The 56,477-nt window shown below is 72.4% G+C and carries 54 protein-coding genes, 1 rRNA gene and 1 riboswitch (1 of these 56 running past the window's edge); of the genes, 39 read left to right on the forward strand and 16 right to left on the reverse strand.

Translation table 11 applies throughout. The annotated features are described in order from the left end of the window. From rrf to ACF09K_RS11250, 11 genes are all read left to right on the forward strand, one after another. Positions 1–95 (forward strand): 5S ribosomal RNA (gene rrf, locus ACF09K_RS11200); the annotation flags it as partial. Positions 96–204: 109 nt separating this feature from the next. Then, positions 205–813: a CDP-alcohol phosphatidyltransferase family protein gene (locus ACF09K_RS11205; protein ID WP_392242472.1), complete on the forward strand. Its 609-nt coding sequence runs from the start codon at positions 205–207 to the stop codon at positions 811–813. Positions 814–932: 119 nt separating this feature from the next. Next, positions 933–3,428 (forward strand): sugar phosphate nucleotidyltransferase, encoded by a 2,496-nt coding sequence (locus tag ACF09K_RS11210; protein WP_392242474.1) that lies wholly within the window; start codon positions 933–935, stop codon positions 3,426–3,428. A 167-nt stretch (positions 3,429–3,595) separates the two neighbouring features. Continuing rightward, a complete protein-coding gene (locus ACF09K_RS11215; protein WP_392242476.1) occupies positions 3,596–4,432 on the forward strand; it encodes a DUF881 domain-containing protein in 837 nt (278 codons plus the stop codon). Then, on the forward strand, positions 4,429–4,761 hold the full coding sequence (locus ACF09K_RS11220) for a small basic family protein (protein WP_003988855.1): 333 nt from the start codon (positions 4,429–4,431) through the stop codon (positions 4,759–4,761). Before ACF09K_RS11215 ends, ACF09K_RS11220 begins: the two co-directional genes overlap by 4 nt. A gap of 5 nt (positions 4,762–4,766) precedes the next feature. Next, on the forward strand, positions 4,767–5,705 hold the full coding sequence (locus ACF09K_RS11225) for a DUF881 domain-containing protein (RefSeq protein ID WP_392242477.1): 939 nt from the start codon (positions 4,767–4,769) through the stop codon (positions 5,703–5,705). Positions 5,706–5,787: 82 nt separating this feature from the next. Beyond that, entirely contained in the window at positions 5,788–6,675 is an 888-nt protein-coding gene (locus tag ACF09K_RS11230) for an FHA domain-containing protein (protein WP_392243170.1), read from the forward strand. Positions 6,676–6,718: 43 nt separating this feature from the next. Next, complete coding sequence (locus ACF09K_RS11235) at positions 6,719–7,456, forward strand: MerR family transcriptional regulator (protein WP_392242478.1); 738 nt, start codon at positions 6,719–6,721, stop codon at positions 7,454–7,456. A gap of 84 nt (positions 7,457–7,540) precedes the next feature. Next, positions 7,541–8,014: a bifunctional nuclease family protein gene (locus ACF09K_RS11240; RefSeq protein WP_073494403.1), complete on the forward strand. Its 474-nt coding sequence runs from the start codon at positions 7,541–7,543 to the stop codon at positions 8,012–8,014. A 238-nt stretch (positions 8,015–8,252) separates the two neighbouring features. Beyond that, positions 8,253–8,936: a MerR family transcriptional regulator gene (locus ACF09K_RS11245; protein WP_392242479.1), complete on the forward strand. Its 684-nt coding sequence runs from the start codon at positions 8,253–8,255 to the stop codon at positions 8,934–8,936. Positions 8,937–9,002: 66 nt separating this feature from the next. After that, the gene (locus ACF09K_RS11250; protein ID WP_392242480.1) at positions 9,003–10,469 is read left to right on the forward strand and encodes a DNA polymerase IV; all 1,467 of its coding nucleotides are present in this window, start codon (positions 9,003–9,005) and stop codon (positions 10,467–10,469) included. A 559-nt stretch (positions 10,470–11,028) separates the two neighbouring features. Here the strand turns inward: ACF09K_RS11250 and ACF09K_RS11255 are convergent. Continuing rightward, positions 11,029–11,400, reverse strand: coding sequence for a PRC-barrel domain-containing protein (locus tag ACF09K_RS11255; RefSeq protein ID WP_392242482.1), 372 nt, complete (start codon positions 11,398–11,400; stop codon positions 11,029–11,031). A gap of 117 nt (positions 11,401–11,517) precedes the next feature. Beyond that, positions 11,518–11,613: riboswitch (glycine riboswitch) on the forward strand. A 174-nt stretch (positions 11,614–11,787) separates the two neighbouring features. Here ACF09K_RS11255 and gcvP point away from each other — a divergent pair. Beyond that, a complete protein-coding gene (gcvP, locus tag ACF09K_RS11260; protein WP_392242484.1) occupies positions 11,788–14,673 on the forward strand; it encodes an aminomethyl-transferring glycine dehydrogenase in 2,886 nt (961 codons plus the stop codon). Positions 14,674–14,746: 73 nt separating this feature from the next. Here the strand turns inward: gcvP and ACF09K_RS11265 are convergent, their stop codons facing one another. The 4 genes from ACF09K_RS11265 to ACF09K_RS11280 form a co-directional block, all read right to left on the reverse strand. Further along, a complete protein-coding gene (locus ACF09K_RS11265) occupies positions 14,747–15,871 on the reverse strand; it encodes an ABC transporter ATP-binding protein (RefSeq protein WP_392242485.1) in 1,125 nt (374 codons plus the stop codon). Beyond that, positions 15,868–16,701, reverse strand: coding sequence for a molybdate ABC transporter permease subunit (gene modB, locus ACF09K_RS11270; protein ID WP_392242486.1), 834 nt, complete (start codon positions 16,699–16,701; stop codon positions 15,868–15,870). The genes ACF09K_RS11265 and modB overlap by 4 nt, the downstream gene beginning before the upstream one ends. Further along, complete coding sequence (gene modA, locus ACF09K_RS11275) at positions 16,698–17,513, reverse strand: molybdate ABC transporter substrate-binding protein (protein WP_392242488.1); 816 nt, start codon at positions 17,511–17,513, stop codon at positions 16,698–16,700. The genes modB and modA overlap by 4 nt, the downstream gene beginning before the upstream one ends. A 156-nt stretch (positions 17,514–17,669) precedes the next feature. Then, a complete protein-coding gene (locus tag ACF09K_RS11280) occupies positions 17,670–18,065 on the reverse strand; it encodes a helix-turn-helix transcriptional regulator (RefSeq protein WP_366059942.1) in 396 nt (131 codons plus the stop codon). A gap of 415 nt (positions 18,066–18,480) precedes the next feature. On the opposite strand from ACF09K_RS11280, the gene kdpF reads away from it, so the two are divergent. From kdpF to ACF09K_RS11320, 8 genes are all read left to right on the forward strand, one after another. Then, entirely contained in the window at positions 18,481–18,570 is a 90-nt protein-coding gene (kdpF, locus tag ACF09K_RS11285) for a K(+)-transporting ATPase subunit F (protein ID WP_392242490.1), read from the forward strand. An 8-nt stretch (positions 18,571–18,578) separates the two neighbouring features. Further along, positions 18,579–20,240, forward strand: coding sequence for a potassium-transporting ATPase subunit KdpA (kdpA, locus tag ACF09K_RS11290; protein ID WP_392242492.1), 1,662 nt, complete (start codon positions 18,579–18,581; stop codon positions 20,238–20,240). 65 nt (positions 20,241–20,305) lie between these two features. Next, positions 20,306–22,387, forward strand: coding sequence for a potassium-transporting ATPase subunit KdpB (gene kdpB / locus ACF09K_RS11295; protein WP_392242494.1), 2,082 nt, complete (start codon positions 20,306–20,308; stop codon positions 22,385–22,387). A 23-nt stretch (positions 22,388–22,410) separates the two neighbouring features. Further along, a complete protein-coding gene (locus ACF09K_RS11300; protein WP_392242496.1) occupies positions 22,411–23,043 on the forward strand; it encodes a potassium-transporting ATPase subunit C in 633 nt (210 codons plus the stop codon). Between the two features lie 287 nt (positions 23,044–23,330). Then, positions 23,331–24,623: an extracellular solute-binding protein gene (locus tag ACF09K_RS11305; RefSeq protein WP_392243172.1), complete on the forward strand. Its 1,293-nt coding sequence runs from the start codon at positions 23,331–23,333 to the stop codon at positions 24,621–24,623. Between the two features lie 6 nt (positions 24,624–24,629). After that, positions 24,630–25,628, forward strand: coding sequence for a carbohydrate ABC transporter permease (locus ACF09K_RS11310; RefSeq protein ID WP_392242498.1), 999 nt, complete (start codon positions 24,630–24,632; stop codon positions 25,626–25,628). Between the two features lie 62 nt (positions 25,629–25,690). Beyond that, the gene (locus ACF09K_RS11315; protein WP_363092998.1) at positions 25,691–26,455 is read left to right on the forward strand and encodes a carbohydrate ABC transporter permease; all 765 of its coding nucleotides are present in this window, start codon (positions 25,691–25,693) and stop codon (positions 26,453–26,455) included. 58 nt (positions 26,456–26,513) lie between these two features. Then, complete coding sequence (locus tag ACF09K_RS11320; RefSeq protein ID WP_392242500.1) at positions 26,514–27,584, forward strand: endo-1,4-beta-xylanase; 1,071 nt, start codon at positions 26,514–26,516, stop codon at positions 27,582–27,584. A 256-nt stretch (positions 27,585–27,840) separates the two neighbouring features. Here the strand turns inward: ACF09K_RS11320 and ACF09K_RS11325 are convergent, their stop codons facing one another. Both ACF09K_RS11325 and ACF09K_RS11330 read right to left on the reverse strand, forming a co-directional pair. Then, positions 27,841–28,047: a DUF5999 family protein gene (locus ACF09K_RS11325; protein WP_392242502.1), complete on the reverse strand. Its 207-nt coding sequence runs from the start codon at positions 28,045–28,047 to the stop codon at positions 27,841–27,843. A 346-nt stretch (positions 28,048–28,393) separates the two neighbouring features. Beyond that, a complete protein-coding gene (locus tag ACF09K_RS11330; protein ID WP_392242504.1) occupies positions 28,394–28,978 on the reverse strand; it encodes a hypothetical protein in 585 nt (194 codons plus the stop codon). 579 nt (positions 28,979–29,557) lie between these two features. Here ACF09K_RS11330 and ACF09K_RS11335 point away from each other — a divergent pair. Continuing rightward, positions 29,558–31,075, forward strand: coding sequence for a glutamate--cysteine ligase (locus ACF09K_RS11335; RefSeq protein WP_392242506.1), 1,518 nt, complete (start codon positions 29,558–29,560; stop codon positions 31,073–31,075). A 162-nt stretch (positions 31,076–31,237) separates the two neighbouring features. Continuing rightward, the gene (locus ACF09K_RS11340; protein ID WP_392242507.1) at positions 31,238–32,038 is read left to right on the forward strand and encodes a CPBP family intramembrane glutamic endopeptidase; all 801 of its coding nucleotides are present in this window, start codon (positions 31,238–31,240) and stop codon (positions 32,036–32,038) included. A 33-nt stretch (positions 32,039–32,071) separates the two neighbouring features. Here ACF09K_RS11340 and ACF09K_RS11345 read toward each other — a convergent pair whose 3' ends face one another. Continuing rightward, positions 32,072–32,881 (reverse strand): PhzF family phenazine biosynthesis protein, encoded by an 810-nt coding sequence (locus ACF09K_RS11345; RefSeq protein WP_392242509.1) that lies wholly within the window; start codon positions 32,879–32,881, stop codon positions 32,072–32,074. Positions 32,882–33,070: 189 nt separating this feature from the next. Here ACF09K_RS11345 and ACF09K_RS11350 point away from each other — a divergent pair, with 189 nt between their 5' ends. From ACF09K_RS11350 to ACF09K_RS11375, 6 genes are all read left to right on the forward strand, one after another. After that, positions 33,071–34,000, forward strand: coding sequence for an NAD-dependent epimerase/dehydratase family protein (locus ACF09K_RS11350; protein WP_392242510.1), 930 nt, complete (start codon positions 33,071–33,073; stop codon positions 33,998–34,000). Between the two features lie 375 nt (positions 34,001–34,375). Continuing rightward, a complete protein-coding gene (locus ACF09K_RS11355) occupies positions 34,376–34,801 on the forward strand; it encodes a hypothetical protein (RefSeq protein ID WP_392242512.1) in 426 nt (141 codons plus the stop codon). Positions 34,802–34,863: 62 nt separating this feature from the next. Then, positions 34,864–35,706 carry a class II glutamine amidotransferase gene (locus ACF09K_RS11360; RefSeq protein WP_392242513.1) on the forward strand — a complete coding sequence of 281 codons (843 nt, stop codon included), beginning with the start codon at positions 34,864–34,866 and terminating at the stop codon, positions 35,704–35,706. A 114-nt stretch (positions 35,707–35,820) separates the two neighbouring features. Beyond that, positions 35,821–36,456 carry a PadR family transcriptional regulator gene (locus tag ACF09K_RS11365; protein ID WP_392242515.1) on the forward strand — a complete coding sequence of 212 codons (636 nt, stop codon included), beginning with the start codon at positions 35,821–35,823 and terminating at the stop codon, positions 36,454–36,456. Between the two features lie 266 nt (positions 36,457–36,722). Next, entirely contained in the window at positions 36,723–37,334 is a 612-nt protein-coding gene (locus ACF09K_RS11370; RefSeq protein WP_392242517.1) for a Clp protease N-terminal domain-containing protein, read from the forward strand. An 80-nt stretch (positions 37,335–37,414) separates the two neighbouring features. Continuing rightward, the gene (locus ACF09K_RS11375) at positions 37,415–38,419 is read left to right on the forward strand and encodes a DMT family transporter (protein WP_392243174.1); all 1,005 of its coding nucleotides are present in this window, start codon (positions 37,415–37,417) and stop codon (positions 38,417–38,419) included. A gap of 112 nt (positions 38,420–38,531) precedes the next feature. On the opposite strand, the gene ACF09K_RS11380 is transcribed toward ACF09K_RS11375, so the two are convergent. Beyond that, positions 38,532–39,167 (reverse strand): FMN-binding negative transcriptional regulator, encoded by a 636-nt coding sequence (locus tag ACF09K_RS11380; RefSeq protein ID WP_392243175.1) that lies wholly within the window; start codon positions 39,165–39,167, stop codon positions 38,532–38,534. Beyond that, entirely contained in the window at positions 39,167–39,865 is a 699-nt protein-coding gene (locus ACF09K_RS11385) for a pyridoxamine 5'-phosphate oxidase family protein (RefSeq protein WP_392242519.1), read from the reverse strand. Before ACF09K_RS11385 ends, ACF09K_RS11380 begins: the two co-directional genes overlap by 1 nt. Before the next feature lie 35 nt (positions 39,866–39,900). On the opposite strand from ACF09K_RS11385, the gene ACF09K_RS11390 reads away from it, so the two are divergent. Continuing rightward, a complete protein-coding gene (locus ACF09K_RS11390) occupies positions 39,901–41,232 on the forward strand; it encodes an aminotransferase class I/II-fold pyridoxal phosphate-dependent enzyme (RefSeq protein WP_392242521.1) in 1,332 nt (443 codons plus the stop codon). A gap of 156 nt (positions 41,233–41,388) precedes the next feature. Here the strand turns inward: ACF09K_RS11390 and ACF09K_RS11395 are convergent, their stop codons facing one another. Then, on the reverse strand, positions 41,389–42,423 hold the full coding sequence (locus ACF09K_RS11395; RefSeq protein WP_392242522.1) for a DMT family transporter: 1,035 nt from the start codon (positions 42,421–42,423) through the stop codon (positions 41,389–41,391). Between the two features lie 75 nt (positions 42,424–42,498). On the opposite strand from ACF09K_RS11395, the gene ACF09K_RS11400 reads away from it, so the two are divergent. After that, positions 42,499–43,401, forward strand: coding sequence for a LysR family transcriptional regulator (locus tag ACF09K_RS11400; protein ID WP_392242523.1), 903 nt, complete (start codon positions 42,499–42,501; stop codon positions 43,399–43,401). Positions 43,402–43,592: 191 nt separating this feature from the next. On the opposite strand, the gene ACF09K_RS11405 is transcribed toward ACF09K_RS11400, so the two are convergent. Together ACF09K_RS11405 and ACF09K_RS11410 are read right to left on the reverse strand one after the other, a co-directional pair. Beyond that, the gene (locus ACF09K_RS11405) at positions 43,593–44,060 is read right to left on the reverse strand and encodes a pyridoxamine 5'-phosphate oxidase family protein (RefSeq protein WP_392242524.1); all 468 of its coding nucleotides are present in this window, start codon (positions 44,058–44,060) and stop codon (positions 43,593–43,595) included. A gap of 216 nt (positions 44,061–44,276) precedes the next feature. Next, on the reverse strand, positions 44,277–44,759 hold the full coding sequence (locus tag ACF09K_RS11410) for a Rieske (2Fe-2S) protein (RefSeq protein ID WP_392242525.1): 483 nt from the start codon (positions 44,757–44,759) through the stop codon (positions 44,277–44,279). Positions 44,760–44,957: 198 nt separating this feature from the next. Here ACF09K_RS11410 and ACF09K_RS11415 point away from each other — a divergent pair, with 198 nt between their 5' ends. The 7 genes from ACF09K_RS11415 to ACF09K_RS11445 all read left to right on the forward strand — a co-directional run bounded on the left by ACF09K_RS11415 (position 44,958) and on the right by ACF09K_RS11445 (position 50,984). Then, entirely contained in the window at positions 44,958–45,713 is a 756-nt protein-coding gene (locus ACF09K_RS11415; protein WP_392242527.1) for a HipA family kinase, read from the forward strand. After that, positions 45,710–46,126, forward strand: a complete 417-nt coding sequence (locus tag ACF09K_RS11420) for a DUF3037 domain-containing protein (protein ID WP_392242529.1) — start codon at positions 45,710–45,712, stop codon at positions 46,124–46,126. The genes ACF09K_RS11415 and ACF09K_RS11420 overlap by 4 nt, the downstream gene beginning before the upstream one ends. Before the next feature lie 169 nt (positions 46,127–46,295). Continuing rightward, positions 46,296–47,057: a 3-oxoacyl-ACP reductase FabG gene (fabG, locus tag ACF09K_RS11425; protein WP_392242531.1), complete on the forward strand. Its 762-nt coding sequence runs from the start codon at positions 46,296–46,298 to the stop codon at positions 47,055–47,057. A 19-nt stretch (positions 47,058–47,076) separates the two neighbouring features. Continuing rightward, on the forward strand, positions 47,077–47,838 hold the full coding sequence (locus tag ACF09K_RS11430) for an SDR family oxidoreductase (RefSeq protein ID WP_392242533.1): 762 nt from the start codon (positions 47,077–47,079) through the stop codon (positions 47,836–47,838). A 215-nt stretch (positions 47,839–48,053) separates the two neighbouring features. Then, positions 48,054–49,640, forward strand: coding sequence for an ABC transporter substrate-binding protein (locus ACF09K_RS11435; RefSeq protein WP_392242534.1), 1,587 nt, complete (start codon positions 48,054–48,056; stop codon positions 49,638–49,640). A 79-nt stretch (positions 49,641–49,719) separates the two neighbouring features. Then, positions 49,720–50,403 carry a uracil-DNA glycosylase gene (gene ung, locus ACF09K_RS11440; protein WP_392242536.1) on the forward strand — a complete coding sequence of 228 codons (684 nt, stop codon included), beginning with the start codon at positions 49,720–49,722 and terminating at the stop codon, positions 50,401–50,403. Positions 50,404–50,504: 101 nt separating this feature from the next. Next, a complete protein-coding gene (locus ACF09K_RS11445) occupies positions 50,505–50,984 on the forward strand; it encodes a hypothetical protein (protein WP_392242538.1) in 480 nt (159 codons plus the stop codon). 603 nt (positions 50,985–51,587) lie between these two features. Here ACF09K_RS11445 and ACF09K_RS11450 read toward each other — a convergent pair. Next, a complete protein-coding gene (locus ACF09K_RS11450) occupies positions 51,588–52,100 on the reverse strand; it encodes a DinB family protein (RefSeq protein WP_392242540.1) in 513 nt (170 codons plus the stop codon). 287 nt (positions 52,101–52,387) lie between these two features. Here ACF09K_RS11450 and ACF09K_RS11455 point away from each other — a divergent pair, with 287 nt between their 5' ends. Next, positions 52,388–53,299 carry a Gfo/Idh/MocA family protein gene (locus ACF09K_RS11455; RefSeq protein ID WP_392242542.1) on the forward strand — a complete coding sequence of 304 codons (912 nt, stop codon included), beginning with the start codon at positions 52,388–52,390 and terminating at the stop codon, positions 53,297–53,299. Here ACF09K_RS11455 and lnt read toward each other — a convergent pair. Continuing rightward, entirely contained in the window at positions 53,217–54,782 is a 1,566-nt protein-coding gene (gene lnt, locus ACF09K_RS11460) for an apolipoprotein N-acyltransferase (protein WP_392242544.1), read from the reverse strand. The genes ACF09K_RS11455 and lnt overlap by 83 nt on opposite strands. 155 nt (positions 54,783–54,937) lie before the next feature. Next, positions 54,938–55,417, reverse strand: a complete 480-nt coding sequence (locus ACF09K_RS11465) for a nuclear transport factor 2 family protein (RefSeq protein ID WP_392242545.1) — start codon at positions 55,415–55,417, stop codon at positions 54,938–54,940. A gap of 183 nt (positions 55,418–55,600) precedes the next feature. On the opposite strand from ACF09K_RS11465, the gene ACF09K_RS11470 reads away from it, so the two are divergent. Then, positions 55,601–56,477, forward strand: the 5' portion of a protein-coding gene (locus tag ACF09K_RS11470; protein ID WP_392242547.1) for an AI-2E family transporter. Its footprint extends 239 nt past the window's final position; only the first 877 of its 1,116 coding nucleotides appear in the window; its start codon is at positions 55,601–55,603; its stop codon lies off the right edge, out of view.

A 56,477-nucleotide genomic window follows, 5' to 3' on the forward strand; every position in this document is an offset into this window, starting at 1 on the left:
AAACGCCCGGTCACATTCCGAACCCGGAAGCTAAGCCTCACAGCGCCGATGGTACTGCAGGGGGGACCCTGTGGGAGAGTAGGACGCCGCCGAACTCCTTTTGCAGCTCTGGCTCCTGGGCATACCGCCCAGGAGCCAGAGCTTTTTTGCGTTGAGGTAGGGTCAGGGGGCATCGTTGGCTCATTTTCTACTGGAGGCCCCCGGGTGGAGGTCCAGGAGACCCGTGTGCAGACCGACCGGGTCCTCACCATCCCCAACATCCTCAGCATGGCGCGTCTCCTCGGCGTACCACTGTTCCTGTGGCTGATTCTCAGACCTGAGTTCGGAGGGCCGCAGAGCGACGGCTGGGCCCTCCTCGTGCTGGCTCTGAGCGGAATCACCGACTACCTGGACGGCAAGCTCGCCCGGCGCTGGAACCAGATCAGCAGCCTCGGCCGGCTGCTCGACCCGGCCGCGGACCGGCTCTACATTCTCTCGACCCTGGTCGGCCTCACCTGGCGGGAGATTCTGCCCCTCTGGTTGACCGCTGCACTTCTGGCGCGAGAACTGATGCTGCTGGTGATGGTGGGCATCCTCAGACGGCACGGCTATCCGCCGCCCCAGGTGAACTTCCTCGGGAAGGCAGCCACCTTCAACCTGATGTACGCCTTCCCGCTTCTCCTGCTCAGTGACGGAAGTGGATGGCCGGCGTCACTCGCTGCCATTTTCGGATGGGCGTTCGCAGGATGGGGTACAACGCTGTATTGGTGGGCAGGAGTCCTCTACGTGGTACAGGTCCGCCGCCTTGTCCGTGCGGACGCCATGGCCGACTGATCTCGCCGAAGCGATTGGCGCTCAGCGCCGGCTCGATGGCCCGCTGCCGAAAAGTGCGGGACAATCTGGACGGGTGAAGTCGGCTAGACCGTCGTCTCTTCAAGGAGGACGCTTCCGACATGAAGGCCGTCGTGATGGCCGGAGGCGAAGGCACACGCCTTCGTCCCATGACCTCGAGCATGCCCAAGCCGCTCCTGCCGGTGGCCAACCGGCCGATCATGGAGCACGTTCTGAGGCTGCTCAAAAGGCATGGGCTCAATGAGACCGTCGTCACCGTCCAGTTCCTGGCCTCACTGGTCAAGAACTACTTCGGTGACGGTGAGGAGCTCGGTATGGAGCTCAGCTATGCCAACGAGGAGAAGCCACTCGGTACCGCGGGAAGCGTCAAGAACGCGGAGGAGGCGCTCAAGGACGACGCCTTCCTCGTCATTTCCGGCGATGCGCTCACCGACTTCGACCTCACCGAGCTGATCAACTTCCACAAGGAAAAGGGCGCGCTCGTCACCGTCTGTCTGACGCGTGTGCCCAATCCCCTGGAGTTCGGCATCACCATCGTCGACGAGGAGGGCAAGGTCGAGCGCTTCCTCGAGAAGCCGACCTGGGGCCAGGTCTTCTCCGACACGGTGAACACCGGCATCTACGTGATGGAACCCGAGGTGTTCGACTACGTCGAGGCCGACGTGCCCGTCGACTGGTCCGGCGACGTCTTCCCGCAGCTGATGAAGGAAGGCAAGCCGATCTACGGCTACGTCGCCGAGGGCTACTGGGAGGACGTCGGCACGCACGAGAGCTACGTGAAGGCCCAGGCCGACGTGCTGGAGGGCAAGGTCGACGTCGAGCTCGACGGCTTCGAGATCTCACCGGGCGTATGGGTCGCCGAAGGCGCCGAAGTGCATCCGGACGCCGTACTCCGCGGCCCCCTCTACATCGGGGACTACGCCAAGGTGGAGGCCGGAGCGGAAATCCGCGAACACACGGTCGTCGGGTCCAACGTCGTCGTCAAGAGCGGGGCCTTCCTGCACAAGGCCGTCGTCCACGACAACGTGTACGTCGGACAGCACAGCAATCTGCGCGGCTGCGTCGTCGGAAAGAACACCGACATCATGCGGGCGGCCCGGATCGAGGACGGCGCCGTCATCGGCGACGAATGCCTGATCGGTGAAGAATCGATCGTGCAGGGCAACGTGCGGGTCTACCCGTTCAAGACCATCGAGGCCGGTGCTTTCGTCAACACCTCGGTGATCTGGGAGTCGAGGGGCCAGGCTCACCTCTTCGGCGCCCGGGGCGTCTCCGGCATCCTGAACGTCGAGATCACGCCGGAACTGGCCGTGCGCCTCGCAGGGGCCTACGCGACCACCCTCAAGAAGGGGTCCACCGTCACCACGGCCCGCGACCACTCCCGCGGTGCCCGTGCTCTGAAGCGAGCGGTGATCTCCGCGTTGCAGGCCAGCGCCATCGACGTACGGGATCTGGAGAATGTGCCACTGCCCGTGGCGCGGCAGCAGACCGCGCGCGGCAGTGCCGGCGGGATCATGATCCGGACGTCGCCCGGAGTGCCCGATTCCGTGGACATCATGTTCTTCGACGGGCAGGGCGCGGACCTGTCCCAGGGCAGTCAGCGGAAGCTGGACCGGGTGTTCGCGCGGCAGGAGTACCGGCGGGCGTTCCCCGGAGAGATCGGCGACCTGCACTTCCCCGCCAGCGTCTTCGACTCGTACACCGGGTCGTTGCTGCGGAACGTGGACACGACCGGGATCGCCGAATCCGGGTTGAAGGTCGTGGTGGATGCTTCGAACGGCAGTGCGGGTCTCGTCCTGCCCAGTCTGCTCGGGAAGCTCGGGGTCGACTCGCTGACCGTCAACCCCGGCCTGAACGAGGCCCGGCCGACGGAGAGCAGTGACCAGAGGCGCTCCGGGCTCGTGCGGCTCGGGGAGATCGTGGCGTCGTCGCGGGCCGCGTTCGGTGTGCGCTTCGACCCGGTGGGCGAGCGGCTCTCCCTCGTCGACGAGAAGGGCCGGATCATCGAGGACGACCGGGCGCTGCTCGTGCTGCTCGACCTGGTCGCCGCCGAGCGGCGCAGCGGGCGGGTGGCCCTGCCGGTGACCACGACGCGCATCGCCGAGCAGGTGGCGGCCTATCACGGCACCCAGGTGGAGTGGACGACGACGTCGCCCGACGACCTGACCCGGGTGGGCCGGGACGAGTCGACCATCTTCGGCGGGGACGGCAAGGGCGGCTTCATCGTCCCCGAGTTCAGCAGTGTCTTCGACGGCACGGCGGCCTTCGTGCGGCTGATCGGGCTCGTGGCCCGGACGCAGCTCACGCTGAGCCAGATCGACGCGCGGATCCCGCGGGCGCACGTCCTGAAGCGGGATCTGGCCACTCCGTGGGCCGTCAAGGGCCTGGTGATGCGGCGGGTCGTCGAGGCTGCCGGAAACCGCTCCGTGGACACCACGGACGGTGTCCGGGTGGTGGAGGCCGACGGACGCTGGGTGATGGTGCTGCCGGACCCGGCCGAGGCCGTCACGCACCTGTGGGCGGAAGGCCCCGACGACGCCTCCGCACAGGCGTTGCTGGACGAGTGGTCGTCCGTCGTGGACAGCGCCGGGCGCTGACACACCTACCACACGCGCGTGCCGGACAAGTGTCCCCGAGGGGGCCTGTCCGGCACGTCGGTGGGGCCGTTCGGAGGTAGTGGGCGCGGCGTGCGACGATGTGCGGCATGCCGCAGCAGCCCCCCGTTCGGAGTACGCCCGCGCGAGCGTCGCGCCCGGACGCGTCCATGTCGCTGCTCACCAACGTCATGGACCACAGTCTCGACGACGGATACGCCGAGGCGGCCGCCCGGAAGCGGGCCGAGGGCATCGGCGGGCTGCCCAGGACCCTGCGCTCGAAGCTGGGCCTGGCCGCGGGTCTGGTGCTCGCGGCTCTCGTCGTGACCGTGGGGGCCGCCCAGGCGCGGATCGCCGCTCCGGTCGTGGCCAAGGAGCGCGAGGAACTGATCGACCGCATCGACAGTGAGACCGAGGCGGCCGACGAGCTCGAGGACACCGTCGACGAACTGCGTGACGACGTGAGCGCGCGGCAGCGCGAGGCGCTCCGGGAGAGCGGTGGCGGCGGCCGGTCGGAGCTGGTGGGCATCCTCGCGGGCGCCGTCGAGGTCCACGGGCCCGGTGTGAAGCTGGTCGTGGACGACGCCGAGGAGGCCGCCACCGGCGGTGACGGTGATCCGCGCGAGACCTCCGGCTTCTCCGACACCGGGCGGGTGCGTGACCGTGACATGCAGCGCGTCGTCAACGGGCTGTGGGCGTCGGGGGCCGAGGCCGTCTCCGTCAACGGCCAGCGGCTGACGGCGCTGTCGGCGATCAGGGCCGCGGGCGAGGCCATACTGGTCGACAACAAGCCGCTGGTGCCGCCGTACACGGTACTCGCGGTGGGGGACGGGAAGAACCTGAGCACCCGGTTCCAGGACAGCCCCGACGGGCTGTATCTGCACGCCCTCCAGGAGAACTTCGGCATCCGGACCGCCATCTCGGTGGAGAAGGACCTCCGGGTGCCCGCGGCACCGAGTGTGATCGTACGTACAGCAGAGCCGAGAACTGAGAAGGGCACATCGTGATCGCCGTACTGGGCCTCGTCGTGGGAGTCGTGGCCGGCCTCTTGGTCCGGCCCGAGGTTCCGGCGGTCGTCGAGCCTTACCTGCCGATCGCCGTCGTGGCGGCGCTGGACGCCGTCTTCGGGGGTCTGCGGGCCATGCTCGACGGCATCTTCGACGACAAGGTGTTCGTCGTGTCGTTCCTGTCGAACGTGGTCGTGGCGGCCCTGATCGTGTTCCTCGGTGACAAGTTGGGCGTCGGCGCCCAGCTGTCCACGGGCGTGGTGGTCGTGCTCGGCATCCGGATCTTCTCCAACGCCGCGGCGATCCGCCGGCACGTCTTCCGGGCGTGAGGGCGATGAGCGACCACGACGCGACCCGTCCCGGCGGGACTCCCCGCAGCGAGACCCCTCGAGGTGAGACAGCCGGGAACGAGGCGACCCGGAACCGGGCGCCCCGGGGCGAGGCGCCCCAGGACGAGACGCCCACGACCAGGCTGCGCAAGGAACTGCCCCAGGAGGTTCCCGCGGCCGTTCCGCGCGCGGAACGGCCCGAGGAGGGCGGGGAGCCCGCACTGACCGGCCGGCAGCGGCTGGTGCAGGGGCTCTGGCCGCCGCGGGTGAGCCGGGCCCAACTCATCGTCGCCCTGCTGCTGTTCGGCCTCGGCTTCGGACTGGCCGTGCAAGTGGCGTCCAACAGCGAGAGCGACAACGCCCTGCGCGGGGCGCGCCAGGAAGATCTCGTGCGCATCCTCGATGAACTGGATGACCGCAGTCAGCGTCTTGAGGACGAGAAGCAGGGTCTCGAGAAGCAGCGGCAGGAGCTGGAGAACAGTTCCGACCAGGCCGAGGAGGCCCGCAGGCAGACGATCGAGAAGGAGAAGCAACTCGGCGTCCTGGCGGGCACGGTGGCCGCTCAGGGGCCCGGGATCACCATGGTCATCGAGGACACGAAGGGGACGGTCGAGGCCGACATGCTGCTCGACGCGATCCAGGAGCTGCGCGCGGCGGGCGCCGAGGCGATCCAGGTGAACGGCGTCAGGGTCGTCGCCGGCACGTACCTGACGGAATCCGGCAAGAGCGTGAGCGTCGACGGGAACAAGATCAACGCTCCCTATCGTTTCAAGGTCATCGGCAAGCCGCAGGATCTCGAACCGGCGCTCAACATCCCTGGGGGCGTGGTGCAGACTCTCGAGAAGGAGCAGGCCACGGTGTCCGTGGAGCGATCCGCCAAGATCGTCGTGGACGCCTTGCGAGCAGCGGAGCAGCCTGACTACGCTCGGTCGTCCTCGCAGTGAACCGGGGGTGCATGGGGGCCGTCCGGCAAGGGCATGAGGTTGCGGGGGGTCGGCGCACCGAACGGGTGGTGCGTGGTGGAAACTGTCTGGTGGATACGGACGTTGTGAAGATGTCCGGGTCGGCCGGTCTAATCATTCAGGGTTCGTCCTGCCCCACGGGCGGGTCTGTTTCGGTCAAGGGGAATCGCCCGTGAAGTTGTTTGCGAAGTTGTTCGGCAAGAGCGCGCGAGAAGGCAGCGGTGACAACGCGACCGCCCGTCACCGCGCACAGCCTGACGCGGAGGGCCAGCGGCCGCTGTTCCGGGACCAGGTCGCTGGTCCGGGCGGTGACATTTCCGGAGGCCAGGGCGGGGCGTCGGTTGACCCTGCGCAGTCCGGCGGCATAGGTTTCGGACAACCGTCAACCTCAAGTACGGGTGGAGGGTTTTCCCCTATGTCGGCCCTGGTGTGTACGAGGTGCGGTAACCGCAACGCGGAGAACAGCCGCTTCTGCTCGAACTGCGGCGCGCCGCTGAGGCCGGGGCTGACGCCCGAGCGCCCCTCGGAGACGACGTCCACCATTTCCATCTCCGGTCTCGAGGCCTACGACTCCGAGGCCACCGGACAGACACAGTTGCCGGCGCTCTCGCCCGAGGCCCAGGCCGCGGTCGACGCGCTGCCGCTGGGTTCCGCCCTGCTGGTCGTGCGGCGTGGCCCCAACTCGGGCAGCCGCTTCCTGCTGGACGGTGACCTGACGACGGCCGGGCGGCACCCGCAGAGCGACATCTTCCTGGACGACGTGACGGTCTCGCGCCGCCACGTGGAGTTCCGGCGTCGCCAGGACGGTTCGTTCACGGTGGCCGATGTCGGCAGCCTGAACGGCACGTACGTCAACCGGGAGCGGATCGACGAGATCCCGCTGTCGAACGGCGACGAGGTGCAGATCGGCAAGTACCGGCTGGTCTTCTACGCGAGCCAGCGAGGCTACTGACCCGCCCCCGGACCCGGTCCGGGGGAACCCCCAGGGAAGGCCCATGCTGCGAACACCGAGGGGCGGTACCGAACCCGGCGCCGCCGCAGCGGACGGTGGTGCGATGAGCATCGGCACGGTGCTGAACGTGCTGCGCGACGAGTTCCCCGAAGTCACCATCTCCAAGATCCGCTTCCTGGAGTCGGAGGGGCTCGTCGAGCCGCAGCGGACCCCGTCGGGGTACCGCAAGTTCAGCGTGGAGGACGTCGAGCGCCTCGGGCACGTCCTGAGGATGCAGCGGGACCACTACCTACCCCTCAAGGTGATCCGGGAGCACCTGGACGCCATGGAGCGCGGCGAGGCGGCACCGCTGCCGACCGTGGGCCGGCAGCGGGACGGAGAGGCGGTGCCGGAGCGGCCCGACGCGCCCACCGCCGCCCGGATCGGACGGTCCGAGCTGCTGGCGGTCGCCGGGATCGACGAGCACGAACTCCAGGAGTGGGAGGCGTACGGGCTCGTCGCGCCCCTGGAGGACGGCATCTACGACGCCGAGGTGGTGACGGTGGCCGCGCTCGTCTGCGAGCTGCGGCGGTTCGGGATCGAGCCCCGGCACCTGCGGGTGATGAAGGCCGCGGCCGATCGTGAGGCGGGACTCGTGGACCAGGTGGTCGCACCGCTCAGGCGCCACCGCAATCCGCAGACGAGGGCACATGCCGAGGCCCGCGTGAAGGAGCTGGCGGGGCTCACGGTCAGGTTGCACGCGGCATTGGTGCAGACCGCGCTCGGGGTGCGTCTGCCCTGAGGCGGACGGTCCGGGCCGCCCGGATCGGTCACCCGTTCCCGGCCCGACTACCCAAACGTCCCGGGCACGGCCTAGGGTTGCTGTGTGAACGAGCTCGATGTCGTAGGTGTCCGGGTCGAGATGCCCTCCAACCAACCGATCGTCCTGCTGCGTGAAGTGGGAGGCGACCGTTACCTCCCCATCTGGATCGGGCCGGGTGAGGCGACGGCGATCGCCTTCGCCCAGCAGGGCATGGCTCCCGCGCGGCCGCTGACCCACGACCTGTTCAAGGACGTGCTGGAGGCCGTGGGCCAGGAGCTCAGCGAAGTACGCATCACGGACCTGCGTGAAGGCGTCTTCTACGCCGAGCTGGTCTTCGCCAGTGGGGTGGAGGTGAGTGCGCGGCCGTCCGACGCCATAGCGCTGGCCCTGCGCACCGGGACGCCGATCTACGGCAGCGACACGGTGCTCGACGACGCGGGGATCGCCATCCCGGACGAGCAGGAGGACGAGGTGGAGAAGTTCCGCGAGTTCCTCGACCAGATCTCGCCCGAGGACTTCGGCAGCAGCAATCAGTAGCCGTCGGCGGGCGCGGGCGCTCCGGTGCGCGCAGTGGCTCGGGCCGCGGCGATTGCGGCCGGACCACGAGAGCGTCCTGCGGCTTGCGCTCAGGGCATTCGGCTAGCCTTTCCCCGTGGTGGGGTGCGGGAAACCACTCCTGGGGTGATTATCACTCGGCGTGGCGAGTGTGGCGATCGTTGACGCACCCCTGGTGACTGCCTACCGTCGAGAAGGCAGGTCAAGGACGGAGGTCGGCGTGAGAAGCAGCGGCGACGGTACGGTGGGGGGTGCCCCCGCACTCGGTGTCGGGGGGAGCGGTCCGTACCCTCCCTCAAGCTCTCGGCTCCGCCCGAGCGGGGGGTACCCCCATCACGGAGGCGCGGCCGATCACGCTCCGCAGCGGCCGGCGGCCGTGCCGAGCAGCGGAGGGGCGACGTCCATGGCGTCCGAGGAGATCGGCTACCGGGGCCCGACGGCCTGCGCGGCCGCCGGGATCACCTATCGGCAACTGGACTACTGGGCGCGCACGGGCCTGGTCGAGCCGAGCGTACGGCCCGCCCACGGGTCCGGTACGCAGCGTCTGTACAGCTTCCGGGACGTGGTGGTCCTGAAGATCGTCAAGCGTTTCCTCGACACCGGGGTCTCGCTCCAGAACATCCGCACCGCCGTCCAGCACCTGCGGGAGCGCGGTTTCAGCGACCTGGAGCGGATGACGCTGATGAGCGACGGTGCCACGGTCTACGAGTGCACCTCGCCGGACGAGGTCCACGCGCTGCTCCAGGGCGGTCAGGGCGTCTTCGGGATCGCCGTCGGCGTGGTGTGGCGGGATGTCGAGAGCGCGCTGTCGCAGCTGCACGGGGAGCGCGTCGACACCGGTGAGACCCTCGTCGGGCCCAACCCGGCGGACGAGCTGGCCCGTCGGCGCAACCGGGCGGTCTGACGGCCCCGAACCCTCGCGGGCGGCCGCAGGACCTCGTTGTCAGTGGCGTGGTGCAGCATCGGAGACGTGAGAAACGCGCCCACCGTCCTGCACCTCGACATGGATGCCTTCTTCGCCCAGGCGGAGCAGGCGTCCAAGCCGAGTCTGCGCGGGAAGGCGGTCGTGGTGGGAGGCCTCGGGCCGCGAGGGGTGGTGGCGACCGCCTCGTACGAGGCGCGGGTCTTCGGAGTGCATTCGGCGATGCCGATGGCTCAGGCCCGCCGGCTCGCTCCGAACGCCGCCTACCTGGTGCCGCGGGGCGCGTTCTACCGCCGGATCAGCGACCAGGTCATGACGCTGCTGCGGGCCCTGTCGCCGCTGGTGGAGCCGCTCAGTCTGGACGAGGCGTTCGTGGATCTGGAGGCCGGCGGGACGGCCTGGGACAGCGAGTCGGCGCGGCTGGCCGGAGTGCGGCTGCGCGCCGACATCCGGGCGGTCACCGGGCTCACCGGTTCGGTGGGGCTGGCCGCCTCCAAGATGCTCGCCAAGATCGCCTCCGAGCAGGCCAAGCCGGACGGTCTGGTGCTGATCGAGCCGGGTACCGAGCGGTCCCTGCTCGCGCCGATGCCGGTGCGGACGCTGCCGGGGGTCGGTCCGGCGACCGGCGACCACCTGAGGCGGGCCGGGATCGCCACGGTCGGGGAGATGGTCGAGGCGGGGGAGGACGAACTGGTGAGAATGCTGGGCAAGGCGCACGGGCACGCGCTCTACGCCATGGCGCTGGCCCGGGACGACCGGCCCGTGGTGGCCGAACGGGAGACCAAGTCCGTGTCGGTGGAGGACACCTACGACGTGGACATCCACGACCGGATGCGGGTGGAACTGGAGGTGCAGCGGCTCGCCGACCGGTGTGTGCGTCGGCTGCGGGGGGCCGGTCTGTCGGGGCGGACCATCGTGCTGAAGGTGCGGCGGTACGACTTCTCCACGCTCACCCGGTCGGAGACCCTGCGGGGGCCCACGGACGATCCGGCGGTCGTGCGGGAGGCGGCGGCGCGGCTGCTGGACGCGGTGGACACGACGGGTGGCGTGCGGCTGCTCGGGGTGGGGGTCAGCGGGCTGGCGGACTTCACGCAGGAGGACCTGTTCGCGCAGGCGGCCGAGGTGCAGGCGGCCGAGGTGCGGGCGGCCGAGGTGCGGGCGGCGGAGGAGCGGGTGGCGGACGTGCGGGCCGAGGGGCCCGAGGAGGAGACGCCGGAAGGGCCCGCCGTGGCCGGGGCGGCGCCCGCGGAGCACCGGTGGCGGCCGGGGCACGACGTGCGGCACGCCGAGCTCGGCCACGGGTGGGTGCAGGGCAGCGGGTTGGGGCGGGTGACCGTGCGGTTCGAGACGCCCGAGTCGGAGGTGGGGCGGGTACGGACGTTCCGGACCGACGACCCCGATCTGGCACCGGCGGAGCCGCTGCCGCTGGTGCGGCGAAGACCGGACGGGGCACCGGCCGCGGACACGGCCGGTCAGGTGCCGGCGGTGGACCCGCGGCGTGGGAGCGGCCGGTGACGGGACCGGGCGAAGCGGTGCGCGGTGGCCTGACGGAAAGGGGCGGACGGGCCCTGCCGGGGCCCGGCGGAGCGGCGTGAGGAGGTGCGCTCGGTGATCCGGCAGGACACCGCACGGGCCGCGGGGCGCGAGGACGTCGTCGGGATGCTGCTCGTCGGGTCCTGGGCCCGGGGAGCCGAACGGGCGGACCCGGATGTCGGTCCCGTCGTGCTGACCACCGAGCCGGGCCGGTACGCCGAGCCGGGCCGGTACGCCGAGCCGGGCCGGTACGCCGAGCCGGGCCGGTACGCCGAGCCGGGCCGGTACGCCGTCGAGGACGCCCGGGGGTGCGAGCCGGCCCTGGGAGAGCTGATCCGCAACCGGGCCCGGGGCCCGTCACCGAATGGCGGTACGCCACCGCTTCCGGTCTCGAGACCGAGGTCGGCATCTGCCTCGCCGACCGGGCGCGCACCGATCCCGTCGGCGCGGGCACACGACGCGTCGTCACCGACGGGGCGCGGCCGCTCCACGATCCGCAAGGACTCCCCGGGGCGCCGGCCCGGGCGTGCGGCCGGTCCGCTCAGGTCTCCTCCGAGCCCGCCAGCCTGCCGAAGTCACGGTCCGGGAGGGGCGGTGGGGCGGACACGTCGAGGCCGTAGTGGTGATAGAGCTGGAGTTCCTGGTCGGGGGAGAGGTGACGGCCCACCCCGAAGTCGGGGGCGTCCTTGATCAGGGCGCGGTCGAAGGGGACGTGCAGGGTGCCCTCGATCAGTTCGCTGGGCTCCAGGGGGACGAAGGCGTCCCTGCTGAACAGGCCGGTGCGTATGGCCGCCCACTCCGGCACTCCGGTGGCGTCGTCGAGATAGATCTCGTCGATGGTGCCGATCTTGGTGCCGTTCCGGTCGAACGCCTTGCGGCCGATCAGGTTGCGCGGGTCGATGTCGGTCTGCACAGGACCCCTCCACTTGGTCGCACACTCATCCCTTAGCACCACAAAAGAGCACATCGGCGGTCGCGGCCACTCGAAAGGAGGCCTCGTTGACCTCGCTGGTAGTCTGGCAATGGCCGCTGACCCCGTGCGGGAGAGTCCTCCGGAGACCACCGGAGGCGCCGAAGGAGCAAATCCTCCCCGGAATCTCTCAGGCCCACGTACCGCACGGACGAGGTCACTCTGGAAAGCAGGGCGGGTGCCGACGGCCTCCGCCCTCACCGACGGTGAAAGCCGGCTGCCCTCGGGCGGCCGGTGAAGCTCTCAGGTTGAGATGACAGAGGGGGAGGCCGTCCGGGTACCCGCCAGTGGTGCCCCTCGAAGGTCGTGTCTGACCAGGAGGCCTCCGCCATGACCGCCCATCGCATTCCGCTCTCCGACCTCGAACAGGGAATCCCCTTCGAGCAGCGCCACATCGGGCCCGACCAGGAGGCGCGGGCCAAGATGCTCGCCCAGGTCGGTTACGGCTCCCTGGACGAGCTGACCGCCGCCGCGGTCCCCGACGTGATCAAGAACGCCGACGCGCTGGACCTGCCGGGCGCGCGCACCGAGGCCGAGGTGCTGGCCGAGCTGCGGTCGCTGGCCGACCGCAACCAGGTCATGGACTCCATGATCGGGCTCGGTTACTACGGCACCTTCACCCCGCCGGTCATCCTGCGCAACGTCATGGAGAACCCGGCCTGGTACACGGCCTACACGCCGTACCAGCCGGAGATCTCGCAGGGCCGGCTCGAGGCGCTGCTGAACTTCCAGACCATGGTCGCCGACCTGACCGGACTGCCGACCTCCGGCGCCTCACTGCTCGACGAGGGCACGGCCGCGGCCGAGGCGATGGCGCTGTCCCGCCGCATGGGGAAGAACAAGAAGGGCCTCTTCCTGGTCGACGCGGACGCGCTGCCGCAGACCATCGCCGTGATCGAGACGCGCGCCGAGCCGACCGGTGTCGAGGTCGTCGTCGCCGATCTCAGCGAGGGCATCCCGGCCGACATCGCCGCGCGGGAGATCAACGGCGTACTGCTCCAGTACCCGGGGGCCTCCGGCGCCGTACGCGACCTCAAGCCGGTCGTCGACCAGGCGCACGAGCTGGGGGCGCTCGTCACCGTCGCCGCCGATCTGCTCGCGCTGACGCTGCTGACCTCGCCCGGTGAGCTGGGCGCGGACATCGCCGTCGGGACGACGCAGCGGTTCGGGGTGCCGATGGGCTTCGGCGGGCCGCACGCCGGGTACATGGCCGTCCACGAGAAGTTCGCGCGCAGCCTGCCCGGGCGGCTCGTGGGCGTGTCCGTCGACGTGGACGGCAACCGGGCGTACCGGCTGGCGCTGCAGACCCGTGAGCAGCACATCCGCCGGGAGAAGGCGACCAGCAACATCTGCACGGCGCAGGTCCTGCTCGCCGTCATGGCCGGCATGTACGCCGTCTACCACGGCCCCGAGGGCCTCCGGGCGATCGCGCGGCGCACCCACCGCTACGCCTCGGTCCTGGCCGCCGGGCTCACCGCGGGCGGCGTCGAGGTCGTGCACGGTTCCTACTTCGACACGCTGACCGTGCGGGTGCCCGCGAAGGCCGCCGAAGCCGTCGCCGCCGCGCGGGACAACGGCGTCAACCTGCACCTCGTCGACGCCGACCACGTGGCGATCTCCTGTGACGAGACCACCGGGCGGGCGCAGATCGGCGCCGTCTGGCGGGCCTTCGGGGTCGAGGGCGACGTCGAGGCCCTCGACGCGGTCACGCAGGACACCCTCCCCGCCGACCTGCTGCGCCGCGACGAGATCCTCGCCCACCCCGTGTTCCACCAGCACCGCTCTGAGACCGCGATGCTGCGCTACCTGCGCAGGCTGTCCGACCGCGACTACGCGCTGGACCGGGGCATGATCCCGCTGGGCTCCTGCACGATGAAGCTCAACGCGACCACCGAGATGGAGCCCGTCACCTGGCCCGAGTTCGGGCAGCTGCACCCCTTCGCGCCGGCCGGGCAGGCGCGGGGCTACCTCACGCTCATCCACGAGCTGGAGGAGCGGCTCGCCGAGGTCACCGGGTACGACAAGGTGTCCCTCCAGCCGAACGCCGGGTCGCAGGGCGAGTTCGCCGGACTGCTCGCCGTACGCGGATACCACCGGGCCAACGGGGACGAGCAGCGGACCGTGTGCCTGATCCCGTCGTCGGCGCACGGCACGAACGCCGCGAGCGCCGTGATGGCCGGGATGAAGGTCGTCGTGGTGAACACCGCCGAGGACGGTGAGATCGACGTCGAGGACCTGCGCGCGAAGATCGACAAGCACCGCGACGAGCTGGCGGTCCTGATGATCACCTATCCGTCGACGCACGGGGTGTTCGAGGAGCACGTCGCCGAGATCTGCGCGCAGGTGCACGAGGCCGGCGGCCAGGTCTACGTGGACGGCGCCAACCTCAACGCGCTCGTCGGGCTCGCCAAGCCCGGCCACTTCGGCGGCGACGTCTCGCACCTGAACCTGCACAAGACGTTCTGCATCCCGCACGGCGGCGGCGGCCCGGGGGTCGGTCCCGTGGCCGTGCGGTCGCACCTGGCGCCGTACCTGCCCAACCACCCGTTGCAGCCCGAGGCCGGGCCCGAGACGGGGGTGGGGCCGATCTCGGCCGCGCCGTGGGGTTCCGCGGGGATCCTGCCGATCTCGTGGGCCTACGTGCGGCTCATGGGCGGCGAGGGGCTGAAGCGGGCCACGCAGGTGGCCGTGCTGTCCGCCAACTACGTCGCCAAGCGGCTCGAACCGCACTACCCCGTGCTCTACACCGGCCCCGGCGGGCTGGTCGCGCACGAGTGCATCATCGACCTGCGTCCGCTGACGAAGGCGACCGGTGTCAGCGTGGACGACGTGGCCAAGCGGCTCATCGACTACGGCTTCCACGCGCCGACGATGTCGTTCCCCGTGGCCGGCACGCTGATGATCGAGCCGACCGAGTCGGAGGACCTGGCGGAGCTGGACCGCTTCTGCGAGGCGATGATCGCGATCCGCGGGGAGATCGAGAAGGTCGGGGCCGGCCAGTGGCCCGCCGAGGACAACCCGCTGCGGGGCGCTCCGCACACGGCGGCCGCGCTGGGCGGCGAGTGGGACCACGCCTACACGCGCGAGGAGGCCGTCTTCCCGGCCGGGGTGTCCGCCGCCGACAAGTACTGGCCGCCGGTGCGCCGGATCGACCAGGCCTTCGGCGACCGCAACCTGGTCTGCTCGTGCCCGCCGCTGGACGCGTACCAGGACTGATCCGGCAGCCGTACGCCGAGGGCCCCCGTCCCCTGCAGGGCGGGGGCCCTCAGCATGCCGGGGGAGGGGCGGTTCAGGCCGGGTAGGCGTGCGTCTGGGCCGCCTTGACCGTGGCCCACACGGTGGCGCCGGGGTGCAGGTCGAGTTCCGCGGCGGCGACCGTGGTGAGGTCGGCGACCAGGGGGAGTTCACCGGTGAGGTCGGCGCGGATCTGGTCGCCGTGGGTCTCCAGGCCCGCGACCTCGCAGCGCCAGAGGTTGCGGGCACTGGATCCGGTGGGGCGCTCGCGGTGGAGGGTGACCGCGCCGGGCGGGAACGCGACGAGGACCGGCCCGGTGAGGACCTCCGTGGTGGTGAGCGCGGGGCCGGTGTCGAGGCGGACGGTGTGGCCGTCGGCCCGGCCGCGGTAGAGGTTCAGGCCGACGAGCCGGGCGATGTAGTCCGTGCGCGGGTGGCGGGCGATGTCGGAGGGGGCGCCCTCCTGGACGACCCTGCCGTCCTCGATGACGACCAGGCGGTCCGCGAGGACCATGGCGTCGAGCGGGTCGTGCGTGACGAGGACGGCGACCGCCTCGAAGTCGGCCAGATGGCGCCGCAGCCGGGCGCGCACCTCCAGGCGGGTGCGGGCGTCCAGGGCGGCGAGGGGCTCGTCGAGCAGCAGCAGCCGCGGACGGGTGGCGAGGGCGCGTGCCAGGGCGACCCGCTGGGCCTGTCCGCCGGAGAGCCGGCGGGGCTTGGCGCCGGCGTGCTCGGCGAGGCCCATCCGCTCCAGCCACTTCGCCGCCAGGGCACGCGCCTCTGCCTTGCCCGCGCCGCGGCAGCGCGGACCGAACGCCACGTTGTCCAGGGCGCTCAGGTGGGGGAACAGCAGGTAGTCCTGGAAGACCACGCCGACCGGGCGGGCCTCCGGCGGCGTACGGTCCAGCACGTCGCCGTCGAGGCGGAGCCGGCCGCCGGTGAGCGGGACGAGGCCGGCGAGGGCGCGCAGGGCCGTCGTCTTGCCGGCGCCGTTCGGGCCGAGCAGGGCGACGACCTCGCCGGGGGCGGCGCTCAGCGCGATGTCGAGGCGGAAGGCGCCCCGGTCGACGACGAGCCGGGCGTCGAGACCCTCGGCGGTGCCCGTCGGGACGCCGGGGCGGGGCGAGGCGGTGCCCGCCGTGGGGCCGGGGGCGTCCTGCGCGCGGTCGGGGGTGCTCATGAGGCGGTCATCCAGCGGTCGCGTAGGCCCGCCAGTACGGCGATGGAGACGGCCAGCAGGACGAGGCTGAGGGCGATGGCGGCCTCCGGGTCGCTCTGCAGGGCGAGGTAGACGGCGAGCGGCATGGTCTGGGTACGGCCGGGGAAGTTGCCCGCGAAGGTGATCGTCGCGCCGAACTCGCCCAGCGCGCGTGCCCAGGCCAGCACGGCGCCCGCCGCGACGCCCGGAGCGATCAGGGGCAGCGTGACCCGGCGGAACGCGGTGAAGCGGGAGGCGCCCAGGGTGGTGGCCGCTTCCTCGTAACGGGGGTCGGCGGCGCGCAGCGTGCCCTCGACGCTGATGACGAGGAACGGCATCGCCACGAACGTCTCCGCGAGCACGACGCCGGCCGTGGTGAACGGCAGGGTGACGCCGAACCAGGAGTCCAGCCACTGCCCGACCACGCCGTTGCGGCCCAGGGCGAGCAACAGGGCCACACCGCCCACGACCGGGGGCAGGACCAGCGGGAGCGTCACCAGGGCGCGCACGAGCCCGCGGCCGGGGAAGTCGGTGCGGGCCAGCAGCCAGGCCAGCGGTACGCCGACGACGAGACTCAGGGCGGTCGCCGACGTGGCGCAGATCAGGGACAGCCGCAGGGCCTGCCACACCTCGGGGCTGGTCAGCTGCCCGGGCAGACTCTGCCAGGGGGCCCGGATCAGCAGGGCGGCCAGGGGCAGCAGCAGGAAGGCCAGGCCCAGGAGGGCGGGCAGCAGCAGGGCGAAGGGGACGCCGGTGCGGATCCGGCCGGGCCGCCGGTCGCCCTTGCGCGGGTCGGGGGCGGAGGGCGTCACGGCTTCAGGAACCCGGCCTCGGCCAGGGTCTCCTGGCCCCGCGCGGAGCGGACGAGGGCGACGAAGGCCCGGGCGGCCGCGGCGTTCCGGGAGTCCTCGAGCACGGTGATGGGGTAGTCGTTGACGGCGTCGGCCGACTCGGGGAAGTCCACGCCCTCCACCTTGTCACCCGCCGCCCGCACATCGGTCCGGTACACCACCGCGGCGTCGGCCTCCTTCAGCTCCACCTTCGTCAGGGCGCTCCTGACGTCCTGCTCGTAGGAGACCGGGGTGAGGTCGAGGCCGCTCGCGTCGAGGGCCTCGCGGGCGGCGGCGCCGCACGGGACGGCCTCGTCGCACAGGACGACCTTGAGGCCGGACTTCGTGAGGTCCTTCAGGGAGGCGATCTTGTCGGGGTTGCCCGGCAGGGTGGCGATCTCCAGCCGGTTGCGGGCGAAGGTGACGGGGGCGGAGGCGTCGTCGCCGGCGTCCGTCACGATCGCCATGGTCCTGGTGCTGGCGGCGGCGAACACGTCGGCCGGCGCGCCGCCGGTGATGCTCGCGGCCAGGCCGTCGCTGCCGCCGAAGCTGAGGACGACCTTCGTGCCGGGGTACGTCTTCTCGAACTCCTCGCCCAGGGCCGTGAAGCTCTCCTTCAGGGAGGCCGCCGCGAAGACGGTCACCGTGCCGGACGGACCCGCCGGGTCCGCCGTGGCGGACCCGGAGGAGGTGCCGCCCGAGGAGGAGCAGGCGCTCAGCACCAGCAGCGCGGCGGCCCCGGCGCCCGCCAGGCGCGGTGTCCGGCGGGCCCGGTGGGCGGTTCGGGTCGTCACGGTGCGCTCCTCGGTGTCGTCGCGGTCCCTCGAACGGACCCCTGCCGAGATGGTACTGCCGCAGGTGCGAGGTTGGATCGGCTTTTCCCTTCGTATCAGCGGCATCGGTTCAGCTTTTGGGGTCGCAGGTGCCGGATGTGACGGGGTGGGGTCGCGTCAGGTGCGGTCGATGTGGACGTTGGTCGACTTCACGCGGGCCGTGGCCTCCATGCCCACCTCCAGGCCGAGTTCCTCGACGGCCTCGCGGGTCAGGAGGGAGACCAGGCGGTGCGGGCCCGCCTGGATGTCGACCTGGGCGGCGACGTCGCCCAGCTTGATCGCGGTGACGATGCCGGGGAACGCGTTGCGGGCCGAGGTGTAGGAGGCGCCGCCCTCCTCGCCGCCGGATCCGGCGAGTTCGACCGAGAAAGCGGCGAGATCCTCGCCGTCGATGAGACGTCGTCCGGTGTCGTCGCGGTGCGTCGGCACCCGGCCCGCGTCCGCCCAGCGGCGTGCGGTGTCGGGGCTCACGCCGAGCAGGCGCGCGGCCTGGCCGATGGTGTAGGACTGCATGCCGGTCACGATAGGGGCAGACGGGGGGACCGGGGGAGCGGCGTCGGCCCGCACGCGGCCCGGGGCGGCGGGAACGGCCCCGGCGACCCGGTGGCGTCAGGACCGGCGCGGAAACCCGTCCGGAGCGAGTGCGGCGTACGGGGTCCGTCGGGGTGAGCGCGGCGTGCGGGCTCGTCGAGGGTGAGTGCGGTGGCGTATGGGAGCCGTCAAAGGTGAGCGCGGCAGCGTATGGGAGCCGTCAAAGACGGTCGATTCCGGTCAGGGCGGTTGTTTCCTGTAACCGTCCCTGTTCGACCGGGATCTCATCCCCCGGACCTCACCTCCAGGAGCTCACGATGGCCGATCTGGCCTTCGTCGTCACCACGATCGCGGTCTTCGCGCTGGTGGCCCTCGTCGCCAAGGGGGTGACGAAGCTGTGACCGCCGAGAACATCGTCGGCCTCGTCGTGGCCGTCTCCCTGCTGGGCTATCTCGCCCTCGCCCTGCTCTCCCCCGAGAGGTTCTGAGAAGCCCCATGGGTCCCGTACTCGCCGGCGTGCTCCAACTGCTCGCGCTCGTCGCGGCGCTGGCGCTCGTCCACGTCCCCCTCGGCACCTACATGGCCGGGGTCTACTCCTCCGACCGCCACTGGCGGGTGGAGAAGTGGCTGTACAAGGGCATCGGCGCCGATCCCGACACGCGGATGGGCTGGTCCGCGTACCTGCGCGGGGTGCTCGCCTTCTCGGCCGCCGGTGTCCTGTTCCTCTACCTCCTCCAGCGTGTCCAGGGCGTGCTGCCGCTGTCGCTGGGCTTCCGGTCGATCGACCCGGACCAGGCGTTCAACACCGCCGTGTCGTTCGTGACCAACACCAACTGGCAGTCGTACTCCGGCGAGCAGGCCATGGGCCACGTCGTGCAGACGGCCGGGCTGGCGGTGCAGAACTTCGTCTCCGCCGCGGTGGGGCTGGCGGTGGCCGTCGCGCTCGTGCGGGGGTTCGCGGGCTCCCGCTCCGGCGAACTCGGCAACTTCTGGGCCGACCTGGTGCGGGGCGTCGTACGCCTCCTGGTGCCGCTGGCGTTCGTGGCCGCCGTCGTCCTCGTCGCCCAGGGGGTGATCCAGAACTTCTCCGGCATCCATGAGGTCGGCCGGTTCACGGGCGGCTCGCAGCAGTGGAACGGCGGCGCGGTCGCCTCCCAGGAGGCGATCAAGGAGCTGGGCACCAACGGGGGCGGCTACTTCGGCGCCAACTCCGCCCACCCCTTCGAGAACCCGACGCCCTTCACCAACCTCTTCGAGATCTTCCTGATGCTGGTGATCCCGTCCGCGCTGCCCCGGACCTTCGGCCTCATGGTCGGCTCGGTGCGGCAGGGCCACGCCGTGCTCGCGGCCATGGGCGTCATCTGGGCCGGCTTCACCGGCCTGATGATGTGGACCGAGTTCGCGCACCACGGCCCGGCGCTCCAGCTCGCCGGCGGGGCGATGGAGGGCAAGGAGGTCCGCTTCGGCGTCGGTTCCTCGTCGATCTTCGCGGTGTCGACGACGCTCACCTCGACCGGCGCGGTCGACTCCGCCCACTCCTCCCTCACCGGTCTCGGAGGCGGCCTCACCCTGCTCGGCATGATGCTGGGCGAGATCGCGCCCGGCGGCGTGGGCTCCGGCCTCTACGGCATGCTGGTCATGGCGGTCGTCGCGGTGTTCGTCGCCGGTCTGATGGTCGGCCGCACCCCCGAGTACCTGGGCAAGAAGATCGGCACCCGCGAGATCAAACTGGCGGCCCTGTACATCCTCGTCACCCCGGCGCTGGTGCTGGTGCTCACCGCCTTCGCGACGGCCCTGCCGACCCCGGCGGACTCCCCGGCCGGCAGCGGCGCCCACGGGTTCTCGGAGATCCTGTACGCCTACACCTCCGCCTCGAACAACAACGGCTCGGCCTTCGCCGGTCTGAACGCGGACACCCGGTGGTTCAACAGCACGCTGGGTCTCGCGATGCTGCTCGGCCGTTTCCTGCCGATGGTGTTCGTGCTGGCGCTCGCGGGATCGCTGGCCCGGCAGCAGCCCGTCCCGGTCACCGCCGGCACCCTGCGCACCGAGAAGCCGCTGTTCACCGGTCTGCTGGTGGGCGCGATCCTCGTCGTCACCGGTCTCACGTACTTCCCCGCCCTCGCGCTGGGCCCGCTCGCCGAGGGGCTGGCGTGACGACCGTCCGCACGGAGAAGACGACCATCCGCACAGAGAAGACGACACAGAACCCAGAGGACTCCATGTCCACTCCCACCCTGGCCCCCCATCCGGACGCGCCGACGGGCCACAAGGCCCCCGAGGGCCGTGTCGGCGCGGGTCTGTTCGACGCCGGGCAGCTTCTGCGGTCGCTGCCGGACGCCTTCCGCAAGCTCGACCCGCGGGTGATGGTCAAGTCGCCCGTGATGTTCGTGGTCCTCGTGGGCTCCGTCCTGACGACGGTCCTCTCCTTGAAGGACCCGGGCGACCTGTTCGGCTGGGCCATCAGCGCCTGGCTGTGGCTGACCGTCGTCTTCGCCAACCTCGCGGAGGCGGTCGCCGAGGGACGCGGCAAGGCGCAGGCCGACACCCTGCGCAGGGCCAAGGCGGACACCGTGGCCCGCAAGGCCGACGGGACCGTGGTGCCCGGCGCCGAACTGAGGGTCGGCGACCTGGTGGTCTGCGAGGCGGGCGACGTCATACCGGGCGACGGCGACGTCGTCGAGGGCGTGGCCTCCGTCGACGAGTCGGCGATCACCGGCGAGTCGGCGCCCGTCATCCGGGAGTCCGGCGGCGACCGCTGTGCCGTCACCGGAGGCACCAGGGTCCTCTCCGACCGCGTCGTCGTCAGGATCACCACGAAACCGGGCGAGACCTTCATCGACCGGATGATCGCCCTGGTCGAGGGCGCCGCCCGGCAGAAGACGCCGAACGAGACCGCGCTGAACATCCTGCTCGCCTCGCTGACGATCGTGTTCCTGCTGGTCTGCGCCACGCTGCCGGCGTTCGCGGACCACGCCGGCACCCACCTCACCGTGGTCGTCCTGGTGGCGCTGCTGGTCTGTCTCATCCCGACCACCATCGGCGCGCTGCTCTCCGCGATCGGCATCGCGGGCATGGACCGGCTGGTCCAGCGCAATGTCCTCGCCCTGTCGGGGCGGGCGGTCGAGGCCGCCGGCGACGTCTCCACACTGCTGCTCGACAAGACCGGCACCATCACCCTCGGCAACCGCAGGGCCGCGGAGTTCGTACCGGTGCGGGGCGCCACGGAGGCCGAGGTCGCCGACGCCGCCCAGTTGTCGTCACTGGCCGACCGGACGCCCGAGGGCCGCTCCGTCGTCGTCCTCGCCAAGGAGCGGTACGGCCTGCGCGAGCGGCACGAGGGCGAACTGGCCGGCGCCGAGTGGATCGCCTTCACCGCCCGCACCCGGATGTCGGGCGTGGACGTCGACGGGCGCCGGGTGCGCAAGGGCGCGGCCGGCTCCGTCATCGCCTGGGTGCGCGAACAGGGCGGTGAGGTCGCCGCGGACGCCGGGGAGCTGGCCGACCGGATCGCCGGGGCGGGCGGTACGCCGCTGCTGGTGGCGGTCGACGACGCCCGCGGCGCGCGGGTGGTCGGCGTCGTCCACCTCAAGGACGTCGTCAAGGAGGGCATGCGCGAGCGGTTCGCCGAACTGCGCCGCATGGGTATCAGGACCGTCATGATCACGGGCGACAACCCGCTGACGGCCAGGGCGATCGCCGAGGAGGCGGGCGTGGACGACTTCCTCGCCGAGGCCACGCCCGAGGACAAGATGGCCCTCATCAAGCGCGAGCAGGCCGGCGGCAAACTCGTCGCGATGACCGGCGACGGCACCAACGACGCGCCTGCGCTGGCCCAGGCGGACGTCGGTGTCGCGATGAACACCGGTACGTCGGCCGCCAAGGAGGCCGGCAACATGGTCGACCTCGACTCCGACCCGACCAAGCTCATCGAGATCGTCGAGATCGGCAAACAGCTCCTCATCACCCGGGGTGCGTTGACGACGTTCTCGATCGCCAACGACGTCGCCAAGTACTTCGCGATCATCCCGGCGCTGTTCGCGGCCGTCCACCCGGGCCTGGACAGGCTCAACATCATGCAGCTGTCCTCGCCGGACTCCGCGATCCTGTCCGCCGTCGTCTTCAACGCGCTGGTCGTCATCGCGCTGGTCCCGCTCTCGCTGAGGGGCGTGCGCTACCGGCCGGTCAGCGCCGACCGGCTGCTGCGCCGCAACCTCACGATCTACGGCCTGGGCGGCCTGATCGTGCCCTTCGTCGGCATCAAACTCATCGACCTGCTCCTCTCCCTCGTCACCGGGCCGTGACCTTCCGAAAGCGTGCTGATCCCATGAAGACCTCTGTTCCGCACACGGCACGGCTGCTGGGGGCGGGCCTGCGCGCCCTGCTCGTGCTCACCCTCCTGACGGGCGTCCTCTACCCGCTGGCCGTCACCGGCATCGCGCAGACGCTGTTCGGCGGCCGGGCGAACGGCTCCGAGATCACGGCGGACGGCAGGGTCGTCGGCTCCGCGCTCATCGGCCAGCAGGGGTACGGCCCGGACTGGTTCCAGCCGCGGCCGGCGAACGGCCTGGGGGAGAACTCGGTCAACACCCGGTACCGGCTGCTGGTCTCCGGCGCCACCAACCGCTCCGCCGACGACCCCGAGCTGGTCGCGTGGGTGACGAAGGCGCGGGCGAGGGTCGTCGAGCAGAACTCCACGGCCGGCTTCACGGTCGACCCCGCCCGGATCCCCGCCGACGCGGTCACCTCCTCCGGCTCGGGCCTCGACCCCGACATCTCCCCGGCGTACGCCGAACTCCAGGTCCACCGGGTCGCCGAGCGCAACGGCCTGTCCGTCGCCCGGGTCGAGAAGCTGGTGCGGGAACACACCGAGGGCCGCACCCTCGGGTTCCTGGGCGAGCCGCGCGTCAACGTCCTCGAACTCAACGTCGCGCTCAGGAGCCTGATCGACCACGGGTGAGGCGGTTCTCCCCCGCCGTCCGGGCAGCCGACGCGCCATCTTGCCGCTGCCCGGACGGCCTTCTACAGTCCCCTCCGTAATGTTCGTCGCAAGCGCCGAATGTTTCGGGGGGTTCTTTCTGTCACCTGTCTGACGGACGTGCGGAAATTTCTCTGTGTTCAAGGGGTTGCCACCTGTTGGAGGCTGTCTCTAGGGTGCGGCAGCAGCGAAGCTTTCTGGATTGCTACCGAAACTTTCGATCCTGCGAACGGCCGTGTCCGGCCGTTCCGTACCCCAAGGAGCACATGATGGGCGACCCGGGACTCTCCCGACGAGGCTTCCTGGCGGCCTCCGCCGCTGCCGGACTCGGCATGACGGCACTGAGCGCCTGCGGCGGCGACTCGGACGGAGGATCGTCGGGGACGACCACCATCGAGTGGTGGAACATCTCCACCACGCAGCCGACCAAGGACGTCTGGGCCGCCCTCGCCAAGCAGTTCGAAGCCCAGAACCCCAAGGTGAAGGTCAAGATCGTCCAACTGGAGAACGACGCCTACAAGTCGAAGATGACCGCGCTGATCGCCTCCGGGAAGCTGCCGGACATCTTCCACACCTGGGGCGGCGGCGTCCTGAAGCAGCAGGTCGAGGCCGGGCTCGTCGAGGACCTCACCGACCGCACCAAGGACTGGGCCGACGGCATGCTGCCGGTCGCCAAGGAGCCGTACCTGGTGGACGACAAGGTCTACGGCATACCGTTCGACATCGGCATGATCGGCTTCTGGTACAACAAGGCCCTCTTCAAGAAGGCCGGCGTCAGCGCGCCGCCCACCACCTGGAGCGGATTCCTCGACGCCGTGAGGAAGTTGAAGTCCGCCGGCATCACCCCCATCGCCCTGGCCGGCAAGGAGAAGTGGCCCGGCATGTACTACTGGGCCTACCTCGCGATGCGCACCGCCGGGGTCGACGCCCTGCAGAAGGCCAACGACGACAAGGACTTCACCGGGGACGGCTTCGTCCAGGCGGGGCAGCACCTCCAGGACCTGGTCGACCTCCAGCCGTTCCAGAAGGGCTTCCTCGGCGCCGCCTACTCCAGCCCCACCGGACAGGCCGCCACCGTCGGCAACGGCAAGGCCGCGATGGAACTCATGGGCCAGTGGGCCCCGGTGGTGGAGGCCGACGCCGGCAAGGGACTCGGCGCCGACCTCGGCTTCTTCCCGTTCCCCGAGGTCGAGGGCGGACAGGGCAAGCTCACCGAGGTGTTCGGCGGCGGCGGCGGACACGCCCTGCGCGCCGGCGCCCCGCAGGCCGCCGTCGACTTCCTGAAGTTCTTCGCCTCCGCGGCCACCGACACCGAACTGGTCAAGAAGACCGGGGTGCTGCCCGTGGTGCCGGCCGCCGAGAGCGCGCTGACCGACCCCAACCTCAAGGCCGTGCAGACCCAGTTGAAGGCGGCCACCGGCTTCCAGCTCTACCTCGACCAGGCCTACGCGCCCGCTCTCGGCCAGGAGATCAACGACAGCGTCGCCGCCCTCGTCGCCGGTTCCAAGTCACCCGCGCAGGTCGCCCAGTCGATCACCAAGATCGCGAAGGAAGAGCAGTAGCCGGCGATGACCTCGACCTACCTCCCGGACAAGCGCAGCGGCCCGCCCGTCGGTACCCCGCCCCCGGCCGCCGGAGCGGCCCGGGGACGGGCCCGGCGGCGGGCACGCCACTGGCTCACCGCCGTCGTCTTCCAGGTGCCCGCCCTGGTGCTGTTCGGCGTGCTGGTGCTGCTGCCGATGCTGTTCGCGCTGTACGCCTCGTTCTTCCGCTGGGGCGGCTTCGGCATGCCCGAGGACTACATCGGCGTCGACAACTTCACCCGTCTCCTCGACGACCCGGTCTTCCTCGGTGACCTCTGGCGCTGCCTGCTCCTGGTCGTGCTCTCGCTCGTGGTCCAGCTGCCGTTCGCGCTCGCCCTCGCGGTCGCGCTCAACCAGCGCCTCCGCGGGCGGGCCGTCTACCGGATGCTGTTCTTCGCGCCGTACATCCTCTCCGAGGCGATCACCGGCGTGCTGTTCGCCATGATCTTCGCGCCCGACCAGGGACTCGCCGACCACGTGCTCGGCGCGGTCGGCCTGGACGGCCTGGGCGGGGAGTGGTTCGCCGACCCGTCCACCGTCATGGCCACCCTGTTCCTCGTCATGACGTGGAAGTACTTCGGCTTCCACATGATGCTCTACCTGGCCGGACTCCAGTCGATCCCGGCCGAGTTGACCGAGGCCGCGCTCATCGACGGCGCCGGCGCCTGGCAGCGCTTCCGCCACGTCACCCTGCCGCTGCTCGCCCCGACCCTGCGGATCAGCGTCTTCCTGTCCGTCATCGGCGCGGTCCAGCTCTTCGACCTGGTGTGGGTCACCACCGCGGGCGGCCCCGACCACCACTCCGAGACGATGGCCGTCACCCTGTTCCAGTACGGCTTCAAGCGCTACCAGGTCGGCTACGCCAGCGCGATCAGCGTGGCCATGTTCGCCATCAGCCTCGTCTTCGCCCTCGCCTACCAGAGGTTCGTGCTCCGCCGCGACCTGGAGGGGGCCACCACGACCCTGAGAGGAGGCGGCTCGTGAACGCCCGCCGGACAGGCCGTACCTTCCCGCTCCACATCGTCCTGATCGCCGTCGGCACGGCGATGGCCGTCCCCCTCGTCTACGCCGTCCTGTCCGGCTTCAAGTCGACCGACGAGCTGTCCCGCAACCCCATCGGCCTGCCCGAGTCGTGGGTGACCTCCAACTACACCGACATCCTGGGATCCGGCTCCTTCTGGCAACTGGTCGGCAGCAGCACCCTGATCGCGATCGGCACGACGGTGGTGGTGGTCGCGGTGTCCGCGCTCGCCGCGTTCTCCTTCGCCCGGTTCGCCTTCCGCGGCCGGGAGGCGCTGTTCACCCTGTTCACACTGGGGCTGATGTTCCCCTTCGCGGTGGCGGCCCTGCCGCTGTTCCTGCTGCTGCGCCAGATCGGCCTGCTGGACAACCCGCTCGGGGTGATCCTGCCGCAGGCCGCCTTCGGGCTGCCGATGACGATCGTCATCCTGCGCGGCTTCTTCCGGGAGATCCCCGCCGAACTGGAGGAGGCCGCCACCCTCGACGGCTGCGGCCCCCTCGGCTTCTTCTGGCGGATCCTGCTGCCCATGGCCCGCCCCGCCCTCGGCACGGTCTCCGTGCTGGCGGTGGTGGGGAGCTGGAACAACTTCTTCCTGCCGCTGCTGGTGTTCACCGACTCCACCTGGTGGACGATCCCCATCGGCGTGCAGCAGTTCCAGGGGCAGTACTCGGCCGAGTACGCCCGCGTCTTCGCGTACCTCGTCCTCGCCATGGTCCCCGCCCTGGCCTTCTACTCCGTCGCCGAGCGCCAGCTCGTCGGCGGACTCACCGCCGGCGCCACGAAGGGATGACGCGCGCCCCCGCGGCCGTACGACTCGACGACATCACCGATCGCCCAGGAGTCGCCCCATGCCCCGCACCTCCCGTACCCGGCTCGGACTCGCCGCGGTGCTCGCCGCCGTCCTGACCGGCGCCGGTGTCGCCACCGGCCCGGCCGCACAGGCGCACCAGCAGCACCGACAGCACCAGCACCACCGCACGCTCGCCGACCTCGCCGAGCGCCACGGCCGCTACTTCGGCAGTGCCACCGACAACCCCGAACTCACCGACACCGCCTACACGGAGATCCTCGGCGAGGAGTTCGACATGATCACCCCCGGCAACGGCATGAAGTGGTACGCCACCGAGCCGCAGCAAGGCGTCTTCGACTTCTCCGCCGGGGACGAGATCGTGGACCTCGCCCGCGCGAACCACCAGCGGGTCCGGGCCCACACCCTCGTCTGGCACAGCCAGCTGCCCGGCTGGCTCACCGACCGGGAGTGGACGGCCCCCGAACTGCGGGCCGTCCTCAAGAACCACATCCAGACCGAGGTGCGGCACTACCGCGGCAAGGTCTACTCCTGGGACGTCGTCAACGAGGCGTTCAACGAGGACGGCACCTACCGCGAGACGGTCTTCTACAAGACGCTCGGCCCCGGCTACATCGCCGACGCCCTGCGCTGGGCCCACCAGGCCGACCCCAAGGCCAAGCTCTACCTCAACGACTACAACGTCGAGGCCGTCGGCCCCAAGAGCGACGCCTACTACGCCCTCGCCAAGGAGCTCAAGGCGCAAGGGGTCCCGCTGCACGGCTTCGGCCTCCAGGCCCACCTCGCCCTCCAGTACGGCTATCCGGCGAGCCTGGAGGACAACCTGCGCCGCTTCGGCCGCCTCGGCCTGGACACCGCGCTCACCGAGGTCGACGTGCGGATGCAGTTGCCCGCGACCGAGGAGAAGCTGGCCCAGCAGGCCGACTGGTACCGGGACCTGACCGAGGCGTGCCTCGCGGTGCGGCGGTGCGCCGGCGTGACCGTCTGGGACTACACGGACAAGTACTCGTGGATTCCCGACTTCTTCCCGGGCGAGGGGGCGGCCCTGCCGTGGGACGAGCAGCTCGCGCCGAAGCCGGCGTACCACGCGATCCGGGAGGCGCTGAAGTAGGGCAGCGGCGCGGAACACGAGCCGGCGGGGGTGCGCCGAGGGGCGCGAGGTCCGGGACCCTCCGGACCTCGCGTACCCGTGGGCGAGGAGGACGGGAGGACGACCGCGGGAGCCACGGGGGCGACCACGGGGTCACCGGGAGTGAGCGGCCGCGGGCGCGCGTCGGGGCCGGCGCGCGGCGGCGGCCGCGGTCCGGCCCCCGGACCGGTGGCCGGCGCTCGACGGCGCCGTCCCGGTGGTGCCGAAACGGTGCCGCTCAGGCCGCCGTCACGACGCGGCCGCCGGCCAGCGGGCGGTGCGGTGCGATGATCCGGCCGTCCGGCAGGATCTCGCCGGTGTCCTCGAAGAGCAGGACGCCGTTGCACAGCAGGCTCCAGCCCTGTTCCGGGTGGTGCGCCACGAGGCGGGCGGATTCCCGGTCGGCGGAGTCGGCTGTCGGGCACGGTGGCTGGTGCTGGCACATGGAGGGGATCTCTCGCTCAGGCGTGGTGGGTGGAAGGTGTGTCGTGTCTGTCCCGCGGCGTGAAACGTCGTTCATGGCCGCCCCCCGTTGTGATAAGTCGGTCGGAACCCCAGTGTTGCCCCGCGGGCGTCGTTCCGCAGGGATTTCGCGGCACCGCTCCTCACAGGTTCATGACGCGTCATCCGCGCGAGCGGTTCATTCCCGTCGCACCGTCAGTTCGGGTGGTTCCGGCCGGCCGGATGGGGCTAGTCCCCATGGCCCGGGGGCCCTGGGCCGGACCGGAGAGAGCGTCGTACCCCGCCACCGGGGCCGCGGTGGCGGGGTACGGCACGAGGCGGGCGGGCGGTCAGGCCGGCGAGCCGAGCAGGGGCGGCCGGGTCACCCGGAGGCTGAGCACCGGCAGCAACTCGGCGACCCGGTGCGGGCGGTGCGCGGCGATGCCGGGCGGCGCCGGGGCCAGCGGCACCAGGAGGTCGGTCGGCGCCGGATGTCCGGAGGTGCCGTCCGAGGCGCAGTCGCCGTGCAGCCACAGGGTGAGCATGTAGAGGCCGGGCAGGGACAGCAGGCGCGCCTGGTACGGCTGGGTCGTCGACTCGGCCTGGCGCAGGGCCAGTTCGGTGGAGGCGAGGTACGGGCCCTCGAAGAAGTGCGAGAAGGCCCAGCCGTCCGGGGTCAGCCGGGTCTCGGCCGCGGCCAGCGACCGGTCTCCGCAGCGGATCAGGAAGCGCCAGCCGGCCAGCCTGGTCGCGGACGCGCCCTCGGGGGCGATCCGGTCCAGGACGTGCACGGGCAGCGGGAGTTCGGGAGTGAGGGGTCCCTGCGCGGTGCGCAGGGCGGGAGTCCTCGCCTCGCGGACCGCGGTGGGAGAACCCAGTGCCGTGAGGACGGAGCGCAGGGCGGGCGCGGGAGCCGGGGGGACATGCAGCGGCATGGTGGGTCGCCTCTCATTGGACAGGCACGATGGCACGAGGGCGTGGGTGGGGCGGACGGCGCTGTCAGCTCTCAGGGTGAGGTCGGAGAGGCAGGGGAGCCGGGGTCTGGGAACGGAGGCTGCGCCTGCGGCCCGCCGTCCCTCTCGTAGAGGACGACAGGCTTCTTCGACCGCGGGGTGCCCACCTTCTCCGCCTTGTCCGCGGAGTTTATACGACACGTGTTCAGACTGCGTTTCGGCTAGCCGCTCCCGGGATACCCGTCAAGATTCCATTCGGACGGCGGTACGCGTGAATCATCCCGATTCGGAGAGAGGCGCGCCCCGATGACCTCAGGATATGCGGACGCAGTGGTCGGCTCATTCTCGTCGGCGTTTTTCACGAGATCCCGAGTTCGCGAATCGGCCCTTTGCCTCATGCCCCGTGAATGTGCCTCCGGTCACCTCCGGCGACTCGGCCAGAGTAGCGGGTGCGATGCCGGGTAGGTGACGTTATCGATCGACGGGGTTGGGCATCATCCCATCTGACCCCGGCACACCGGCGGCCGGAACCTCGGACCGCCACGCGAGGAGGGACGCCCCATGGGGGAGAAGGTCGTGGCGGGCGGGTTCGACCTGTCCGATCGCCAGCGCCACCGGGACAAGCTGCGCCAGTGCCTGTCGGTGCTGGAGCGACTGCTGGCCCAGCAGCGCTTCGACCGCCCCAGGAATCTCATGGGGCTGGAGATCGAACTGAATCTCGCCGGCGCGGACGGTCTGCCGAAAATGTTGAACGGGGAAGTGCTGGAGCGGATCGCCAGCCGGGACTTCCAAACAGAACTCGCCATGTTCAATCTGGAAGTGAACATAGCCCCACACCGGCTGGGCGGCCGGGTATTCGACCGGCTCGCGGAAGAAGTCCGTACCTCATTGGCATATGCCCACCGAAAGGCCGGGGAAGTCGACGCGGGAATCGTGATGATCGGTATTCTGCCGACTCTCGACCGTGACGACCTGGTCTCCTCCAACCTTTCCGACGTCGACCGCTACACCCTCCTCAACGATCAGATCGTCGCCGCCCGCGGTGAGGAGTTCACCCTCGACATCGACGGCGTGGAGCATCTGTCCTGCACCTCGAAGTCGATCGTCCCCGAGGCCGCCTGCACGTCCGTGCAGCTGCACCTCCAGGTCACGCCGGGCCGCTTCGCCGACGTGTGGAACGCCGCGCAGGCCGTCGCCGCGGCCCAGATCGCCATCGGTGCCAACTCGCCGTTCCTCTTCGGCCACGAACTGTGGCGCGAGTCCCGGCCGCCGCTCTTCCAGCAGGCCACCGACACCCGGCCGCCGGAACTCCAGGCCCAGGGAGTGCGTCCGCGGACCTGGTTCGGCGAACGCTGGATCAGCTCCGCGTACGAGCTGTTCGAGGAGAACCTGCGCTACTTCCCCGCCCTGCTGCCCCTCTGCGACGAGGAGGACCCGGCGCAGGTCCTGGCGGCGGGCGGCACCCCCAGACTCGCCGAACTGGTCCTGCACAACGGCACCGTGTACCGCTGGAACCGCCCCGTCTACGACGTCGCCGACGGCGTCCCGCACCTGCGCGTCGAGAACCGCGTCCTGCCCGCCGGCCCGACCGTCACCGACGTCGTCGCCAACGCGGCCTTCTACTACGGCGTGGTCCGCGCCCTGGCCGAGGAGTCCCGGCCGGTGTGGACCCGGATGCCCTTCGAGACCGCCGCCGACAACTTCGACGCGGCCTGCCGCCACGGCATCGACGCCCGGCTGCGCTGGCCCCGGCGCGGCCGGCTCGGGGGCGTCACGGAGGTCGACGCGGTGAGTCTCGTACGCGACGAGCTGCTGCCGCTGGCCGAGGCCGGGCTGGACGCGTGGGGGGTGGAGCCGGCCGACCGCGACCTCTACCTGGGCGTCATCGAGGAACGGTGCCGGCTGCGGACCAACGGCGCGAGCTGGCAGGTGGCGACCTTCCACGCCGCGCTGGAGGCGGGGCTGCCGCGGGACGCGGCCCTGGCGGCGACGACCCGGCGGTACGCGGAGCTGAGCCGCCGGGGAGAGCCCGCGCACACCTGGCCGGTGGGACTGCCGGAGCCCGTCCCCGCGGGGTGACGGCCCCGGGGGCACCGCGGTTCCGCGCGGCCCCCGGCGGACGGGCCGCGCGCCCGGGTCGTGAGCGCGGGCCTTGCGCACGGGACTTCGCGGCGTGGGGCCGACGCCGGCCGCACCGTGGGGATCGGGCAAGCTGTGACGTCCGATGGTGGTGCGGCAGGTGTGAAGGTGGAGGCCCCGCAGGTGGCTGATTCTTTTCCGCAGGAGCGGTTCTCCCGGCGGATCCTCCGGGACGAGACGCTGCTCGTCCTGGGCGTCTCGCTGGGCGCGAGCGGGGTGTCCGCCCTGATCAGTTTCGTCGGATCGGTCACGAAGCCGGGCGGCCTCAAGGACCAGGCGGCGACCCTCAACGCCTCGGCCGCGCCGGGCCGCCCCTGGCTCGACCTCGCCTGGCAGCTGTTCGGGATCGCCAGTGCGCTCGTCCCCGTCGCGCTCGTCGCGCACCTGCTGCTGCGCGAGGGACAGGGCCTGCGCACCCTCGGCTTCGACCGCACCCGCCCCTGGCCCGATCTCGGCCGCGGCGCCGCGATCGCCGCGGTCATCGGCAGCTCCGGCATCGCCTTCTACCTCGCCGCCCGCGGCCTCGGCTTCAACCTCACGGTGGTGCCCGAGGCCCTGCCCGACGTGTGGTGGAAGTACCCGGTGCTGATCCTGTCGGCGCTGCAGAACGCGATCCTCGAAGAGGTCGTCGTGGTCGGCTACCTGCTGCGTCGCCTCGGACAGCTGGGATGGACGCCGGTCGGGGCGCTGGCGGCCAGTTCCGTGCTGCGCGGCTCGTACCACCTCTACCAGGGCATCGGCGGGTTCGTCGGCAACATGGTGATGGGCGTGGTGTTCGTGCACCTCTACCGGCGGTGGGGCCGGGTGGGGCCCCTGGTCGTCGCGCACGCCCTGCTCGACATCGGCGCCTTCGTCGGATACGCGCTGCTGGCGGGCAAGGTCGACTGGCTGCCCACGGCGTGAACGCGGGCCTTACGCCCCCGGCCCGGACGGACCCTAGGCGAGCAGGTCGCCCTCGATGACGGTGACCGCGCGGCCCCTGAGCAGGGTGCGCGGGCCGCGCAGTTCGGTGCGGACGTGGCCGGAGCGCGGTGAGGCCTGCAGACCGGTCAGCTCGGCGCGGCCGAGGCGCTCCGACCAGTAGGGGGCCAGTGCCGTGTGGGCGCTGCCGGTGACCGGGTCCTCGTCGATGCCGACGTTGGGGAAGAAGCAGCGGGAGACGAAGTCGTGGCCCAGGCCGGGGCGTTCGGCACGGGCGGTGGCGATGACGCCGCGCGCGGAGTGGGCGCGCAGGGCCCGGTGATCGGGGCGCAGGGCGCGGACGGTGTCCTCGTCGGCGAGTTCGACCAGCAGGTCGCCCACGTCCGGGCCGGTGTCGAAGGCCGTGAGCGGTTCGGCGCCCAGGGCCTCGGCGACCCCCTCCGGGACCTCCACACGGGTGAGGGGAGCGGTCGGGAAGTCCAGGGTGATCGAACCGTCCTCGGCGGGCGTCGCGACGAGCACCCCGCTGCGGGTCGCGAACCGCACCGGTCCCGCGTGGGCACCCGTGCTGTGCAGGACGTGCGCGGTGGCCAGCGTGGCGTGGCCGCACATCGCCACCTCGGTGACGGGGGTGAACCAGCGCAGCGCCCAGTCGGCCCCGCCGCCCGCCGGCAGCGGGTGCGCGAAGGCCGTCTCGGCGTGGTTGACCTCGAGGGCCACGTTCTGGAGCCGGTCGTCGCCGGGGAAGGCGTCGAGCAGCAGGACCCCGGCGGGGTTTCCGGCGAAGGGACGGTCGGTGAAGGCGTCGACGATACGAATCCGCATGGGGCGACGGTAGGCGCCGGCCGCGGCGGTCGGCCAAGGCCAATCGGCGACCGCTGGACCGGTCGGGGAACCGGCCGCGCCCGCCCGGACGTTGATCGCGGTGGGGCGGGCGGCCCCGGCAGGCACGACGACCGGCGGAAGGACACTGCCCTGAACGGCACCGAGGCAAGGAACGACGAGGGCCCCCTCGTGCTGACGGGGGCGACCGGCTTCATCGGGTCCCATGCGCTCGGCGCGCTGCTGGACCGGGGAGTCCGTGTGCGGGCCCTGGTCCGCGCGCTCCCCGGCGGCGAGGCCGGGGCCGGGGCCGTCGAGTGGGTGCGCGGCGATCTGACCGACCCGGACGCGGTGCGCGGTCTGTGCGAGGGCGCGCGGACGGTCGTCCACCTGGCCTCGTACGTCGGCGCGGACGAGCGGCTGTGCGAGGAGGTCAACGTCGGCGGCACCCGTGCGCTGATGGCGGAGGCCCGGCGGGCCGGTGCCCGCCGCGTGGTGCACCTGTCGACGGCCGCGGTGTACGGCGCCGGCCCGCACCGGGGCATCGCCGTGGACGGGACACGGGCCGAGCCGGCCTCCGCCGTGAGCCGGACCCGGCTGGCCGGGGAGGCACCCGCCCGGGAGGCCGGCGCGGTCGTCCTGCGGCCGGGACTCGTGCTCGGCGCCGGGGACCGGTGGGTCGTGCCGGGCCTGCGGGAGCTGGTCGAGCGGGTGCCGGCCGAGTGGGACGGCGGCCGGGCCCTGCTCTCGGTGATCGACGTGGGCGACCTCGCCCGTCTGATCGCCGCGGTCGCCACCGGCCCCCACCCGGTCCCGTCCGGCGTGTACCACGCGGCTCACCCCGACCCCGTGCGCGTCGGCGACCTGCTGGCCGCGCTCGCGCGGTACGGCGTGCTGCCGCCCCGCCCGGACGCCGACTGGCCGTGGGCCACCTGCCTGGAGCGCCTGCGGGCCACCCCCGGCCGGGCCTCGGAACGCCAGTTCGCCCTGGTCGGCCGCGACCACTGGTACCGCGCCGACGAGATCTGGGAACTGACGGCCGAGCCGCCGGGACCCGGCCCGCTGAGCCGCCTTTCGGACGCGGCCGGGTGGTACCGGGAGCGGCTGGGACGGGGCGCCTGAGACAGCGCGGGGCACGGACCGGGGACACGGGCGCACCGGCCCGCGGGCGGCACGGGCCCGTGCCGCCCGGTCCGCCTCGCGCGTCGTCCGGGCCCGGTGACGTGCGGCACGGCGGTTCCCGGTGCGGAAGCCTTCCACCGCGCGGACTCACCGGCACGCTGGGATGCTGGAGTGAGCGTTGCCCAAGGCCTGACGAGAAGTGGCGGTGAACGCCATGCCGGCCCGAGCGGGACGATCCGGGTCACCGCGTGCCGCGCCCGCCGTGGCGGGTGGGGGAGCCAGCCCCGACCGCGCGGTTCCGGCCGCCCCGGCCCCGGTGCCGGGCCTCCGCCTCGGGCCGCCGACCATCCACGACATCCGAATCGAGGCGACGGTATGAGCGCGACGCACTCTTCGCACACCGGGACCGCCAAGCAGCAGTGGGCCGAGGGCCTGACGGTCTTCGCCGCCGTGACGCTCATGCTCGCGGGGATCCTGGACATCTTCCGCGGCATCATGGGGATCGCCGAGGACGACGTCTTCGTCACGACCCGCAGCTACGTCTTCCAGTTCGACCTCACCGGCTGGGGCTGGATCCACCTGGCGCTCGGCGTGGTGGCCGTGCTCGTCAGCATGGGGCTCTTCCGGGGGTCGATGTGGGCGCGGGTCTCCGGCGTGGCCATCGCGGGACTCCTCGTCATCGCCAACTTCCTGTCGCTGCCGTACTACCCGGTCTGGTCCGTCGTGATGATCGCCTTCTCCGGGTTCGTCATCTGGGCCCTGTGCATGCCGCGGTCGGACACCGCGTCGCTGCGCCACTGATCCTCCCGCGCGCGGGAGCGACGGCCGCCCGCGCGCCCCGACGGCCAGGAAGGCGGCGCGCGATGTGCCGATGGCTCGCCTACTCGGGCACGCCCGTTCTGCTCGAGACGATCCTCTACAAGCCGGAGCACTCACTGATCGACCAGAGCCTGCACTCCCGGATGGGCGTCGAGACGACCAACGGCGACGGCTTCGGAGTGGGATGGTACGGACCGGACCTGCAGACCCCCGCGGTCGTCCGTGACATCGGCCCGGCCTGGAGCAACCGCAATCTGCGGGAGATCGCGGGCCACGTCCGCTCCTCGCTCTTCTTCGCCCACATCCGCGCCTCGACGGGGACCGCGGTGCAGCAGACGAACTGCCACCCGTTCCGCCACGGCCGCTGGATGTGGATGCACAACGGCGCGATCGCCGAGTTCCACCGCGTACGGCGGGACCTGGCGCTGGCCGTCGACCCGGAGCTGTTCCTCGACATGGAGGGCTCCACGGACTCCGAGATGATGTTCTACCTGGCGCTCACCCTCGGCCTGGAGCAGGACCCGCCGAGCGCCGTCGCGCGCATGGCGGGCCTGGTGGAGCGGACCGGCCACGAGCACGGGGTGGAGTTCCCGCTGCAGATGACGGTCGCCGTGACGGACGGGGAGCGGCTGTGGGCGTTCCGCTACTCCAGCCTGAAGGCCTCGCGCTCGCTGTTCTACAGCACCCGGGTGGACACCCTGCGCGCCCTCCACCCCGATGTGGAGTTCCTGCAAGAGGTCTCCGACACCACGCGCCTCATCGTGTCCGAGCCGCTCGGCGACCTCCCCGGCGCCTGGAACGCGGTCCCCGAGGGCACGGGCGGCGTGGTGCAGCCCGGCGGCGACGAGATGTTCTCCTTCACCCCGCTGGAACCCGCCCTGGCGTGATCCGGCACCGCACGGGACGAGGTGGTGTCCCGCCGGGCCTTCCCGCGCGAACTGTTCCGATATATCGTTGACGCATCGCGATCGATCGACGAACGAATGAACGGAGTGATGGCGATGCGCACCCACGGATACGAGCGTGGACATGGACAGGACGGCTTCGCCCGGGGCGGCCGGGGCGGCTTCGACGGGCGTCGGGCCGCCTTCGGGCCCTTCGGCCCGGGTGGTCCGGGCTTCGGCCCCGGTGGCGGCTTCGGTCCGGGCTTCGGACCGGGACCCTGGGGCGGTCGGGGGCGTGGCGGACCCAGGGGGAGGGCGCGGCGCGGTGACGTGCGCGCCTCGATCCTGGCGCTGCTGAAGGACCGGTCCATGCACGGCTACGAGATGATCCAGGAGATCGCCGAGCGCAGCGGCGGCGCGTGGAAGCCCAGCCCCGGCTCGGTGTACCCCACCCTCCAACTGCTGGAGGACGAGGGCCTGATCGGCAGCGCGCCGGAGGGCGGCAAGAAGCTGTTCTCGCTCACCGAGGCGGGCCGCACGGTGGCCGAGGAGGGACCCGAGGCGCCCTGGGAGGAAGCCTCCCGCGGGGTCGACCGGGAGGCCCTCGGCGAGATCCGGCAGGCCGGTTTCGGTCTGATGGAGGCCTTCGGGCAGGTCTGGAGGACCGGCAGCAAGGAACAGCGGGAGAAGGCGCTCACGGTCGTCGACGACGCCCGCAGGAAGCTGTACCTGATCCTCGCCGACCAGGACTGACGGCTCGCCGACCAGGACTGACGGCCGTTCCGTACGGGAGCGGGGGCGCCCGGTGGAGGACTCCGCGGGGCGTTCTCCGCTTCCGTGTTCCCGGGGTCGCGGCTGTCGCGGGGCTGAGGCAAGGCGGCGCGCGCGGCTGGTGCGAGAACGGCCTGATCTCATCCGCAAGGAGGAGATTCCGGCACCCGCCGTCGGCTCTCCGTGGGACGCCAAGATGGTTCCCTCCGCGGATGACCCGGCCGGCCGGGACTGATGGGGTGGAGGACGTGCAACCCCGTATCCCCCGGCAGCCGGTCCGCGACCACGCGTTCCGGGCCATGGAAGACGACGCCGGGCTCAGTGCCGAGCTGGCGGCGGCGGTCGGGGGCGCTCGCCGGCGGGCCGTCCGGGACGGCGACCGGCAGATCGACACCGCGCACCTGCTGCACTCCCTCCTGGAGAGCGACCCGGAGGTGTGCGCCGTCCTCGGCGGGGGTCCGCGGCTCGCCCGCCTCTTCGGCTATCTCGTCCAGCGCAGCATCGGCTACGGCCTGCGCTGGCAGGGCGGCGTCGAGGAATCCGGCGCCCTGCCCGCCGTCGCGCCCGCCGAGGGCTTCTCGCCCCTCGCCTCCGCCGCGCTGTGGCACGCGCGGGCCCGTGCCGCCGGGCGCCCGGGACCCGGCGCCCCCGGCGCGGGCCGGCTTCCCGGCGCGGGCGGCGTCGCCCGCGGTGTCGACCTGCTCGCCGCGATCCTCGCCGACCCGCAGGCCCGTGCCGTCGAGGTGCTGGGCCGGGCCGGCATCGACCCGCTGGAGGTGTGCGCCCGGATCGACGGCTGCCTCGACGAGTGCGACGGCGACGGTGCCGTCGCCGGAGACGCTGCCGGCGACGCACCCTGACCCGGGCGGGGTCCCTTCCCCGTCCAGCGACTGAGACAGGTGTCAACCGGGGTGACGGTCATGTCGTGGCCTGTCATCATGTGCCGGTGCGTACGTCTGTGAGCAGTCAGGTCAGTCGCGGGAAGGGCATCGGGCTCTCTCTCGCGGTCGGGTCGGCCATCGCCTTCGGCGGATCGGGAGTGGCGGCGAAGCCGCTGATCGAGGCGGGCCTCGACCCGCTGCACGTGGTGTGGCTGCGCGTGACGGGCGCGGCCCTGGTCATGCTGCCGCTGGCGGTGCGCCACCGCGCGCTGGTGCGCCGCCGTCCCGCGCTGCTCGCCGGGTTCGGACTGCTCGGCGTGGCCGGCGTCCAGGCGTTCTACTTCGCCTCCCTCTCCCGCATCCCCGTCGGCGTCGCCCTGCTCGTCGAGTACCTGGCGCCCGCCCTCGTGCTCGGCTGGGTGCGGTTCGTGCAGCGGCGGCCGGTGACGCGGGCCGCCGCGCTCGGCGTGGTCCTCGCGGTGGGCGGGCTCGCCTGTGTCGTCGAGGTCTGGTCGGGGCTCGGCTTCGACGCCCTCGGCCTGGCCCTGGCGCTGGCCGCCGCCTGCTGCCAGGTCGGCTACTTCGTCCTGTCCGACCAGGGCGGCGACTCCGGCGACGACGCCCCCGACCCGCTCGGCGTGATCGCCTACGGCCTTCTCGTCGGCGCCGTCGTCCTGACGGCCGTGGCCCGCCCCTGGGGCATGGACCGGTCGGTGCTCACGGGCACCGCCGCGATGGACGGCACCGAGGTCCCGGCCTGGCTGCTGCTCGGCTGGATCGTCCTGATCGCCACGGTCGTCGCGTACGTCACCGGCGTGGTCTCCGTGCGCCGGCTCTCCCCGCAGGTGGCGGGTGTCGTGGCCTGCCTGGAGGCGGTCATCGCCACCGTGCTCGCCTGGGTCCTGCTCGGCGAGCACCTCTCGCCGCCGCAGGTCGTCGGGGGCGCGGTCGTCCTGCTGGGCGCGTTCATCGCCCAGTCGTCCGCCCCCGCCAAGGGTTCCCCGGACCCGATGGCCGCAGGCGGCCCGGAGCGGGAGCTGTCCGCCCGCGGGACGGCGACCTGACGGGGGCTCGAGCGAGGGCGGAGGTCCGCCGGGCGGACCGTGCGGCCCCGGCGCACCGGCCGGCCCGCCCGGTACGCCGGGAGAACCGGACCCGGCTTCCGCGGCCCCGCCGTCACGCCCCGGGGCCGCGGCGCAGCAGGTGCTCGCGGGCCGCCGCGTCGCCCGGACCGCCGCGTGCCGCGAGGCCCGCCGCGATGCGCTCCCGGGTTCCGGCGGGCCGGTGGTCCGCGTACTCGAACTCGGCCCGTACGCCCGTCACCTCGAGCCGGATCCCGCGGATCCCGGAGAGCGGACGGCCGTACGGCACCTCGCCCGCCGCGACCCGGGCGGAGCCGCCCTCCGGCTGGAAGTGGCCCGTCTGCCGGTTCAGCAGGCCGGCCTCGGCCTCCGGGTCGTCGACCGGGTGAGCCGTGCAGCGCAGTTGGACCGCCGTGTGGAAACTCGTCGGGGTGCCGTGCTCGGCCGGCTCCTCCGGCGGCGCCTGCCAGGGGCCGGGAACGTACACGTGGTCGTCGACCACGCTGAGCACGACCTCGGGGCCGGCCTCCAGGGCCGCCCACAGCGGGTTCGGCCGGGCGAGGTGGGCGGCGGCCTCGCCGCGGCCGGCGTCGTGGGCGAAGTGCGGGGGCCGGACCCACGGGGCCCCGCCCGGAAGGCCGTTGACGGCGAGCCGGCCGAAGCCGTGCGCGGCCGGCCACCGCTGCCGCTCGGCGTCGTCGTGGGGCGCGTCCCAGGGCCGGATCAGTATCACAGGGCCCCGAGGTAGGCGGGGAGTCCGGTGCCGGGCGGCAGGTCGGCCTCCGGGACCGGGGTGCCGTAGCCCTTGCGGAGGGGGATCACGCCGGCCCAGTGCGGGAGGGCGAGGTCCTCGGGCTCCTCGTTCACGCCGCCGGTGCGGGTCTTGGCCGAGACCTCGTTCAGGTCGATGCGGATGACCGCGGTGGCGGCCAGCTCCTTCTTGTTCGCGGGCCGGGAGTCCGCGGCACGGCCGGGGACGACGTGGTCCACCAGGGCGTCCAGGGCCAGGAGCTTCTCCTCGTGGTCGGTCACGTCGTGGGCGAGGCCGTGCACGACGACGGAGCGGTAGTTGACCGAGTGGTGGAAGGCCGAGCGGGCCAGCACCAGTCCGTCGACGTGCGTCACCGTCAGGCACACCGGCAGACCCGGGGCGGCCCGCCCCGTCATCCGCAGCGGGCGCGAGCCCGTCGACCCGTGCACGTAGAGCGTCTCGCCGACCCGGCCGTAGAGCGTGGGCAGCACCACCGGCACGCCGTCGCGGACGAAGCCCAGGTGGCAGACGTACCCCTCGTCGAGTATCGCGTGCACCAGGTCCCTGTCGTAGGAGGCCCGCTCGGCGGACCGGGTGGGGACCGTGCGGTCGGTCGGGGTGTAGGCGGCCGGCGGCGTCGACGGCGCGGTTCCCTGCGGCTGCGTGGTCCCCTGCATGGCGCTCTCCATTGCACTAGTGCATAATCGTGTTTGTGCTAGGAGAGTATCCGATCAAAGGGCGGCGCGCAGCCGACATCTCCGCGAGCGTCGAGCGGGCGGTGGGCGCCGGTGAGCTGGAGCCCGGGCGACTTCTGCCCCCGATGCGGGAGTTGGCCGAGCGGCTCGGGGTGAACCCGAACACCGTCGCGGCCGCCTACCGCACCCTGCGCGAGCGCGGGGTGATCGAGACCGACGGCCGGCGGGGCAGCAGAGTGCGGTCCAAGCCGGCCACGACCGGCCGCGAGTCCGTCCGGGTGGAGGTGCCGGAGGGGGTGCGGGACGTGTCGGCGGGCAATCCGGACCCCGCGCTGCTGCCGCCGCTCGGTCCGGCGTTCGCCCGGGCCGCCGACCGGGGCGACCGGCAACCGGTCCTCTACGGGGACGAGCCGGTCGAACCCGAACTGGCCCGGCGGGCCCGCGCCGAGCTGGACGCCGACGGGGTCCCGGCCGGGCCGGTGGCCGTCACCTCCGGCTCGCTCGACGCCGTCGAGCGGGTGCTCGCCGCGCACCTCAGGCCCGGCGACACGGTGGCCGTCGAGGATCCCGGCTGGGGTTCGCTCCTCGACCTCGTCCCGGCACTCGGCCTGCGCACCGTCCCGGTGGGTCTCGACGACGACGGACCGCTCCCGCAGGACGTGGACCGCGCCCTGTCGTCCGGCGCACGCGCCCTGATCGTGACCGACCGGGCGCAGAACCCGACCGGCGCCGTGCTCGGCGCCGCCCGCGCGCGGGCCCTGCGGGCCGTGCTGCGCCGGTTTCCGGAGACCCTGCTCGTCGAGGACGACCACGGTCACCGGATCGTCGACCTGCCCCTGCATCCCCTCGCGGGCGTCACCCGGCACTGGGCCTTCGTCCGCTCCGTCGCCAAGGCCTACGGCCCCGACCTGCGGCTCGCCGTCCTCACCGGCGACGAGGTCACCCTCGACCGGGTCCGCGGGCGCCAACGCCTCGGGCCCGGCTGGGTCAGCAGGATCACCCAGCGGGCCGTCGTGCGGCTGTGGGCCGACGGCGCGGTGGACACCGCGGCGGTCGCGGGGGCGTACGGCAGGCGCCGGGACGCGCTGATCGGCGCGCTGGCCGAGCGGGGGATCGCGGCGTGGGGCCGCTGCGGGATGAACGTGTGGGTCCCGGTGCCCGACGAGACCGGGGCGGTGGCGCGGCTGCTGCACGCGGGATGGGCGGTCGCGCCCGGCGCGCGGTTCCGGCTCGCGGCTCCGCCCGGCATCCGGATCACCGTGTCGACGCTGGGGGAGGGGGAGGCGGAGGCCCTGGCGGACGCGGTGGCCTCGGCGGTACGGGTGGGGAGGGGGCGGGGGGTCGTGTAGCGGGGGCCCGGGCCGCGCCACCGGCGCACGCCTCGGCGTGCACCGGTGACGTCGTTCCCGCGCCCTTTTCCCCGCGCCCCTTTCGTCCGCCTTCTCGTCCGTCGCTCCTCATCCGCGGCTCCCCGTCCGCTGCTCCTCCGCGTCCGTGCCCGGGTGCTACGCCTTGGGCCGCACCTGGGTCAGCGCCGCTCCCGCCAGGACGATCACCGCTCCCACCGGTGTCGACCAGGTCAGGGACTCGCCGAGCAGGGCCACGCCCGCCGCCGTCGCGATGACCGGGATGAAGTAGGTGACCATCTGGGCGGTCGTCGGGCCGACCTCGGTGACCAGGCCGTACTGGATCAGGAGGGCCAGGCCGGTGCCCAGGGCGCCCAGGGCGGCGACCGCCAGCAGCGGCAGCAGCGGGAAGCGCGTCGGGAACGTGGTGAACAACGGGGTGACCACGGCGAGTTGCAGGGTGGCCAGGAACAGCTGGGCGCCGGTCATCGACAGAGCCGAGCTGCCGGTGCCGGCCAGGGTGCGGCGGACGTAGATCCATCCGATCGGGTAGCTCAGCGAGGCCAGCAGCGCCAGCGCCGTGCCGCGGGCGTCGAGCCCGCTGAAGCCCTGCCAGGCACCCAGGACCGTCAGCACGCCGAGGAAGCCGAGGCCGAGGCCCGCCACCCTCACCCGGGTGGGCCGGTCCTCGGAGAGGGCCACCAGGGACAGGGCCATGCCCCACAGCGGCGAGGTCGCGTTGCAGATGCCCGCCAGGGTGGACGGGATGGTCAGTTCCGCGTAGGCGAACAGGGAGAACGGCAGCGCGTTCAGGAGCAGCGCGGCGACGGTCAGGTGCGCCCAGGTGCGGGCCCCGCGCGGCAGCCGGTCCCGCTTCACCGCGATGGCCACCGCCAGCACCGCCGTGCCGAACGCCAGCCGGCCGAGCGTGACCTGGAACGGCGCGTAGCTTCCCGTGCCCACCTTGATGAGCAGGAAGCTGAAGCCCCAGATCAGGGAGAGGAACCCGAAGCGCAGCCGCCAGTCCAGGGTGCCGCGGGGGCGGCCGGCCGGCCGGACGTCCGTGGGCGTGGACGTGGACGGGGAGGCTGCGCCGGGCGCCGGCGCGGAGGCGGGCACCGGGGTGGGGACGGGCGCGGATGCGGAGGCGGGCGTGGGCGCGGACGGAGAACCCGTGGTGGCGGCGGTGGTCATGGTCCTCACCGTCCCCGACAACGACGTCGTAGCACAAGCGAGAATTCGCGAGCAATATTTCGTAGCATCGCTTACATGTTGAATCTGGAGCGCCTGCGTACCCTCGACGCCCTCGCCCGGCACGGCTCGGTCAGCGGCGCCGCCGCGGGGCTGCACATCACCACCTCGGCCGTCTCGCAGCAGATGGCCAAACTGGAACGCGAGGTCGGCCAGCGGCTCCTCGCCAAGAACGGGCGGGGCGTCCGGCTCACGGACGCGGGCCGGCTGCTCGCCGACCACGCGGCCCGCATCCTCTCGCAGGTCGAGCTGGCCCAGTCGGACCTGGAGGCCCAGCGCGGCCAGGTGGTGGGGGAGCTGAGGCTGTCGGCGTTCCCGACCGCCGCGCGCGGGCTGTTCCCCACCGCGCTCGCCGGTCTGCGCGGGGAGCACCCGGGGCTCCGCGTGCGCTCCTGCGAACTGGAGCCGGAGCGCGGGATCGCCGGGGTGATCCGCGGCGACCTCGACCTCGCCGTCGTCCTGGACTGGTACAACAAGCCGATGCCGGTACCGGACGGGCTGGTCAAGGCGCCGATCCTGGACGACCCCGCCGACGTGGCGATGCCGGCCGGGCACCCGCTCGCGGGGCGGGACGAGGTGGACCTCACGGAGTTCGCCGGGGACGAGTGGATCACCTGGGCCGACGGCGAGTTCTGCCACGAGTGGCTGATGTTCACGCTCCGCTCGCGGGGCGTCGAGCCGATCGTCGGCCACCGGGCGGCCGAGACGCACACCCAACTGGGCCTGGTGGCGGCCGGGCTGGGAGTGTGCATCGCCCCGCTGCTCGGACGCCACCCGGTGCCGGAGGGAATCGTCATGGTCCCGCTCCGGCAGCGGCTGCGCCGGCACGTCTACGCACTGTGGCGGGCGGACGCCGACCGCCGCCCGTCGATCAGGGCGGCGGTGCGGGCGCTGAAGTCGGCCGCCGACAACCTCGGCTGACACCGGCCGGCCGCCGGCCGGTCCTGCTCCCGCGGGCCTGCCGCCGGCCCGGCTCCCGAGGACCTGCCGCCGGCCCGCCGTCGACGGCCCGGCTCCCGCCGACCCGTGTCCCGCAAGCCGACTGCCGCAGGACCGGGGCGGCCCGCCGGTCCGCCGCCGGCCGACACACCGTGGACCGACGGGGCCGGCCCCTACAGGTCGGCCAGCTTGCGGAAGTCCCACGACACGATCTTCTCCGGGCGCAGCCGCACCCACGCGTGCCGTCCGTCGTGCGGCATGGCGTCCAGACCGAAGTTCTTGCGGGCGAACAGCGTCTCCACGGAGTCGAGTTCGGCGCAGAGTCCGCCGGTGCGCGGGATCTCGCCCACGAACTCCACGGTGCCGGACAGCTCCACGCCCCGCAGCGACTCGTACTCCTCTCCGCTGTCGACCACGATCGCGACCCGTGGGTCCCGGCGCAGGTCCGCCCAGCGCCTGCTGCGCACCACGGAGTACAGCCACAGCGCGGAGCCGTCCCACAGGAACCACAGCGCGCTCACGTGCGGGGCGCCGTCGGCGGACACGGTGGCCACCCGGCAGGTGCGCTGGGTGGTGAGGAACGCGCTCACCTCGCCCGGAGACATCATGATCTTCCGGCCCCTGCGCTGGGTGACGGTCATCCGTACCTCTTCTCTCTCGGCTTCCCTCACGTCACGCACGTCGTGCCGGAGGCATCCCTGACATCACGTCAGGAAAGGGCGGTCCGCCCGCACAGGATGGGTCCTCATCCCCGCTCGCGCAACGGCGGTCCTCCTCACGCGACGCGGCGGACGCGGCGGACGCGGCGCGGCGGGGCGAGGAGGCACGGACGGGACGGACAGGACGCGGCGGGCGCGTCAGGCCAGCGTGATCGAGTCGCCGCTCACGCTGATCGGCACCTCGGGCAGGGGCTTCGTCGCCGGGCCGCTCTTGACGCTGCCGTCGGCGACGGAGAAGTTGCTGTTGTGGCAGGGGCAGTTGATGACCCCGTCGGCGATGCTCTTCACCGCGCAGCCCTGGTGCGTGCACACCGCCGAGTAGGCCTTGTACTCGCCCGCCGTCGGCTGCACGACGACCACCTTCCGGTCGGCGAACACCTTCCCGCCGCCCTCGGGGATGTCCGCGGTCGTCGCCAGGGCCGCACCCGCCGCGGCCCCGCCGCCGGCGGCAGCGGACCCGGAACCGCCGCCGGCCGCCCCCGAGGAGTCCACCGAAGCGGACGAGTCGTCGTCGGAGCCCCCGCACGCGGTCAGCGCGGCGGCGAGCCCCGCGGCTCCGGCTGCCGCGACGACGGTGCGGCGGGCGGGTCCCGAGGCGGGGTGGAACGATGCGCTGGTCATGCTGGGGTTCCCTTCGGGCGGATGCGACGGTGTGCCGAGAGGTACGGGCCACGGGTGCCGCCCGTTCAGCGGCGGTCGGGCCCGTTCGGACCGTGCCGGGAGCCCGGCCCGTCCGGGACGGGCCGGGCGTGAGCCGCAGCTGCCGCGGAGCCGTCGGCCGGGCCCCGCGGGTCCGCGCGGCCCCGGTAGCCTGGGGCGATGCTCAGGGAAGTCATCGCGACCCGTTTCATCACGCCCCTGCGTGAGGGCGGCTCGTTGCCGGGCCTCGTCGAGGCCGACGACCTCGCCGCCTACGTCCTGAAGTTCACCGGCGCCGGGCAGGGCCGCAAGACCCTCGTCGCCGAGGTCGTCTGCGGAGAACTCGCCCGCCGCCTGGGACTGAGGGTTCCGCGCCTGGTCACCGTGGAACTGGACGCCGTGCTGGGCCTCGGCGAACCCGAACAGCAGGTGCAGAACCTCCTCCGGTCCAGCGGCGGGACCAACCTCGGCATGGACTTCCTGTCCGGAGCCCTCGGCTTCGACCCGCTCGCCTTCCCGGTCGACCCCGCCGAAGCCGGGCGGATCGTCTGGTTCGACGCGCTGGTCAACAACGTCGACCGCTCCTGGCGCAACCCCAACCTGCTGGTGCACCGCGGCGACCTGTGGCTCATCGACCACGGCGCCACCATGATCTGGCACCACAACTGGCCCTCCGCCGGGACCTCCGCGGCCCGCCCCTACGACGCCACGGACCACGCCCTCGCCCGCTTCCGCCCGGACGTCGAGGCCGCCGCGGCCGAGCTGGCCCCCCTCGTCACCGCCGACCTCCTCGCCGAGGTCACCGCCGAGATCCCCGACGCCTGGCTGACCGGCGAGCCCGGCTTCGACACCCCGGACGCGCTCCGGCGTGCCTACGCGGCACCCCTCCTCGCGCGCGCCACCGTCATCCACGAACGCATCGAGAGGGACCGGTGAACGAGCGCCACATCATCAGGGCCGGCGAGGCCAACGAGCGGGACGTCTACGAGTACGCCCTGCTGCGGATCGTGCCCCGCGTCGAGCGCGGCGAGCGCATCAACGCGGGCGTGCTCGTCTACTGCCGGGCCCAGGGCTACGTCGGCGCCCGCACCCACCTCGACGAGGCCCGGCTGCTGGCGCTGGACCCGGCCGCGGACGTGGCCGGGGTGCGCGCCGCGCTGCGCGCCGTGGAGGACCTGTGCGGCGGCGGCGAGGCGGCCGGACAGGCGGCGCACGACGACGCCGGACGGAGGTTCCGCTGGCTGATCGCGCCCCGCTCGACGGTCGTCCGGCCGGGGCCCGTGCACACCGGGCTCACCACCGATCCCGCGGCCGAGACCGATCGCCTGCTGGACCTCCTGGTGAGATGACCGTCCGGGTGATGGATCACACCGCCCCCGTGTGGCGTTGACACCGGGTGCCAAGGCTTCTAGCGTCACGTCTGCCGAAGGTACTAAGCGGTCGCTCACCGAATCGACGGTGATCAGGACGGTCGCTCCCCACACGGACGTACATTCTCGAGGGCGAGGAGAAGCAGCAATGTCCACCACAGAGCAGCGGGTCGCAGTAGTCACGGGCGCGGCGCGCGGCATCGGTGCCGCCACCGCCGTACGGCTGGCCGCCGAGGGCCGCGCGGTCGCGGTGATCGACCTCGACGAGGCAGCCTGCAAGGACACCGTCGAGAAGATCACCGCGGCGGGCGGCCGGGCGATCGCGGTCGGCGCCGACGTCTCCGACGAGGCCCAGGTCGAGGCGGCCGTCGCGCGCGTCGTCGAGGAGCTGGGCGCCCCGACGATCCTCGTCAACAACGCGGGCGTGCTCCGCGACAACCTGCTGTTCAAGATGAGCGCCGGCGACTGGGACACGGTGCTCAACGTGCACCTGCGCGGTTCGTTCCTGATGACCAAGGCGGTCCAGAAGCACATGGTCGACGCCGGCTTCGGCCGGATCGTCAACCTCTCCTCGTCCTCCGCGCTCGGCAACCGGGGCCAGGCCAACTACTCCGCCGCCAAGGCCGGTCTGCAGGGCTTCACCAAGACCCTCGCCATCGAGCTGGGCAAGTTCGGCGTCACCGCCAACGCCGTCGCCCCGGGCTTCATCGCCACCGACATGACGGCCGCGACCGCCGCCCGCGTCGGCATGGGCTTCGAGGAGTTCAAGGCCGCCGCCGCCACCCAGATCCCGGTGGCGCGCGTCGGCGAGCCCGACGACATCGCCAACGCGATCGCGTTCTTCACCGGCGAGGCCGCCGGTTTCGTCTCCGGCCAGGTGCTGTACGTCGCCGGCGGACCGCTCAACTAGACCCCCAGGGATCACGGACATGACTGAACTGCCCGCACTCTCCGGCAAGGTCGCCCTCGTCACGGGCGCCAGCCGCGGCATCGGCTACGGCGTCGCCGAGGCGCTCGTCGCCCGTGGCGACCGGGTCTGCATCACCGGACGCAACGAGGACGCCCTCAAGGAGGCCGTCGACAGGCTCGGCGCCGACCGCGTCATCGGTGTCGCCGGCAAGGCCCACGACGAGGCGCACCAGGCGATCGCCGTCGAGCGCACGATGGAGGCCTTCGGTCGCGTCGACCACCTGATCAACAACGCCGGTACGAACCCGGTGTTCGGGCCGATCGCCGACCTCGACCTGAACGTGGCGCGCAAGGTGTTCGAGACCAACGTGATCTCGGCGCTCGGCTTCGCCCAGCGCACCTGGCACGCCTGGCAGAAGGACAACGGCGGCGCCATCGTCAACATCGCCTCGGTCGCGGGCCTCGCGCCCTCGCCCTTCATCGGGGCGTACGGCGTGAGCAAGGCCGCGGTGATCAACCTGACGCAGCAGCTGGCGCACGAGTTCGCGCCCGGGGTGCGGGTCAACGCCATCGCCCCGGCCGTGGTGAAGACCAAGTTCGCGCAGGCCCTGTACGAGGGCCGGGAGGCCGAGGCGGCCGCCGCCTACCCGCTGGCCCGGCTCGGCGTGCCCTCCGACATCGGGGGCGCCGCCGCGTTCCTCACCTCGGAGCAGTCGGACTGGGTCACCGGTCAGACCCTCGTCGTCGACGGAGGCATGTTCCTCAACGCCGGCGTGGCCTGACGGCCCCCCGTACCCACCGCACGGCCCCGCCGCACCCACCGCACGGGCGCCGCCTCCGACACCGGAGGCGGCGCCCGTGCGGCCGTCCGGACATCACACAAAGTCACGACAACGTCGTCATTTCCCGTGATCCATAACGTGATGTTTGGAGCGGGTTCAGTCGGCCTGGTGCTGCGGTATGGTCTGCCAACCCTTGGCATGGCAGATCGAGGAGCGTGCGCGTGTTCAACCGGAACCGATCCTTGCAGCAGGTCGCGGCGATCGTGTCCATATCCCTGGTGGCCGGGTGCAGCCTCCTGGGAGAGGAAGGCTCCGACGACGCCGGGCCGATCGTCGTGGGCACCACCAGCGCTCCCAGCACGCTGGACCCCGCCGCCTCCTGGGACGGCTCCTGGGAGCTGTTCCGCAACGTCTACCAGACGCTGCTGTCGTACCCCAACGGCGCGACGACGCCCCAGCCCGACGCCGCCACGTGCGAGTTCACCGACCGCAGCAGCCGGACGTACCGCTGCGAGCTGCGGGAGGGCCTCTCCTTCTCCAACGGGGACAAGCTCGACGCCGAGGCCGTGAAGCACACCTTCGACCGGATCCTCGCCATCAACGCGCCCACCGGCCCCGCGGGGCTGCTCGGCAGCCTCGACCGGGTCGAGGCCGTCGGTGACCGCGAGGTCGTCTTCCGGCTCAACAAGGCCGACGCCACCTTCCCGTTCGTGCTCGCCACCCCCGGCATGTCCCTCGTCGCCCCGGACGACTACCCCGCCAAGGCGGTGCGCAAGGACGCCGGCATCGTCGGCTCCGGTCCGTACGACCTGAAGGACTACAAGGAGGGCGACCGGGCGGAACTCGTCCGCAACGACCGCTACAAGGGCGCGGCCGACCGCAAGAACGACGCCGTGACCATCCGCTACTTCCAGGACTCCGGCGAGATGGTCAAGGCCCTGCGGGGCAAGCAGATCGACATCACCTACCAGGGCCTCGCCGCCGACGACATCGTCGCCCTGGAGAACAAGGGCGAGGAGAACGAGGGGCTCCAGCTCGTCGAGGGCGCCGCCAGCAACATCAACTACCTGGTGTTCAACCCCAAGGACAAGTGGTCGGACAAGCTGGCCGTGCGCCGGGCCGTCGCCCAGGTCGTCGACCGGGCCGCGCTCGCCCACAAGGTCTACAAGGACACCGTCGACCCGCTGTACTCGATGGTCCCCAAGGGCCTGACCGGCCACACCACCGGCTTCTTCGACGACTTCGGCGACCCCGACCCGGGCAAGGCCCGCGCGATCCTCGACGACGCCGGCATCACCGGTCCCGTGCCGCTCACGCTCTGGTACACCACCGACCGCTACGGCTCCGACACGGCCCTGGAGTTCAAGGAGCTCAAGGCCCAGCTGGAGAAGTCGGGCCTCTTCGAGGTCACCCTCAAGAGCCGCCCCTGGAAGACCTACGTCGTGGGCTACCAGAAGGGCGAGTACCCGGTCTTCGGCCGCGGCTGGGCCCCCGACTTCCCGGACGCCGACAACTTCATCGCCCCCTTCGTCGGCGAGCAGAACGCGCTCGGCACGCCCTACCCGGAGAAGCAGATCACCCAGGTGCTGCTGCCCCGCTCCCGCCAGGAGAGCGACCGCGCCAACGTGGTGAAGGACTTCCAGGAGGCCCAGCAGATCCTCGTCGACGACGCCCGGCTGCTGCCGCTGTGGCAGGGCAAGCAGTACATCGCCGCGAACGAGGACGTCTCCGGCGGCGAGCGCGCGCTGGACCCGTCGACGATCATGATGGTGTGGGAGCTGTCCCGCAAGACCAGCTGGTAGGCGCACCACGGCCGCCGTTGTCAGTGGTCACCTGTAGGTTCTGTGGCCGGTAAGCGACCGCACGACGGAGGACGTTGACGTGACCGACATCGCCATGCTGCCCGAGACCTGGCGCAAGGTCCTGGGCGACGAGCTGCAGCAGCCCTACTTCAAGGAGCTGACGGAGTTCGTCGAGCAGGAGCGGGCCGAGGGTCCCGTCTACCCTCCGCGCGAGGAGGTCTTCGCCGCGCTCGACGCGACGCCGTACGACCGGGTGAAGGTCCTGATCCTCGGCCAGGACCCCTACCACGGCGAGGGCCAGGGACACGGCCTGTGCTTCTCGGTGCGGCCCGGGGTGAGGATCCCGCCGTCGCTGCGCAACATCTACAAGGAGATGCACGCCGAGCTGGGCACCCCGATCCCGGACAACGGCTATCTGATGCCGTGGGCCCAGCAGGGCGTGCTGCTGCTCAACGCGGTCCTCACGGTCCGCGCCGGCGAGGCCAACTCGCACAAGGGCAAGGGCTGGGAGAGGTTCACCGACGCGGTGATCCGGGCCGTGGCCGAGCGGCCCGACCCGGCGGTCTTCGTCCTGTGGGGGAACTACGCGCAGAAGAAGCTGCCCCTGATCGACGAGACCCGGCACGCGGTGGTGAAGGGCGCGCACCCCTCACCCCTGTCGGCGAAGAAGTTCTTCGGCTCCCGTCCCTTCACGCAGATCAACGAGGCGGTGGCCCGGCAGGGCCACGAGCCGATCGACTGGACGGTGCCGGACCTGACCTGATCCCCGCCGGGCCGGTTCCCCCGGCGGACCGGCCCGGTGCCGCCTGACCGGGATCCCCGGCGCCTGCGGTTAGCGTCTTCGCAACAACGCAAGGAGGGTTCGTGGCGGAGCATCGGCAGGAACAGGCGGCGCCGGACGCCGTGCTGACCCGGATCGGGCAGCTGGTGATGCTGCACCACGGGGGAGACCGGGAGGAGGCCGGACGGCGCCTGCTGGAGCTGTGGGAGGAGCTCGGGGAGGAGGGCGACGCACTGCACCGCTGCACCGTCGCCCACTATCTCGCCGACACCCAGGACGACCCCTTCGACGAACTCGCCTGGGACCTGAGGGCGCTGACCGCCGCCGAGGAGCACGAGCGGGCGCCCGCCGTGCGGGCGCTGTACCCCTCGCTCCACCTCAACCTCGCGGCGGACTACGTCAAACTCGGCCGTACCGAAGCCGCCCGCACCCACGTGCGCAAGGCCCGCAGAGCCGCCCGGGGACTCGGCGACGACCCCTACGGCGACGGCGTGCGGGCGGCCATCAGCCGGATGGAGCTGCGGCTGGGGGAGGGCGGTCAGGACCACCCGCGGTCCGAGTAGGCGGGGCGGCGGAGCCTCAGCGACCGTAGGTGCCCTCGCAGATCACGGACTCCGGGCTGCCCGGCCGCCAGCCCCCGTACTTCCTGCCGAGACCGCACACGTCGGCCTTGCCGCGCGCCCCCTCCCGCACGGCGGGGACCTCGACGCGCGGCCGGGCGGGGGGACGGCGTTCCGGGCGCGCCGGGGCCGGCGGGCGGGGGCGGGCGGACGGGGGACGTCCGGCGGGCGCGACGGGTGCCGCGGGGGCCGCCCGCCGTGGTGACGCCGGGCCCGACTCCCGCCCCGGCTCCGTCCCGACCATCTCCAGGGCCTCCCGGGCCGGCGCCTGCACCACCTGCGTCCCGGCCCGTCCGTCGGGCCGTGGCACGGACGGCTGGGCCGGGGCCGCGGGCGGGCGGACGGGCGGGTACCGGACGGTCACGCATCCGGCGAGGGCCGTGACGGCCACGGTCACCAGAAGCGTTGCGGTAGTCGTCGTTCGCTGCACCCGCGCCACTCTGCTGGCTCCGGCTCGCGGAGGCACGGCGGACCGGCGGAGGATGCCCCGTACGGGTGATCGCGTGCCCCTCGGGGAGGATGCGCGGTACGCGGGCTGACGCGGCGTCAGTCGCCGGTGACGCCGTCGATCCGCTCGCGCAGCAGGTCGGCGTGGCCGTTGTGCCGCGCGTACTCCTCGATCATGTGCGTGTAGATCCAGCGCAGGCTGAACGGTTCCCCGGTGGACCGGCTGCCGCCGCGGGAGAGTTCGTCCAGCCGGAAGCCGGCCGCGTTGCGCCGGGCGATCGCGATCTCGGCCTGCCAGCCGGCGTACGCCTCCTGCCAGGTGTCCTCCTCGGTGAGGTGGAACTCGCCGTCGCGGTCCTCGTCGGTGTAGTGGATCGGGCCGGCCCCGTCGGCCACGAGAACCCTGCGGAACCAGTTGCGCTCGACCTCCGCCATGTGCCGCACCAGCCCCATCAGGGACAGTTCGGAGGGCGGGACGGACGCGGTGCGGAGCTGGTCGTCCCCGAGGCCCTCGCACTTCCACGCGAGGGTCTGCCGGTGGTAGTCCAACCAGCCTTCCAGCATGGTGCGTTCGTCGGCGTTCTGGACGGGTTCGGCGCGCTCGGTCGTCATACCCGCATGGTCGCCCGGCGGGCCCTTCGCCGCCACGCGTTTTCCGCCGGGCGGAGGCCCGTGGGGGAGGCCGCCGGGCGGAGGCCCGTGGAGAAGGCCGGCGGGGGAGGTCCGCAGGGGAGGCCGGCGGGCAGGAGGGCCCCGGCCGTCGCCGCCGTACGCGGCGGCGGGCCCGCCGTCGGCCCGGTCTCCTGCCGCGGGCCCCGGCGGGAGCGCCCGCGGGCCGCCGCCCCGGGCCCCGTATGCTGCCGTGCAGACAGGCGCGGACCAGCAGTGAAGGAGCCCCCGTGAAGGTCGGCTGCATCGGACTCGGCGACATCGCGCAGAAGGCGTACCTGCCGGTGCTCGGCGCGCTGCCCGGGATCGAACTCCATCTCCAGACGCGCACCCCGGCCACCCTGGACCGGGTCGCCGACGGCCTGCGCCTGCCGGCCGGGCAGCGCCACCGCGACCTCGACGCACTGCTCGCCCAGGGCCTGGACGCCGCTTTCGTGCACGCCCCCACCGCCGTCCACCCCGAGATCGTCACCCGGCTCCTGGAGGCGGGCGTCCCGACCTACGTCGACAAGCCGCTGGCGTACGAACTCGCCGACTCCGAGCGGCTCGTCGCGCTCGCGGAGGAGCGCGGGACCAGCCTGGCCGTGGGCTTCAACCGGCGGTTCGCCCCCGGGTACGCGCAGTGCGCCGACCACCCGCGCGAGCTGGTCCTGATGCAGAAGAACCGGGTCGGCCTGCCCGAGGAGGCGCGGGTGACGATCCTCGACGACTTCATCCACGTCGTCGACACCCTGCGCTTCCTCGTCCCGGGACCCGTCGAGGACGTGACCGTGCGGGCCCGCGTCGAGGACGGGCTGCTGCACCACGTCGTCCTCCAGCTCTCCGGCGACGGCTTCACCGCGCTCGGGGTGATGAACCGGCTCAGCGGGTCCAACGAGGAGATCCTCGAGGTGTCCGGCCAGGACACCAAGCGCCAGGTGGTCAACCTCGCCGAGGTGATCGACCACAAGGGGCAGCCGACCGTGCGGCGGCGCGGCGACTGGGTGCCGGTGGCCCGCCAGCGCGGCATCGAGCAGGCGGCGGGGGCCTTCCTCGACGCCGTCCGGGCGGGAAGGACGCTCAGCGCCCGGGACGCGCTGGCGACTCACGAACTGTGCGAGCGGGTGGTCCGAGCGGTGCGGGAGCGTTCCGGCGCGATCTGACCGCCCGCGTCCCCTCCACCGCACCGAGTCCGAGCAGGACGAGCAGGGCGGCGTGGACCGGCCAGTCGCCGAAGCGGGCGTACGGGGTGACACCGTGCGCCAGCGGCACCTCGTAGACGGCGACGGTGCTCGCGTCCGTCCCCAGCCGCGGGCCGAGCCGCCCGCCGCTCGCGTCGTACACCGCCGAGACGCCCGTCAGCGTCGCGTGCACGAAGGGGCGGCCGGTCTCCGCGGCCCGCAGGGCGCCCAGCGAGGCGTGCTGCGCGGGGGCCCAGCTGTCCTGGAACGTCGACGTCGACGACTCGCCGACCAGGACGTCGGCGCCGTCCTCGACGAGATGGCGGCTCATGTCGGGGAACGCCGTCTCGAAGCACACCAGCGGGCCGATGCGCAGGCCCGACCCGGTGTTCATCACGACCTGCTCCGTGCCGCGCCGCCGGTCCTCGCCGGCCGCCTTGCCGACGGACGTGGCCCAGCCCAGCAGCGACCGGGCGGGGACGTACTCACCGAACGGCACCAGCCGCATCTTGTCGTACCGGTCGCCGGTCGGTCCGTCCGGTCCGACCAGGACCGAACTCTTGTAGATGCCGGGCCGGTCGGACCGGCGGGCGTCCACGTTGACCAGGATGTCGGCGCCGGTCGCGCGCGACAGCGCGGCCAGCCGGCGCGCCAGGTCGGGACGGTCGGCCAGGTCGTGCCCGACGCTGCTCTCCCCCCAGACGATCAGGTCGACGTCCTGCCCGACCAGCCGGCGGGTCAGCTGCTCCTCGCGGTCGAAGCGGCGCTCGGGCCCGTCGACGACACCGGCCTGGACGACGGCCGTCCGCGCCTGCCCGCCGGTCTCCGGCCGCGGCGACCACGCCCATGCGGCGGAGGTCGCGGCGGCCGTCGCCAGCAGGGCGGCGACGGCCGGCACCCGGTGTGCCGGCACCGCGACGAGCAGGGCGAGGGCGACGTTCACCGCCACCACCAGCAGGCTCAGCAGCCACACCCCGCCGACCGACGCCAGCCGCAGCGCCGGCTCCACCTGCCACTGACTGGCCCCGAGCACACCCCACGGCCCGCCCAGCCCCTGCCAGGAACGGACCAGCTCCACGGCCAGCCAGCCCGAGGGCAGCACCAGCAGCGCGGCTCCGGCCCGGCCCCGCGAGGGCACCCCGCCGAGGAAACGGCGGGCCAGCCAGCCCCACGGCGCCCACAGCGCGCCCAGCAGGGCGGCGAGGACCAGGGTGAAGACGTGCAGGCTCGGCAGCAGCCACACGTGCATCGACAGCATGAACCCGAACCCGCCGGCCCAGCCGTCGTACAGGGCCCGCCTGCCCGTGGCCGCCGAACGCGCCAGCAGGAGCCAGGGGACCAGCGCGGCGTACGCCCACCACCACAGGCCGGGTGCCGGGAAGGCCGGGACGGGCAGCGCGCCTGCCAGGGCCACGAGGGCCGAGCGCCGCCACGGGGAGGAGAGCCAGTGACCGAACGTCTTCATACGGCACCTCCCTACCCCGTGGTCGCTCCAGTGTGCGCGCCCGGGGCGATCTCCGGCCAGATGGTCCCGGGGGCAAGAAGGGCAGGAAGGGCAGGAAGGGCAAGAAGGGCGAGAGGGGCGAGAGGGGCGAGGGGCGGCGAAGCGGCGCCGTCCGGTCAGCCGGCGACGTCCCGGCCCGGCAGCCGGCGCCACTTCTCCCGCACCACGACCTCGCGCACCCGCCAGCCGTCCTCCGTCCGCAGCAGGGCGAAGTCGTACCGGCCGCCGGACACGAGGTCAGGCGTTCCGGCGGCCTCCTCCTCCCCGCCCGCCGACCGCATCGGGTTCAGGTAGTCGGCCTGGACGCGGGCGGTGTCGCCCAGGTCCTGTTCCAGGACCCCGAAGCGCAGCCGGCGGTTGACGATCAGGTGCTGGCGCACCGGGAACAGCCGCATGTTCTCCTCCAGCCAGGCGGCGACCTTCCCCACCTCTCCCTCGATGCCGCCGGCCGAGCGGTGGTCCGCCCGCCCGCCGGGGGTGAACAGGGCCCGGTAGGCCGCCCAGTCGCCGTCGTCGAGGGCGACCGCGTAGTCGGTGATCAGTCCGTCGACGGCCAGGCGGTCCAGTACGGCCGCGAGTTCCACACGCTGCGTCATGGCCCGAGTGTTGGGCACGGCGGGCGCCGCGCCAAGGGCCGTGCGGGTACGTCCGCCCGATCGGCGCGGCGAACCCGCCGAAGACCTCCCGTGGGGAACCGGGCCGGCCCCCGCCCGGCCGGCCCCGCCCTGCGTGACCCCGGCCGGCGTCCCCCCGGTCGGCGTACCCATAGGGTGAGCCCCATGTCTGCCACGTTGAGTTCCACGAGGACCCGCGCCGCGCTCCGCGCGTCGGCGCGCATATCCGCCGAGTTGTTGCTGCTCCTCGTGGGGCTCGCGGTCGCGCTGTGGCTGTTGGGGCAGATGTGGTCGATCGTGTGGCCGCTCGTCGTCGGCCTGTTCCTGACCACCCTGACCTGGCCTCCGACGCGCTACCTGCGCCGGCGCGGCTGGCCGCCCGCCCTCGCCGCGTCGCTGGTGACCGTCCTGTTCCTCCTGGTCGCCGCGGGGACCGTGGCGCTGATCGCGGTGCCGGTGGCCTCCCAGTCCGGGGACTTGACCGACGGGGTCGTCGAAGGCCTGCAGAGGGTGCGCGAATGGGCCGCCGGGCCGCCGCTGAACATCGGTGACGACCAGATCGACAAGGCCTTCGACACCGGGGTCGCCCGCGCCCAGGACGGTCTGGGGAGCGTGGTCACCACCGTCGTCACGGGAGTGAGCACGGTGGTCGACGGCCTGGTCACCGCGGTCCTGGCGGTCTTCCTGATGTTCTTCTTCCTCAAGGACGGCCCCCGGTTCCTGCCCTGGCTGGCCCGTCAGCTGCCCGGCCGGTTCGCCGCGGACGTTCCGACGGTGGCCGCCCGCAGCTGGGACACGCTGGGCGCGTTCGTCCGGTCGCAGGCGGTCGTGGGTCTGCTCGACGCGGTGCTCATCGGTCTCGGGCTGTGGATCCTGGACGTGCCGCTGGTGCTTCCGCTCGCGGTGCTGACCTTCGTCTCCGCGTTCGTGCCGATCGTGGGCGCGCTGTTCGCCGGATTCGTCGCGGTCCTCATCGCGCTGGTCTCCAACGGTCTGACGGACGCGCTGATCGTGCTGGCCATCATCGTCGTGGTGCAGCAGC

This window comes from Streptomyces sp. NPDC014882 (assembly GCF_043081325.1).
Taxonomy (GTDB): domain Bacteria; phylum Actinomycetota; class Actinomycetes; order Streptomycetales; family Streptomycetaceae; genus Streptomyces.

Coding starts and splice junctions, on each gene's coding strand:
- ACF09K_RS11235 (WP_392242478.1), top strand. CDS start 6,719: ATGCTGCGAACACCGAGGGGCGGTACCGAACCCGGCGCCGCCGCAGCG.
- ACF09K_RS11210 (WP_392242474.1), top strand. CDS start 933: ATGAAGGCCGTCGTGATGGCCGGAGGCGAAGGCACACGCCTTCGTCCC.
- ACF09K_RS11305 (WP_392243172.1), top strand. CDS start 23,331: ATGGGCGACCCGGGACTCTCCCGACGAGGCTTCCTGGCGGCCTCCGCC.
- ACF09K_RS11465 (WP_392242545.1), bottom strand. CDS start 55,417: ATGACGCAGCGTGTGGAACTCGCGGCCGTACTGGACCGCCTGGCCGTC.
- ACF09K_RS11410 (WP_392242525.1), bottom strand. CDS start 44,759: ATGACCAGCGCATCGTTCCACCCCGCCTCGGGACCCGCCCGCCGCACC.
- ACF09K_RS11225 (WP_392242477.1), top strand. CDS start 4,767: ATGAGCGACCACGACGCGACCCGTCCCGGCGGGACTCCCCGCAGCGAG.
- kdpA (WP_392242492.1), top strand. CDS start 18,579: ATGGGTCCCGTACTCGCCGGCGTGCTCCAACTGCTCGCGCTCGTCGCG.
- gcvP (WP_392242484.1), top strand. CDS start 11,788: ATGACCGCCCATCGCATTCCGCTCTCCGACCTCGAACAGGGAATCCCC.
- ACF09K_RS11415 (WP_392242527.1), top strand. CDS start 44,958: ATGCTCAGGGAAGTCATCGCGACCCGTTTCATCACGCCCCTGCGTGAG.
- ACF09K_RS11325 (WP_392242502.1), bottom strand. CDS start 28,047: ATGTGCCAGCACCAGCCACCGTGCCCGACAGCCGACTCCGCCGACCGG.
- ACF09K_RS11320 (WP_392242500.1), top strand. CDS start 26,514: ATGCCCCGCACCTCCCGTACCCGGCTCGGACTCGCCGCGGTGCTCGCC.
- ACF09K_RS11355 (WP_392242512.1), top strand. CDS start 34,376: ATGAGCGCGACGCACTCTTCGCACACCGGGACCGCCAAGCAGCAGTGG.
- ACF09K_RS11280 (WP_366059942.1), bottom strand. CDS start 18,065: ATGCAGTCCTACACCATCGGCCAGGCCGCGCGCCTGCTCGGCGTGAGC.
- fabG (WP_392242531.1), top strand. CDS start 46,296: ATGTCCACCACAGAGCAGCGGGTCGCAGTAGTCACGGGCGCGGCGCGC.
- ACF09K_RS11385 (WP_392242519.1), bottom strand. CDS start 39,865: ATGCAGGGGACCACGCAGCCGCAGGGAACCGCGCCGTCGACGCCGCCG.
- ACF09K_RS11405 (WP_392242524.1), bottom strand. CDS start 44,060: ATGACCGTCACCCAGCGCAGGGGCCGGAAGATCATGATGTCTCCGGGC.
- ACF09K_RS11450 (WP_392242540.1), bottom strand. CDS start 52,100: ATGACGACCGAGCGCGCCGAACCCGTCCAGAACGCCGACGAACGCACC.
- lnt (WP_392242544.1), bottom strand. CDS start 54,782: ATGAAGACGTTCGGTCACTGGCTCTCCTCCCCGTGGCGGCGCTCGGCC.
- ACF09K_RS11430 (WP_392242533.1), top strand. CDS start 47,077: ATGACTGAACTGCCCGCACTCTCCGGCAAGGTCGCCCTCGTCACGGGC.
- ACF09K_RS11365 (WP_392242515.1), top strand. CDS start 35,821: ATGCGCACCCACGGATACGAGCGTGGACATGGACAGGACGGCTTCGCC.
- ACF09K_RS11315 (WP_363092998.1), top strand. CDS start 25,691: ATGGCCGTCCCCCTCGTCTACGCCGTCCTGTCCGGCTTCAAGTCGACC.
- ACF09K_RS11300 (WP_392242496.1), top strand. CDS start 22,411: ATGAAGACCTCTGTTCCGCACACGGCACGGCTGCTGGGGGCGGGCCTG.
- ACF09K_RS11345 (WP_392242509.1), bottom strand. CDS start 32,881: ATGCGGATTCGTATCGTCGACGCCTTCACCGACCGTCCCTTCGCCGGA.
- ACF09K_RS11360 (WP_392242513.1), top strand. CDS start 34,864: ATGTGCCGATGGCTCGCCTACTCGGGCACGCCCGTTCTGCTCGAGACG.
- ACF09K_RS11265 (WP_392242485.1), bottom strand. CDS start 15,871: ATGAGCACCCCCGACCGCGCGCAGGACGCCCCCGGCCCCACGGCGGGC.
- ACF09K_RS11335 (WP_392242506.1), top strand. CDS start 29,558: ATGGGGGAGAAGGTCGTGGCGGGCGGGTTCGACCTGTCCGATCGCCAG.
- ACF09K_RS11215 (WP_392242476.1), top strand. CDS start 3,596: ATGTCGCTGCTCACCAACGTCATGGACCACAGTCTCGACGACGGATAC.
- ACF09K_RS11395 (WP_392242522.1), bottom strand. CDS start 42,423: ATGACCACCGCCGCCACCACGGGTTCTCCGTCCGCGCCCACGCCCGCC.
- ACF09K_RS11310 (WP_392242498.1), top strand. CDS start 24,630: ATGACCTCGACCTACCTCCCGGACAAGCGCAGCGGCCCGCCCGTCGGT.
- ACF09K_RS11330 (WP_392242504.1), bottom strand. CDS start 28,978: ATGCCGCTGCATGTCCCCCCGGCTCCCGCGCCCGCCCTGCGCTCCGTC.
- ACF09K_RS11400 (WP_392242523.1), top strand. CDS start 42,499: ATGTTGAATCTGGAGCGCCTGCGTACCCTCGACGCCCTCGCCCGGCAC.
- kdpB (WP_392242494.1), top strand. CDS start 20,306: ATGTCCACTCCCACCCTGGCCCCCCATCCGGACGCGCCGACGGGCCAC.